We start from the raw sequence: 43,372 nt of genomic DNA, 5'->3' as shown, positions 1-43,372 counted from the left end.
CTGTCACGAGCGGCAAGTCACGCGTGCTCTCGCGTTATCGGGACACAAGGCAATGAAGAATCATTGCTCCGGGACAAATATACAAGAAGGGTCGGAAACCTGGGCGGTGTTTGCGGAGTTCTAAACGATAAAGCGGCGACACGATGAACGAAACAGACTCAGGTATTGACTATGGTCAATACAGACAGGAACCGCCGTGGTACGGAACCGTATGCCCGGTGGTGTGAGAGGACGGGAGTTGCGAAACTCCCTCCTACTCGATCACTGGGGTATGTGTTCAGAGGCTTTGCCAAAGAAGCCTGAGTTGTCGTGGTGTGATTTAAAAAGGGCTGTGTGATCACAGCCCTTTTTCGTTATCCCGGTGTCGTTAGAAAACTACCGTAACGGTTGCCGAACAGGTAGTAGTACCCGTTTCACAAACCTGATAGTCATAGACGCCGCCGCCTTTGGTGTTCAGTGCGTCGGTATAAGCCGTTACGCCGCTTACACTGACAATCTCACTGCCATTACGGTAGATAGTCATATCGGCAGTACTGTTAGCCCAGCTCAAATCGACTACCTGAGATCCTTTTTCCTTGTAACCGGTTGCCGATAGGGTCAGATCTGTGCCGGTGTCACCACCGCCATTGTCGCCACCACCGTTGTCACCGCCGGCACAGCCGTTGGTGGTCAGGTAAGTATCTGCCGCGGCTGCCTGCACAATACCGTAACCAAAATACTCGTCTTTACCGGCAGCGCCACCATCCAGTGCGGTCGCTTTTAACGCCTCACGAATTTCTGTACCACTACAGCTTGGGTGATTCGACCATACCAGTGCTGCCACGCCCACCACTGCAGGCGTAGCCATTGAAGTACCGCTCAGATAAGCATAATCACTGGCTTCAACGGACACCTCCATACTTGTTGCGGCCAGCAATGCGGAACGATCTTCCAGCGCTGCGCCAACCGCAGGGATAGAGGTTGTGTTGGTGTCACCCAGCGTACCGTATAACATGCCCGGTTCGTTGTTGATGATTACCGCACCTACACCACCGGATGCTTCGCAGTTTGCTACTTTATCAAAGAAGCTGATTACACCACGGTCGATGACACAGATATTGCCAGCCGCACCACTATCAACGGACTCGGCAGTGCCCATAAAATACGTACTGCCAGCGGCACTACCCATGTTTTCCATGCCGGAGGAAGCAAAGCTGCTGCCATCGGCCAGCAGGCCTGATGCGGTTGATAAACCCGCTGGTACTGTTGACAGCGTATCCACACCACCGGCGGTCACTTCCACACAGATGGTTTCGTCAGTGGTGGCTCGCTTACCACGACCGCTGGTACAGCTCGGGTACTGTGAGAATGAGGCAATGTTGTTGTCGGCATCGTTAGCGCCAACCATCATTACCGACGAATAACCTGCCGGATAAGAGCGTACTGAGTTGCCATCGTTACCGGCTGCCGCTACCACAAGGCCACCTGCAGCGGTGAAGTCTGCAAACGCATTATCTTCGGTGCTCGAAGCACCGCCACCACCTAAACTCATATTGATCAGGTTAGCACCGGCCGCCTGACAAAGTTGGGCTGCCTGAGCGAGGCCGGACGAATATCCCCAGCCAGACTCGTTAAAGACCTTGATGATGTGCATATCTACGCCAGGCGCCATACCAACCACGCCGAAAGTGTTGTCGGCTGCGCCAATGGTACCGGCTACGTGAGTGCCGTGTTCGCCGCCAGCATCAAACCAGTTGCCGGTGCCCGGGTCGTTATCGCCGGTAATGTTAGACCAGACAAAATCCGGGTTAGAGTCGTCCAGACCAGAATCGATAACACAGACTTTCATGCCAGCGTTAGGGTTAAATGTTACCTGATCAGCCTGAGCCTGGTACACCGCATACGGGGTGATCTGCGTTTGCATCGGGCTACCGGTGTCGTCATTGAAAAGGGCCGTGGGGTAGCGCTTTTGATCGGCTTCTACCAGTTTGACATGAGGATTATTCATCAGGCCTTTTACTTCATCTAGTGATTTGCCTGTGAATGTTGCGGCGATAAAGCCGTCAGCATCAATGTGGATCTCTGCGCCGGACTGTTTAGCCAGTGCTTTGATTATGCCTTTGGAGTTGTTATCGACCTGGATAATGTATCTGTCGTCTGCCGCAAGGGCAGAACCGCTAACGGCAAGCAGGACTGCTGCCAGTGTAGGTTTTAGGGTTGTTTTAAACATATTATTATTCACTTGTGCTACTAAAAAAGAGATACCGAATAGTATTCGGCTAATATAGTTTTTATTGTTATCAGGCCCAGAGCCTTATTTGAAATTATGAAATTTATTTGGCGGGTGCAAGTGAATAGCTTAGTTAATAAGTATAATTTTTCATCCCTGTGTGTGCCGGGACGATGTGATAAGTGACAGGAAGTCCCTGTCACTTATCGGGTTTTTTACTTCACATCAAAATGTCTGTCGAAGAAATTAGTGATGGTGTGATATAAATGTATACCTGTTTGTTTACCCCGGATGCTGTGTTTCTTGCCAGGATAGTCCATCACCTCGAAAGGTTTGGCGGCATCCTGCAGGTGTTTATACAGCTTGGTGCTGTGGGTAAACAATACGTTGTCATCGGCCATTCCATGATAAATCAGCAGCGGGCCTTGTAGTCCTTCTGCATAAGGGAATACCGATGACGCTTCATAGGCATTGCTATCGGTGTTCGGGTTGCCCATATAGCGTTCGGTGTAGTGCGTGTCGTACAACCGCCAGGTGGTCACTGGTGCACCGGATACCCCGGCTTTAAAGTAATCACCGGCCTTAAACATGCTCATCAGCGTCATGTAACCGCCATAGCTGTGACCGTATACGCCGATGCGCTCTTTATCCACATAGGGCAGGGTGTGGAGGAATTTAACGCCGCTTACCTGGTCGTCAACTTCTACGCTGCCCATCGCTTTGTAGATAGGTTCCTCGAACGCCTTGCCACGGTAATTTGAGCCACGGTTATCAATGCTGAATACCACATAGCCCTTGCTTACCCAGTGCTGCATCAGCAGGCCTCGGTTGCCGCCCCAGGCGTTATTGACTACCTGCGCGTGAGGACCACCATACAGGTAAACAATCACCGGATGCTTGCCTTTCAGCTCTGCCGGCTTGTAAAGGCGATAATGCAGGTCAATGCCGTCGTCATTGGTGATGGTGCCAAACTCAGGCTCTACCCAGTCGCTAAGGTAAGGCGTAAGCGGGTGGTTCTCATCCAGCGCGTTTTCTTCCAGCCAGGTGAGCTGCTTGCCGTCGGCGCTGTGCAAACTTACCTGAGTAGGTCGGTTTGCGGTAGAAGAGCTATCCACATAAATTGACGCATCGCGGCTAAAACTGATGCCGTGCATGCCGTCGCGATCGGTCAGGCGCTGTGGTTTGCTGCCTTCCAGGTCAGTTACATATAAATGGCGTTCCAGCGGCGTGTCCATGCGGCCGGTAAAGTATACCTGGCCGGTTTTATCGTTAACCGCTTCCAGTTCGTCCACTACCCATTCACCTGCAGTCAGCTGACGGATCAGCTTGCCTTCATTGCTGAACAGATAAAGATGTTTAAAGCCGTCGCGCTCTGAAGCCCAGATAAAATGTTTACCATCGGCTAAAAAGGTAAAGTCGTCATGCAGGTTAACCCAGGTATCCGACTGCTCTTTAAGCACCAGTTTCTGCTGCTGGTTATTTACGTTGTAACTGCGCAGCTCCAGCTGTTGCTGGTCGCGGCTTTGCCACTGATAGGTAAAATGCTCGCTGTCGGGCATCCATTTGCCGCGGGCAATATAAATATCCTGCTCTTTACCGGTATCAATCCACTGACGTTCGCCGTTTTCAATGTTCTGTACAGCCAGTTTGATGGTGACGTTAGGCGTCCCCGCTTTGGGGTACTTCTGCTCGATCATCTTGATCTCGTCAGCATAGATTTCTGAGCGGGTAATCACTTCAACCGGCGCTTCATCCACTTCGGTAAAGGCAATGTAAGACTCATCCGGAGACCACCAGTAGCCGGTCATGCGGTTCATTTCTTCCTGCGCAACAAACTCGGCCATACCGTATTTGATGTTGCCACCGCCTTTAGTGGTAATCGCCGTTTCCTTACCAGTCCCGATGTGTTTGATGTACAGGTTCTGGTCGCGAATAAACGAGATATAGTTACCTTTGGGCGATAACTTAATATCGGTTTCAAAGGCTTCGGTATCGAGTAACTGGCGGGCACCGGGTTTACCTAACTGGTGATAAAATACATCGCCGCCCATAGGGAATAACAGCGCTTTGCCGTCGGCCGACCATTGATAACTAACAATTCCGCTGCCGGATAAGCGCATGCGCTCACGGCGCGCTTTTTCTTCGTCAGAAAGAGTCTCTTCGCCACTGGATAAGTCATCGGAATCAAACAACAATCGCGAGGTCCCTGAGGCAATGTTGTATTCCCACAGGTCGAGGCGCTCGTAGTCAGACTGTTTTCCTTGCAGGTAGGTCACGCGTTGGCCGTCGGGGGCCACCTGCAGGTTTCTGGGAGAACTACCGTCCAGTGACGGCGACGCATAAATCCGTTCGATGGTCAGCTTTTCAGCGGCTACCGTGTTTGTGAGCATAAGGGCTCCAAGTATTAAAGCTTTTTTCATGGATACGCTATTATCTGTCGTTATTAGGGCTTGCTTACTGCACGTATTTGCTCTGAAATACGTATAAACAAGTTGTTGTTATACAGGAGAACCCGGCAGTGTGCGGGCTCCATATTAAAGCTAGAGGATGACACAATTTGGCAGTATTAAAAAGCGCACTTATCCTGGGAGCCAGTGGATTAGTAGGGCAGAACCTGCTGAGGCTGCTGTTACTCGATCCCCGCTATGAATCGGTCACTTGCCTGGTCCGGCGTCCACTGGGACGGCAGCACTATCAGGATCCCGATAACAAGCTGCGGCCGGTGGTGATTGATTTTGATAATCTGGATGAGTATCAGGGCTATTTTTCGGTTGATCATGTGTACTGTTGCCTGGGCACCACGCTAAAGAAAGCCGGTGACATCAGCGCCTTTCGTAAGGTGGATTTTGAATATGTTCACGTCGCGGCCCAGTTAGCCAGGGCACAGCGGGCTGGCGGATTTGTGTGGATTTCCTCGGTAGGTGCCAATGCTAAAAGTAAAAACTATTACCTGCGCGTGAAGGGCGAACTGGAAAACGCCATCATGCGCATGCCGCAGTTGCCCAATGCCGCTGCGGTAAGGCCGGGCGTGTTAATTGGCGAACGGGCTAACGATGATCGCCCGTTGGAGCGGGTTGGGGCAAGCATAATGCAACTGCTGAAACCACTGCTGGTTGGCCGTCTTAAAAAATACCGTGCGGTATATCCTCACCAGGTGGCCCGGGAAATGATGCGCCACCAGACTTTCTGATGAGTAAGGTTTCTAAGCAACCCAAAGGGTTTCAGTGTAAGCAGTTTTTTGTCGCCCATGACCAGTGCGCCATGAAGATCTCTACCGACAGTCTGATTCTGGGGAGCTTCGTTGATACGACGAATGCCAGCTCTATGCTGGATGTGGGGACAGGGTCGGGCATTCTGGCGCTGATGATGGCACAAAAAAGTGCGCCTGATGCTGCCATTACTGCCATTGATATCGATTCGGGGGCGATTGCTCAGGCCAGGCACAACGCGGCTAACAGTTCGTGGCCAGAAAAAGTTCGGGTAGAGCAAAGCCCGCTGCAGGAGATGGATCATCAGCAGCAATATGACCTGATAGTATCGAACCCGCCGTATTTTGCGGATGCCGTAAGCCCCACCCGCGCTTATGCGTCTATGTCTGAGAGTAGGGGGCTGGCGCGCACGGAACAAACGCTGAGTATTGATGATTTTTTTGCCCAAACTGCCGTACTTAGCCATGCGGGGAGCAGGCTTTACTGTATGTATCCAATTGCCAGGGAAGCGGTGGTGTTTAACAGTGCCTTGCAATCAGGCTGGCATGTAAAGCAGAGTCTTAGCGTACGGCATAACGCCAGTTCTGCGCCCTACCTCGGCGTGTATTGCTTTGTGCGTGTACCAGAAACGGTAGCTGTAGAAACGCTTACTATCCGAGCCGGCGAAAATCAGTATACGGCTGAATATAAACAGCTATGTGCAGACTTTTACCTGAACTTTTGAAAAGTAACAGGCACAAAAAAAGCGCGATAGACGCGCTTTTTTTCTTGTCTAAAACCCTGACTTAAGACTTAACCAGTACAGATACTTTACCAATACCTGCTTCTTTCGCCTGGTTCATTACTTCTACCACAACGCCGTGCTCAGTATTTTCGTGAGCCTGGATAGCTGCAGTGTCAGTTGGGTTTTCAGCTAAGTAAGTCTGAATGTTCGCGATAACACGACGGATGTCGACTTCACGGCCATTCATCACAATCGTACCTGTCTCGTCGATACGAATAGACAGAGATTTACTTGGCTGGTTTGATGCGTTTTTGTTTTCTGGGCGATTAACATCCAGACCTTTCTCTTTAACGAATGATGTCGTTACGATAAAGAAGATCAGCATGATGAACACAATGTCCAACATGGGCGTCATGTCGACCTGGGCTTCGTCATCCCCAGAAGTATGCTTTTTTCTTTTCATTTCGTTTTCTTGTCTCTAACACTTGTCTGCCTAGTATACTGTTTGTAACAAAAATATGTAGTAATTTGTACAAACAATATTACCAAAAGCGATAAACTTACTGACTTAATCGTTCACTTTCGTTAGAAAGCAACATCATTTTGCGGACAGCGCCACACCCAGTTGGTAAAAATACAACTTAAATGCTTCGTTTAGCTGCTGTCTCAAAATACCATGAGGATAAATGCCAAGTCTAGCCTCTACCGACATTTTTGTCCCCTGCACTAAAAATGCGTTCTTAATGTCCTGATCCTGAATGCACGCTTCAAAGGCTCTCGCCGCCATTTCCGGAGGAGATGCAAAGTAAAAGCTTTTCAATGCCTTATCGGCCTCAACTGAACGTAAAACATAATCGTTTGGGGCGCTACCATCGGCATCTAAAAACATCAGTTGAAAGCAATCTGCCAGGCGCAGATTCAAAGGATGTTCGACCAGTTCAGCATCATCAAGCCAGGCTTGGGAGGCAAAAAGCAAGGGTTTAGGAGCGCTTAAAAAGCGTTGGCTGATGTAATGGTCAAAGGCATGAAACCACTCATGGGCCAGCGCCCCGCCGCCGGCATTTTTAGCCAGTGCCAGCTGGCGTTTAGCCGGATGATAATGGGCATTGGCGTGTTTCTGGCCGCCGGTGCCAAAGGCAAGAGACAGCGAGCCATTCAGCGACACTACCCACTCGTTGATCTGCAATATATCAATCAGGTCATATAATGCATCAAAGAACAGGTTAGCGGCTATTTGTTGTTCTGCGGCAGTTACCCAGCGGCCCACCGTAATAGACTGAAAGCCAAAGAGGCGGCGAATATCCTGAAAAGACACATCGGCACCATCACGATGGCTCTGACCGTTGCGGTAGTACTGTTGGTGAAGTCGTCCGGCAGGAGGAGGACTTTTACCCTCAGAGCTCACTGAGTTCGGTTACCAGTTGGGAACACCAGGTCAGGATCCTGTCATCGGTTTGATCATATTGGTTTTCGTCATCCAGCGACAGTCCCACAAAATGGGAGCCATCTTCGGTAAGTGCCTTGGACTGAACAAACTCATAGCCCTGATTGGGCCAGTAACCAATAAACTGACATCCTGCCGGTGCGATGGCGTCGTGTAGCATTCCCAGAGCATCCTGAAACCAGTCTGCATAGCCCAGCTGATCGCCCAAACCATACAGAGCAACAATTTTGCCCGATAGATCGAGCTGGTGAACGTCGTCCCAGCTGGACTCCCAGTCTTCCTGCAGCTCACCAAAGTCCCAGGTAGAAATACCCAGAATTAAAATGTCGTAACCGGCAGTCTGACTCAGTGATACATCCTGTATGTTATGCAGCTCCACAACCGGTTCGCCGAATAAGGCATTCAGCTGGTCCTGAATTTTTTCAGCCGCCATTTCCGTATAACAGGTGGTTGAGCCATAAAACAGGCCAATTTTTAATCCGGTATCACTCATTTACTGCTCTCTTGCTGGTGTTTCGTCATCCGACAGTTCCGGGGGGAATTCTACCGTGTCACCATTACTACACAAGGCAATACAACGAACATTTTCGATTTCGGGATCAATCAGCATCTGGCCAATGGCCGGCTGATTAAGCAGTGCGATACTATCGTTGCTATCAGGATGGCGGTCGTGCACCGACATATTGCGTCGTCGGGTAAAGATATTGAGCGGAGAACGGGTGCTGTAAAACCACTGGTTGAAACGGTCGAGCCAGCGGATCAGCGTATCCGGGAAGGTGTTTTTAATACCGCTACAGGTAAACTGGGTGATTTCAGGGCTGTTGCGCCTGAAACGCAAACGCACGTCGTAAACAAAGGAATAATGGACGTCGCCAGATAAAATAATAAAGTGTGGTGGCGTTTTGTAGTGTCTGAAGATATTCAGAATAACACTGGCAGTACCTTTATGGGCCATCCAGTTTTCCGCGTCTACGGTTAACGCTTTGCCGGCCAGGGTGAAGAGTTTCTGGATCACCTCGATAAACTTGACGCCGTAAATGGGCGCGGCGGAGACAACAATAACGGCATCCTGACCGATAAGCTGGTGCTGAAATTCACATAAGGCTTCCCAGTCCATCAGACCCGAAGGTTTGTTAAGACTGGATTCACTGCGCCAACGTCGGGTTCGGGTATCCAGTACGTGTACCGGAGGCTGGGTGTCCAGCTGGTAATGCCATTGTTCCCAGTCGAATAACGCGTTGATGAAAGCAGGGTGGTTCATCATGCCATTGGCGGTAAAATTTTCATTGGCGAGCTTTTCGATAGCGGTAAACCTGTCGGGTTGATTTGCCCAGCCCTGACAAAGCCAGTAACCGGCCAGCGCATTGCCCACCATTCGCCGGGATAACGGATGACCGTATACCTCCTGCTCCCAGCCGCGGGTCAGGTTCCAGTCGTCGGTGACATCATGGTCGTCAAATATCATGTAGGTAGGAATGTGCGCCAGCGCCCGGCGAACCTGCCCGAGGGATTGGCTGAACTGCTTAATAATGTCAGCTTCGCGGTTAAATAAGGCCTGATGGTCCGGGTCGACCTCATCGGCATTAAACGAGATATCGGCCCACAGCGATTGTGACCACACTAATAAATACATGGCGATCACTTCGGCCAGCCCAATCAGGTGGTTCTGCGCGTTAACCGAAGTAAACACCGGTTTTTTCTTGGCGCCAAAAAAGAGTTTGGATAACGCCGTATTGGTGGCTACCTGAGGCAGAATTTGCTGGCGGTGATAATAACAGTACGGGTGACCATCAAGCTGGGCTGTGGAATCTACAATTGCCTCATCGAGATCTTCATGAAATAACCCCAGTCGTCTGATGGTTTGTATTATCGCCTGCAGCATAGGTCCGGCTACGTCATCAGCGTAGATTTGATCGCCGGTCATTAGCAGCAGGTCTGGTCTTTGCGCGCCGCCCTCACATTCCTGATGAATGAGTTCATCAACTCTCACCAGACTGTCTTCTGACGGGTGATGAGGTTTGCGACAACTGCCATGCAGCACATTGGAAAGCGCTGCGGGTACGCGAAAATGCAGGTCATTCTGACCCGGGTAGCACAGCGAAGGTAACTCGCTTTGCCAGCGTTGCTGTTGCTCAGTGTGATTAAAATTAAGCTGGTAATGATACAGCGTGTTTGCCGCCAGCGGCGATTGCGGTGAGCAGGTCAGTACATGAATAAAAGCCTTTTCACCCACCTGAATAACGCGGTCGGTGGTGTTACTGTTTTGTGCCTGCTGCGCCTGATGCAGGGATACATCAATATCGGCCGGTTCTGAGGTAACCAGCCATAAGGTAAAACCAGCCTGTTGCGTATGCCTTAAAACAGGCCCGGCGATAACAAGAGGAAGGGGTGATGAGGTCAAAACTGCTCCTGTAGTAGTTACTGCCAGACTATACGGTGCTGGTTGGCTTCAGGCAAGTGCGCTCAACGGGCTTGACCATGGTGAGTCAGTAAGCGACGATAAGCGCAAAATGACTATGGATTGGACCTGACAATGAAATCAGCCTGGTTTTTAAGCCTGCTAGCCGCCGGCTTATTAAGTGCCTGCAGTAACGACAAGCAACCTACCGAAACCACCAACGAAATCAAATCGGCGCCGCAGGAGCATGTGCTTGCCGGTGCCTGGATTATGGAGGCCGCCGGCGGTGTTATGCTGGATCCGCAAACCTCCGGCCTGACCCATGTTGACGGGATGCTTTACACTATTTCCGATGGTAGCGCTAAAGAGTACCAGCGCCGCCGTTTACACAAAATCGATCCTGCCAGTGCCACACTGGCGCCCCGCCCGGACGATATGGGCATGGCAAGCCGTGTTCGCCGCAGCTGTTTCTCTCAGTATCTGGCAGATGAGCCTGACTTAGAAGCGCTGGTGGCCGACCCCGAACAGCCCAATGTGTTTTACACCGTTACTGAGGATGCCACGCGCACCGGTGCCCTGTCTGATCGCTGCCAGCAGCGCTATGAGGCAACCGGCTCAACCGATTACCCTACATTATTAGTGCGTATTGAAAAGCACGATAGCGGCAACGCCACCATGACCCATGTGCGCCCTTTGCAGTTTCCGCTCGAGTATGGGGTGGGAGACTTTCCTAATGATGGGATTGAAGGCATGGCACTGGGCCAGAATCGCACCTTGTACCTGGCGCTTGAGCGGGATAATGCCGGCAACCCCAGAGTGTTTTCGGTGACCCTGGATGATAGCTTCTGGGACAGCACTGATTTTGCAGAAGTTACCGATCCGGGCCTGCAGGTTCCGGCATTCGACAGTGGTCGTCATCCCATCAACGGGCTGGAATATTATCAGCCTGCAGGTGCAGCCAGCGGCTTTTTACTTGCCGCTGCTCGTAACGATAACGAGTTGTGGGTCATTGATACGGCGGCAGAAAAGCCCACCCGGAAAATCGCCCTGCAATTTACCGCGCCTGGTGGCGACCCGGAGAACTGCGCAGCACAGGAAGTCATGGACAATGCCTCAATAGAAGGGCTGGCTGTGATTGGTGACACCTTGTGGCTGGTAAACGATCCATGGAAAGTAAATTACATGAAGAACCTGCAGTGCGAGGCTAACCGCAGTCGTTACGAGGGGATGGCACCGCTGTTGTTCAGCATGCCGCTGGATGCCAGCTGGTTTAATTAGGTAAAAAGATATAATTTGGTAAAGAGATATCGGGGGCTGGCTTTAACCAGCCCGAATTGATTAGCGCAGGCGCTCGGCAAAGGTCTTTTTGAATTTCGCCAGTTTTGGCGCGACAACCATTGCGCAGTATTGGTTTTGCGGATTATTTTTAAAGTAGGACTGATGATAATCCTCCGCTGCCGAATAGTTGGATAACGGCACTACCTCGGTGACGATGGGATCCGGCCATACCTTATCGTCTGTCATTTCCTGAATAATGGCTTCTGCTGCGGCCTTTTGTTCTTCGTCATGGTAGAACACCGCACTGCGATACTGCGTGCCCACATCATTTCCCTGACGGTTCAACTGGGTTGGATCGTGCAGGGCAAAAAAGATTTCGAGTATTTCCCGGTAACTGATTTGGTCCGGATAGTAAGTCAGCTGTACCACTTCTGCATGACCGGTATCACCTTTGCAAACGGCCTCATAGCTGGGTGAATCGATGTGGCCGCCGGCGTAGCCTGAGGTTGCCAGTTTAATGCCCAGAACCTGGTTAAAGGCTGATTCGATACACCAGAAGCAGCCGCCGGCCAGGGTGGCAGTTGCTGTGGTTTCTGTCGCTGTGGTTGTCATAAAAAACTCCGCGTTTTTGTTATGCATGAAGTGTGGTGGCGTAAAGCGTGATCTTCAAGTCATCCAGGCGATAAATTTGTGCGTATAAGCAGGCATGAATACAAATACAATTCCACAACTCACCATATTCTATGACGGCGGTTGCCCGCTGTGTGCCATAGAAATGCGCCATCTGAAACGCCTTAATGAGGATAATAAGCTTGGCTTTGTCGATATTATGGCGGCTGACTTTCATCAGCGCTATCCCGAGCTTGACTGGCAGGCACTGAACGACCGCATTCATGCTATGCGAGCCGACGGCACCATGCTTATCGGCCTGGATGTCACCTATGAAGCCTGGCGACTGGTAGGAAAAGGTTGGCTGTATGCGCCGCTGCGCTGGCCATTGGTAAAGCCACTGGCCGACCGCTTTTACCTGTGGTTTGCCAAACACCGTTACCGCATTTCTTATTTATTAACCGGGCAAAAGCGTTGCCAGCAGTGTGAGCTCAAGAAACCATGAATGTATTAGTGATTGGCAGTAGCGGCGCTATAGGCAATGCGATTGCGCGGCAAATGTACAAGGCATTTCCACAGGCGACCGTTTACGCGGTGTCGCGAAAGGCAACGGAGACAGACGGCGGGCAGGCCAACTTCAAATCAATACAGCTGGACACCACGGATGAACAGGCGGTCGCTGGCTGGCTGGCAGAATGTAAGCAACAGGACATGCAGTTTCATCATGTGGTGTGTACCACCGGTATATTGCATGACGGCGAGGTACAACCTGAAAAGCGGCTCGAAGACATCACGCCTGAGGCGCTGCAACACTACTTTGCCATTAATACCGTGCTGCCGATGCTTTGGGTAAAACACCTGGTCGGCTTGTTTCCTTCGGAGCATTCAACCTTAACCGTGCTAAGTGCCCGAGTAGGCAGCATCGAAGATAACGGCCTCGGTGGCTGGTACGGGTACCGGGCTTCTAAGGCGGCGCTCAATATGCTGGTGAAAACCGCTGCAGTGGAATATAAGCGGCGAGCCAAACACACCAGCCTGATTTGCTATCATCCGGGCACAGTGGACTCGCAGCTATCCGAGCCTTTTCAGCGTAACGTAAAACCTGAAAAACTGTTTACGCCAGAATTTACCGCACAGCAACTGGTCGCCATTATTCAGCAACGCAAAGTAGATCACAGTCCTTATTTTCTCGACTGGGACAACAAACCCATCCCTTGGTAAGTTGCGCGTACAGCGTTACCCGCCCGCTGGTTGATTGCTTCCGATGAAACCCAAGACTTTTTTACAGGGTATTGATAGTATGCCAATTGGAAAAAATCGGACGACAGGACGCAGCCAACCGTCATTACCAATAAAAGAAGTTGTGCGCACCGTTCCGAAATAAAGCAACAATAAAAATCACAAGAGGAACTTATATGAGCGGGACCAGAGAACAGTTCGGATCGCGCCTTGGATTTATTCTGGCCGCCGCAGGCTCTGCGGTAGGGATTGGCAACCTGGTGGGATTTCCGGTAGGCGCTGCAAAAAATGGTGGCGGCGCATTCCTGCTGATGTATGCCATTTTTGTATTCGCTATTTGTTTACCGGTAATGATGGCAGAAATGTCGGTGGGACGGCATACCAAGAAAGATCCGCTGGGGGCCTATTCTGATCTTACCGGCAACTCGGCAAAGTGGAAGATAGCCGGTTGGTTATCCATTGTTACGCCCTTTATGATTGCCGTGTTTTATCTGGTAATCACGGTATGGATATTTGGCTACCTGTTTTATGCGGTGACCGGCGATTTAGAGTTACTCGCCGAGCCGAGTACCTTTGGTAATTTTATCAACTCGCCGGTGATATTTGCCTACATGGCTGCGGTGCTGGGCATTATGTACGGCATTTTACAGGGCGGTGTTAAGCAAGGTATCGAAAAAGCGGCCAAGCTACTCATGCCCACCTTGTTTGTAATGCTGGTTTTACTGGTGATTTTCGTGCTGACACGCGACAACGCCATGGCTGGTGTGAGCTTTTATCTGGTACCAGATTTCAGCAAGATTAATGCTTCGGTTATCAACGGCGCCCTGTCGCAGGCTTTCTTCTCGCTAAGTCTGGGCATGGGGATCATGATTACCTATGGTAGTTACATTGATAATCAGTCTGACATTCCTAATTCGGCCAAGCTGGTGGCTATCACCGATACCGCGGTGGCGTTTACCGCCGGCCTGATGATCCTGCCAGCGATATTCTCGTTTAATCCGAATACCGATCCTACCGAGCTGAGTGAGTCATCAATCAGCATGATTTTCTCATTTTTGCCGCAGATTTTTCTGGCACTGCAAACCAGCATCGGATTTATTGGCGCCAGTATTGTGGCCAGCATATTCTTCCTGCTGGTTTTCTTTGCCGCCATAACCTCCCTGGTATCTATCTTTGAGGTCCCCGTGGCTGCGTTGATGGATGAAAAAGACTACAGCCGTCGCAAGTCGCTGGTAGTACTGGGGGCGCTGCTGGTTATCTTCGCCGCGCTGTGTGCATTGTCGTTTGGCTTTGTGCCGGCTCTGACGTCATTCACCGCTTACGCGGGAGCAGACAAGTCTTTCTTCGATGTCGTGTATGACGTGTTCTACGACACGATTTTGCCACTCAACGGACTACTGATCTGTATTTTTGTGATGTATCGCTGGAAACGCCATAACTTCAACAAGGCATTACAGGTTGGCACCCCCAACTACAAAGGCAGCTGGGTTGAACGCTACGTGGATATCTCGGTAGGTACGTTTATTCCGCTTATCCTGGCGGTGATCTTTGTTAATACCGTGGCGCTGAAATATTTCAGTGTCAGTCTGTTTGGATAGTCTAGGCCAGGCCGGCCATCAGGCCGGCTGCATTGCCCACGGTGTGGGGTAATTAAGCGTTATCCCCAGGCCGGTAAGGGTGGCCCCGGGGTTAATGTGTTTGCCCGAAGGCACGCTTGCGCTGGTTAATTGGTCACTAAATTCAACGGCTGGTAACCCCAGCCGTTTTGCTATCTGCGGATAGTAGTCACCGCGCATAGGGTGTTCATCGCTGCATAAATGCCAGAGCTTGTTAGCGGGCTTTTGCACTAACAGTTCCTCTATCACCTTTACCACATCATCAACATGTACCAGGTTTGCTACCTGAGTTGCGCCGCTGAGTGTTCGGCCTGCCAGAGTCTTTACCGGATGCCGGTCGGGCCCGGTTAAACCGGCCAGGCGCAATATGTAGCCCGAGTCCGGCGCAGTGTTTTGGATCCATTGCTCAATCTCAACATGGGCTTCGCCAGAAGCAGTGTTCGGAGCTGGCACGGTACCAGTGGTGATATCGCCTTCCTGATCGCCATACACCGATGTGGTGCTAATAAAGATGAGCTGTTTGGGCGGTACCTGGTTATACAACGCCGAAATCAGTTGCTGCATGGCTGAGGTAAATTGGCTTAAATCGGTATTGCGTCTGCCCGGCGGAATATTAAGAATAAAGGTACTGTTAGGGGCTTCCGCTAGCAGGTCCTGAGGGGTATCACCCAGCGTGTAAGGGATGGCCTGAATACCTTGCTGACTTAATGCCCGGGCTTTGTCTTCACTACGGGTGGTTCCGTAGATAGTCATCTGAGAACGAAAATGGCTGGCGAGATAGCCTCCCAGCCAGCCACAACCACAAAGTATCAATTTATTTTCTTGTTGAGATGTCATTTACGCTACCGGTGTTTGTTTTGCTAAAGCTTAACACTATCAGTAGCGATTTCATTATTGTTTCAGCGGTAATTGTCCGGTGGTTTCCAGTAAATCCAGACCTGATAATCCGGCGATATTCTTTTGCATGCGTGATTCGGCATAGTCGGCTTTAGCCAGCACGGTGCATAATGCTTCAGCTTTGCTCTCCAGCGCATCCGCTTGACCTTCTACGCGTTGCTCAATCATTTCGCCAAAGTTTTCCATACGGTTAGCAAAGGCGTCCATGTCGCCGTCTTCAAACAGCATCTGACGACCAATCGCCATTAACAGGTGACCGGTAGAACGCTCTACCAGCGACTCAATCTTGTCATCAAACTCTTCGCTCCAGGCGGCATCGGCCCAGTCGCCATCGAGGCCAGTGCTGTCGAACTTATAAGTACCGTCGGCGGCATAGAAACGCTCGTCAATCTCGTTCGACAGATCGCTAAACAGCGTGTCAAAATTCTCACTGAGGTCATTATCTTCACCCAGCAGTTCAGTGAATACTTCGGTAATGGCGAAGCTGGCAATCTTGATGCCGTCACGGGCAATTTCAACTGTCATAGGGATAGCGGTTTCAATACTGGTGTAATAATCAGACACCCAACGCTGTTCGTCGGTATCCAGGTTTACCGCCTTGTTCTCTACATATAACTGGTGACTTGGCGTGATCAGAACCTTTTCGCCACTTTCAGTGGTAATGGTCAGATCGCCATGGTCAAAGGTTACCGAGCCGTGCAGTTCCATATTACATTGATTATCGACTTCAACGTGTGCCAGTGCAGGTTGGGCAATAAAAGCAGTGGTTAAAATCAATGATGCAGCAACAGTTTTCATGGTTATCCTCAATTTGCTTTTAAACAATACGAAGGTCGTATCGCAAATCACAGGCCAATCTGTTAAATTTATATAAAACAGTGGCTTATACTTTCATTGGTTTTAAATTTACACATTTATTGCTTATTGTTTTGGAAGTGACACTAATTATTAGCGTATTTGACCATGTTCATTATTCAGCGGAATATTGATTTTGCGCATGTTCATTTTTATTTCCTTAGTGCATAATACGCGCAGAATTTTTATAGGGTAAAGATTATGAGTGACTGGATTGATGCAATTTTATTTGGTGTTGCGTTAGTAGCGTTTACTTTAGGCATGAGCAGCATCGTCATGGGCTTTATGTCTGGCAAAGAGGGCAGCGAAGCCCTGCACGAGCGTATTGAGATGGGATATCTGGGTGTTAGCGGCCTGGTAATCAGTCTGTTGATGCTCTACGTAATCGGCTAATTAACGGCTCACCGATTTTCGGTAAACAAAAAGCGCTCAGTAGAGCGCTTTTTTTGTGTCAGTCTTTTATGGCCTCAGGTGCCTCATCTGGTTGGCTTTGTGGTGCAGGGCCAGACAGTGCTGCTAAATGGCTGTCGCGTTGGTAGGCTCTCAGGTCGAATAAGGGCAGCATTGCCATAATGTGGTCGAAAATGTCAGCCTGTACCTTCTCGTAGGCTACCCAGGACTTATCCCTGCAAAAGCAGTACACTTCTAAGGGCAATCCTAACTCATTAGGCGGCAACTGCCGCACCATCAGTGTCATGTCCTGATTAATCTTAGGGTGTTTGTTTAAATAAGCTTCCAGATAGGCGCGAAAAGTACCGATATTGGTTAATGCGCGGCGATTGAGTAAGTCGCCTTCATCAATGGAATTATCTTTATGGTAGCGCTGTAATTCATCAATTTTGCTTTTGATGTAATCGGCAATAAAACGAATTTTCGCTACTTTTTGCAGGCTTTTCTCGTCATACAGGCAGATTGAATGGATATCAATATATACTGCACGCTTGATGCGTCGCCCGCCTGATTCCTGCATGCCGCGCCAGTTTTTAATCGCTTCATTGGTTAATGAGTAGGTAGGGATAGTGGAAATCGTATTATCCCAGTTTCTTACCTTAACGTTGGTTAAACCGAGCTCGATGATCTCGCCATCAACGCCGAATTTATCGACCTGTATCCAGTCACCATTAGTAAATAACCGGTTAGCGGTTATCTGGATACCAGCCACAAAACCCAGAATAGTGTCGCGGAATATCAGCAACAATACTGCGGCAATAGCCGTTAAGCCTGATAGTAGCAATAGCGGGCTGCGCTCTACAATCAGCGATACGCTGAGTAACATCAGCACAATAAACAACACCAGCTTGGCCACCTGTACAAAACCGGTAATTGAGGCCTGCGCAGCAAAAGGGGTGGAGTTATACCAGTCTTCAAATGTATTCAGCAAAGCACTGATAGACAATGCCGCTACGGTCATCAGATACAGCAGAGAGCATTTCAGCAGTACGGTATACAGCAGACTGTCGGTGGTCAGCAGCACGTGGGTACTGGAAAATATGATCAATGCTGGTGTAAGGTGAATTAATCGCTTGAAAAAGCCGTGGCTGTGCAGCGCATTATCCCAGTGAGTTTTGCTTTTCAGGATCCAGCGGGTCACTACCGAATTCAGTGCGATTCTGCTAACTAACAGGCCGGTGATCGCCAGCACAAATATTAGTAACAACGAAAAACTGTTGTACAGCGGACTGTTTAATACAATATCGGTATCAATCTGCCGGAGCAGTTCAACGAAGTTTTCACGAAACGTTTCCGCTGTGACCATTTAGTTACCCTTTTTTAAGCCAATAATGTTGCGGTCTTTGTTCTGCCACAGGGTATTTACCCATTGCTGAAAGCCAGCTTTAAACTGTTCATCGGTATAATAATCGCCAATGGCTTCGGCCGGAATGTCAACCACATTAACATCTACAACGATTCGTCGCATCTGACCACTTAACATGGCCAGCATAGGATGCTTAGGATTATCCGGATACAGCAGTGAGATATCCAGAATATTGGTGAACAATTCACCCATGGTTGCCAGGGTAAAGGCAATACCACCGGCTTTTGGCGGCAAAAGATGCTGGTAAGGACTTTGTTTGCTGGCGTGCTTGGCCGGGGTAAATCGGGTCCCTTCTACAAAATTGATCACGGTAGTGGGTTTATGGCGAAACTTCTGGCAATAGCGTTTGGTGGTTTCGATATCGGCGCCCCGTTTGTGCGGGTATTTTTTCAGATAGGCGGCCGAATAGCGTTTCATAAATGGCATTTCCAGCGCCCAGGCGGCCAGGCCAACAAAAGGTAGCCAGATAAGCTCCTGTTTCAGGAAGAACTTAGGTGCTGGGATCCGAAAGGCCGAGAATTCGATGAGCAGGACAATGTCCAGATAGCTCAGGTGGTTGGCAACTATCAGATACCAGTTTTCTTTACTTAGCTCACCCCGAACCCGGTAATCAAGGATGACCGGGTTAAACAGCCGGATCAGCGCTAAGCTGCATTTACCAAAACACAGCATAAAGAAGTTCATCAGCGGTGCCAGCGCTCGCTGCACTGCGCCAATGGGCAATAAAAAGCGCAGCAAGCCAAACACAATAACCAACCCGCCCCACAGGGCAAGGTTGGCCAGTTGCAGAGGCAAATGGATAACAAAGATCAGTGGGGCCAGGACTACTATAAGCATCGCTTACACCGTCTTCCAGTTTTCCAGGCGTTGGTCCTTTGCCTGCCACTGTTGATTGAGCCATTGCTGAAAACGGGCCCGTTGTTCGGGGTTTTCAAAATAGTCCATCACCTTTATATCTTCCGGAAACAGGTCTTTCAGCGGTTTTACGTCTACGTGCAATTTTATCTTACTGACTGAACCGTTAATAAAATCCCAGAAGGATGGCGTACCGGCAGGATAAAAAATCGTGACATCAATTAAATGATGAAGCTGACCGCCCATGGCGTTTAGAACAAAAGCTATGCCTCCGGCCTTGGGTTTTAACAGGTGCTTAAAAGGCGAGACCTGACGGGCATGCTTTTCTTTAGTGAAGCGTGTGCCTTCGACAAAATTCATAATGCTGGTGGGTTTGTACTGAAATTTTTCGCAAGCCTTTTTGGTCGTTTCCATGTCTTTACCTTTTAAGTGCGGGTTTTTGGCCAGGAATGACTTGCTGTAGCGGCGCATAAAAGGAAAGTCCAGCGCCCACCAGGCCAGACCTAAAAAGGGGACCCAGATCAGTTGCTGCTTAAGGAAAAACTTCAAAAACGGGACTTCGCGGTTAAATACTCGCTGAAGTAATAAAATATCAACCCAGGACTGGTGATTGGCAATTACCAGGTACCAGTCATTCCGGGCCAGCCCTTCCAGCCCTGAGACTTCCAGCGTAGTGCGACTGAACAGCCGTTGATTAAAGTTATTAACGCTTATCCAACCTACAGCGCAGGCATCCAGAAGATAAGTCATAAAGGTCCGCCAGGGTTTAAGCGGAACCAAAAGCTTTAACACTGCCAGGGCTAATACCAATGGCACCCAGAACAGCGTATTGAGCCCGTAAAGTAGCGCCGACAGCGCGCCGTTAAGGCTATGTAATAGGGTTTTCACTACAGTCGTCTTACCAGTTGCAAAATTGGCCACAGTTTAACGTAAACCGGGCTTAAAACCGATACTTAATCGAGTTAAGTTGAGATAAAAGTATATTCAAAGGGGGCTTTCATTGTTACGACTGAAACGCGCGGTGCCTGCCAGTCAAAGGAACATGAATGAAGTAAGATTCAACGATAAGTCTAGCGTTTTTTAACTTTTTGTTTACGTTTTGCCGTCCTACGATTGTGCCTGATACCCCATCCGGTATGGTGCCTGTAATTCAATTGTTGAGGCATCTGATGAAACTACCCATCCATAAAAAAAGCAATACCGACCTGCTGGCCAAATGCCGGCTGGCAACCTGGCTGACGCTGGCGCTTACCCTCAGCGCTTGTAGCGAAAGTAATACTACAAACAGTGTAAATGAGAGTGAAAACTCACAAACTGAGCAGGTTCTGCCGTATCAGGATACTTCATTGCCAATGAATCAAAGGGTCAATGACCTGGTGGGCAGAATGTCGTTGACAGAAAAAGTGGCTCAAATGTACAACGATGCACCGGCCATCGAGCGGCTGAATGTACCCGCCTACGACTATTGGAATGAGGCTCTGCATGGTGTCGCCAGGGCGGGTGAGGCAACGGTGTTTCCCCAGGCAATCGGCATGGCTGCAATGTGGGACCGGGAGTTGTTGAATGAAATTGCTACAGTCATTTCTGATGAAGGCCGCGCTAAGCACCATGCCTTCAAGGAACGTGGGTTGAGTTACCGCTATACCGGATTAACTTACTGGTCGCCAAATATTAATATTTTCCGCGATCCGCGCTGGGGGCGAGGCCAGGAAACTTATGGAGAGGATCCTTACCTGACCGGCGAGCTGGGTGTTGCGTTCATCAGTGGTTTACAGGGTGATGATGACACCTATTTAAAAACCGCTGCCACCGCCAAGCACTTTGCTGTGCACAACGGGCCGGAAGTCTCACGCCATTCTGATGACTATGTGGTATCGGATAAAGACTTGTTTGAAACCTACTTACCGGCTTTTGAAAAGGCGGTAGTGGATGCCGATGTTGAGGCGGTTATGTGTGCCTACAACCGGGTCAACGGCGCCCCGGCCTGCGGCTCCGATCGGTTGTTAAAGGAAATCCTGCGCGGTAGTTACCAGTTTGATGGTCACGTAATGTCTGACTGTGGTGCAATTGCCGATTTTTACGATCCTAGAGCCCACAATGTAACGCGCTCACCAGCAGCTGCGGCAGCCTGGGCAGTAAAAAGTGGTACCGATCTGAATTGTGGCACCGGACGCCTGAGCAGTTATGCCAACCTTACCTTTGCCGTACAAAAGGGTTTTATTGAGGAGTCGTTGATAGATCAGGCTGTAGGCCGCCTGATGATGACCCGCTTTAAACTGGGCATGTTCGACCCCGATAGTAGCGTCCCCTTTGCTGATATTCCGCTGGAGGTAGTGGGGAATGAAGAGCATCTGGCCCTCACGCAAAAAGCGTCTGAACGCTCCCTGGTAATGCTCAAAAACAATGGCGTACTACCACTTCAACCGGGAGTTAAGGTGGCAGTGATTGGGCCCAACGCAGACAATCAGGATGTGCTGCTGGGTAATTACAATGGTCTGCCGGTTAATCCGGTTACCGTGCTTCAGGGCATTAAAAATTACACGGGCAATGAAGCCGTGCCTTATGCGCCAGGCAGTGCCCTGATTGATGACATTTACGGCCACTGGCAAATCCTCGATGATTCGGTGTTGTTTCACCACGATGAATCAGGTGAATTAAGCCCCGGCGTGAAGGTGGAATACTATGCTGTAGCACGTGAAGCTATCACCGATTTCTCTTCATTAAGGGTGCCAGCCAGGCAAACCGGTAGCGCAGTGCACTCTGAGGTACTGAATAAATTGCAAATGCGTCCCCTGCGCTCGCCGGTTAGCGGTAAGTGGCTGGATGACTTTGCTTTGGTGGCACGTGGCCAGCTTGTGCCGCAGGAGTCCGGCAGTTACCGATTCGACGGGCCGGGTGAAGTAACGCTTAACGGTGAGGTGGTAAATGGTGCGGTGGAGCTGAAAGCAAAGCAAAGCTACGACTTTAAGGTCAGTCATAAGGTGGTATCCAATCCGGTTAGCAATACCGCCGGCGGCCTGCGGGCAGAATGGCAACTGCGCTGGGTGAATGAGAGCAAAGCGCTGCAGGAAGAAGCCCTGGCAAAAGCGGCCGCAGCCGATGTGGTGGTAATGGCGGTGGGGATTTCTCCCCGTATAGAGGGGGAAGAAATGCCGGTTAAGCTGGAAGGCTTTAACTATGGCGATCGCACCAGCATTGCCTTACCCGCAGAGCAACAGGCACTGATCAAAGCGGTAGAAAAACTGGGTAAACCGGTGGTACTGGTTAACTTCAGTGGTAGTGCCATGGCGCTCAACTGGGAGCAGCAAAATGTGGATGCGATCATTCAGGCATTCTATCCGGGGGAAGCCACCGGTACTGCTTTGGCGCGAATTCTGTGGGGTGAAGTGAACCCTTCGGGTCGCCTGCCGGTTACCTTCTACAAGAATCTTGATGGCTTTGCGCCGCTCGATGATTACGCCATGGCGAACCGTACCTATCGTTACTTCGAAGGCGATGTGCTCTATGCTTTCGGTTATGGCCTTGGTTACAGCGCTATGCAATATAGCAACTTACAAGCCCCGGCATCGCTGGTTTCTGGAGAAGATTTAACGCTGCAGGTAACGCTTAATAACCTGGGGGAGCAGGCTGCCAGTCAGGTGACTCAGGTTTATGTGAGTATGCCGGATGCACCGGTAAATACACCTAAACTTAGTCTTAAGGGCTTTACCCGTACGGAGGTTGGCGCAGGTGAAACGCAGACGGTTTCACTCACGCTGAGTGCAGACGAGTTGGTATACATTAACGATCGAGGGCAAAAAGTCCCTTATACCGGAACACTCGATGTGTACATGGGAGATGGTCAGCCAGGCTTTGGTAAGCCGGAGAAAGTTGCCCACACCCGTATTGAGTTGCAGTAAAGGAGCCTGATGATGTTGAGTCGTCTGACCGCTGCGTTACTAGTCCCCTGTCTGTTAACTGGCTGCGCTGCCAATCCGGGCAATAGCCTGGCGAATGCTTATGAAGGAAAATTTTTGGTTGGCACGGCGGTGAAGTCGGGCACACTGAAGTCACCATTGCCAGCTAAAAACACGCCGGAATGTCGCGATTTTAATGCTTTTACTGCTGAAAATGCGATGAAATGGCAGCATATTCAACCAGAGCCGGGCGTTTTTTCCTTTGCCATGGCTGATCAGTTAATTCGCATTGCTGAACACTGTAACGGCAAGGTTATTGGTCACACATTGGTCTGGCATCAGCAAACTCCCGACTGGGTGTTTACCGACGATGCTGGCGAAGAAGTGAGCCGGGAAGTGTTACTCGCCCGCATGAAAGCGCACATATACACGCTGGTGGGTCGGTACAAGGGGCAGGTAGCAGGTTGGGATGTTGTCAATGAAGCACTCAATGACGATGGCTCGTTGCGGGACACACCCTGGCGGCGCATCATCGGCGACGACTACATTGAATACGCCTTTAAATATGCCAGGCAGGCCGATCCCTCCGCCGAGCTGTACTACAACGATTACAACCTGTACAAGCCGCAAAAAGTGGCGGGGGCCGTCCGGCTGGTTAAACAATTGGCCAGCAAAGGCATTAAAGTACATGCCGTGGGCATGCAGGGCCACTATTCGTTGTTCTATCCGGCCATCAGTGATGTTGAGCAAAGCATTACAGCGCTGATTAACGCCGGTACAAATGTAGCCATTACCGAACTGGACGTTACCGTATTACCACTACCGGAAAATGCCCATACCGGCGCGGATATTACCCAGAGTTTTACCGCGCATCCGGTTTATGACCCTTATGTTGACGGCTTACCCGAGAAGCAGCAACAAGATCTGGCTGGCAAATATGAATCGTTGTTTGCTCTGTTTCTTAAGCATGCCGGGCATATCAGCCGCGTTACCTTGTGGGGCATTACCGACGGTGACTCCTGGCGCAATAACTGGCCTATTCGCGGGCGCACGGATTACCCACTGCTGCTGGACCGCGAGGGCGAGCACAAAGCGGCTTATCACGCCGTGGCTGAGCTGGTTACGCCGGAGTAACTAGCGTAAAAAGGCGGTAACGGTAAAGCGAGCGGTGTACGGGTTTAAATCCGCAATAAACCGCTTCGCGATATCCCCAGAGTGAAGCAGCGCACAGGGGTAAATCACAGCCCGGTTAAACTCACAGGGCACCTGCAATACCCGTTCAAATAATGGCGTATCACCGTTTATATAGCCGCGTTCAGCGGGATAAGTTTTCAGGTGTTGCGCCAAATTTTGTTGATAAGCCTGAAGACCAGGCCGGGTGATTGCCACCTGTGCGGTAGGTTTGTAACGGTAAAAGCTGGTTCCGCCAAACGCCGGTGAACACAGGTAATGAACGACAGCGTACTCATTGAGCAGCGGCCGGTCAAAGTGGGGGATAGATTGCTCAAGGGTTAACTCGTCAGCTGCACGGGTTACCATGGCAAAGTAGGCTTCACCATCACTTACCCTTGCAGTGAACTTTTCGTGCTGAAAAGCCCGGTTTATGGTGGCTATGGCGTATTTCAGATAGCCGGGCGGTACTGGCGCCCTCAGACCCGGGTACACCGGCGATTCACTGGGTGGCTGTTGCGGGGCCACCGCGTAATCGATTAATTTGTCTGGCGCAGGCATAAAATCGTCGATCACCAGCACCTGATGGTTACTGCCGGGTACCGGCAGCATCCTCACATTAGTCACGGTTTGCGGCACAGGTTTTAGCAATAAACTCGGCGTGGCCGGGCATGTAATCCACGGATTTTCTCACCACCCTTTGGATCCCTTCCAGGCGACGGGCCAATTCCTCCTCCGGAAAAATGTCGGCCAGCGCGTGATATCCCTCGGGGCGCAGGCCCTGGCCGTACATCACCTCAAACCAGCTCAGATCATTAAACAACTCGTTATTAAAACGGCTGATGCGGCCGTTAGCCTTAAAGTGGTCGATTTTTTCCTGCAAGGTGTCGGGGATAGGCATATGTTTACAGTAACGCCAGAACTCTGTGTCCTCTCGCTCGGTAACATGATAGTGCAGGATCAGAAAATCGCGGATACGGGTAAATTCAAAGTCCATCTCTGCGTTGTACTGGTCAATATCACTCTGGCACGGTTGCTGAAACGGAAAGTAGCTAAAGAATTTGGAAATCGCTACCTGCACCAGATGCAGGCTGGTGGACTCCAGTGGCTCCATAAAGCCGCCGGATAAGCCTACTGCCAGACAGTTCTTGTGCCAGAACTTATTTCGTTTACCGGTGACAAATCGAATTTGTCGCGGGTCGGCCAGCAGGTCGCCCTCGATGTTTAATCGCAGGGTGTTTTCTGCTTCCTCGTCGGTCATAAATTCACTGCAATAAACGTGGCCGTTACCTACTCTGTGTTGCAACGGAATACGCCACTGCCAACCGGCTTGCTGAGCGGCAGCCCGGGTAAATGGCCAGGGCGTTTCGGTGAGCGATGATGGCGCTGTGACGGCGCGATCGCAGGGTAGCCAATGACGCCAGTCTTCATAACCGGTTTTCAGGGTTTGTTCGATTAGCAGAGCGCGAAAGCCGGAGCAGTCGATAAAGAAGTCGGCATCATGTTCGTTACCGTTTTCCAGAATCAGTGACTGTATAGAGCCGTCCGGGTGCTGACGGACTTCAGTGACTTTACCTTCCGTACGCTGCACGCCATGGCTTTCGGCCACCTCTCGCAGAAATTTAGCATACAGGCCGGCATCGAAATGAAACGCATAGGCGATGTTTGAAAGCGGCGAGTTGCCCGCTTCAAAGGGGCGCATATAACGCTTTTCGTTGCAGGCCAACGACGATAGCGTGTATTCATCCAGTGGCGCGGCTTTACCTTGCTGGCGCATTTTGAGCCAGTACTGATAAAAGTGCACACCTTCCATATTTTTGCCCACCTCACCAAACGCGTGGTAGTAGCTATGGCCTGGCTTGCGCCAGTTCTGAAATTGGATCCCCAGTTTAAAAGTGCCCTGGGTGCGTTTTAAAAAGGTATCTTCATCCAGCCCGATTAAGTCGTTGAACAACTGGATTTGCGGGATAGTCGCTTCGCCAACCCCCACGGTACCAATTTCTTCTGACTCAATGACCTGAATGTCACAGGGGTGTTTACTTAAAATTTTGCCTAGTGCGGCAGCCGTCATCCAGCCAGCGGAACCGCCACCCAGAATGATGATTTTTTTTAATTGTGTTTGCATGTTTACCCCTGAAACAAAAAAATCAGGCCCTTAGCCAGGGCCTGATCCATTACGCCGTGCACGTATGATTAAAAGTTTGCTCTAATTACAAATGCCAGACGGCGGTCTGATTTAAACCACGAGCGGCCTGCTTCCTGTCCTTCGTTATTTAATACCATAATGGTTTCAGACTGCGAATTGGTCAGGTTGGTGCCTTGAATACCCACCGTAACATTCTCGTTCCAGTTGTAGAATATGGAGCCGTCTAACTGACCAATATCGTTATAAAACAGCGGTGCCTTGGAGATGACGTCACGGGTAGTAAGCAGGTAACGTGAACGCCAGTTATACGCCAGTCGTGCACTCCAGCCATTCTTCTCATACATGGCCACAATATTGGCAGTATGTTTTGACTGACCTTGTAGCGGCACATTATCCAGATTTACGCGAATACCAGTGTCGGTAAAATCATCGCCTAACCAGCTTTCATCTTCTACATCTACTTCGTTATTGGGCACGCCGGACGCATTGATATAAGTGTAGGTAGCCTGCACACCCAGCCCATCCCATGGCGCCGGAAGCATGTCGTAGAATTGTTGATAGGCAATTTCAACGCCGTCCATTTTGCCTTTACCGCCATTGGTGGTGGAGTTGACAAGCGCCGACTGCACCTGACCGGTGGTGGGGTTGGTGTACTCCTGCACCGCTGCGCCCTGAATGAAGTAGTTTTTCAGGTCTTTATGGAAATAGGTCACACTCAACTGACCAACCTCAGCAAAATACCATTCCAGTGCAAGATCGTACTGGGTAGATTCCATCGGTTTTAAGAACGGGTTACCGCCAGAGCCGGTCCAGGCTGGCACATAGGCCGACTGGATCAGATTCTCACCTGGCTCTGGTGGATTCTCCGGATCAGGATTACTGATTGGACGGATAGCCTGGATAGACTCAGTACCCAGCGTGGCACGGTTACGGATATCCGACATATCAGGTAGCGCAACGGCTTTTGAGAACGCGAAGCGGGTAATGAGATCATCGTCGACTTCGATTTTCAGGTTAAAGCTGGGTAGCAGCATATCAAAGTCGGTTTCGGCAGACAGGCGTTCTTCAGCATCATTACCAAAATTACGCTCGGCATTAGACAGGTAGTTGCGTTGATCGCCAATCCAGCGGTTTTCTTCGGCCTCGAGAGCTTCCTCAAGGTCGGCATAATTGCCTGCATTAATCTGTTCATTGAGCCAGTTGGTAACAATTTCAGCGGTTAGCGGAGCACCCTGTAAAGCCTCAGGTGGCATGAAGTCCGGCACTAAATCCGGAAAGGTCACTGCACCATCGGCCTGACGGTCGAGTTGTACATAGCGCAAGCCAATGTTACCGCTATAGCGCAGATCGCCTGTGCCTTCAAAGTTTACCCGCAGGTAAATTGCTTTATTCTCCTCGGTGGTCAGATTGACCTCGCCGGGGGTAAAGATACCGTACTTATCATCGACACCGGGACGGTCCGGGTAGGGCTCCCATGTGCCTCCGCCCGTCATATAGGGACGAGCGCCAGCGATAATCGACCGCACATAGGCTTCGGTAGCATGAATGGTTTGATTGCCCGGGATATCGGCGATGCCCCCCCCATGAAAATCAGACCAGTCGACCAGTTCAAAATTACTGGCATCGACTGGAATGGTGTCGAGCCAGCCGGCTGGTGCGGCACTGCTGAACTCTGGACCTAATGCTCCCCAGTTGTAGCTGGTAGAGCGTACGGTCTGTTCCCGCTTTGCGTAGCGCACACCTGATTGTACTGAAGTGAAAATACCGTCACTGTCGAGGTGATACGTAGCATCCAGTCTGGTCGCAAAAGAATCACCCTCGGAACGTTCCCAGTGGTCCATGGCACTACGCAGGAAATAAGACGTGGGGTCCTGGAAGTAGTTGCTGTCGCCGGCCGGGTCGCCGGTAAAGCCCGGATAATTCCCTTCGGCATAAACGTCGGGGTTTGCATCCCGGTAACCAAAATAGGGTTCGATGAGGGTCATGGTGGGTGTGCTGCCGGTTACGTCATAAGTCTGACCGGCAAATGCGGCAGTATGAACCACCACATCGTCGTCGCGGGTTTTTGCTTTGATGTACTGTACATCAGCTTCCAGCTCCAGTGCATCAGTAGCCATCCACTCAAGGTTAAACGACAGATCCTCAACCAGGGTATCGGTTTGTTTTACACGCGAATCAAACTGGTAGGGATAGCCAAATTGCGGGCGACCGCCACTCTCCCATGAGCGGATTACACGATCATTGTTCCCATCGGCGGCGCGCCAGCCGTCAGCGCCCTGTACCATGGTACCAGAGCCAAACAGGCCATCGTCATCGAACTCAAACTCGGTGCCTTCCAGCGCCCGGGTGCGGCGATTATCCAGATTGTAGTAACCGCCCTGATATTTAACCGCCTGCTCATGCCACGACAATGACGCATCCGAGCGAATGTACTGCATGGTTGCCAGCAGGGTTTCATCTTCGTTTTCCCATTGCAGGGTACTGGCAAAACCTTCTCGTTTACGATCGTCAAACTTTTTAAGCAGATTAGACGCGTTAGGGATCCACACCGTGCCGTTGTTGTCTGCGCCGGTAAAGGCTTCCGCCCCCGCTATATCGCGGGCGTAAGTCTGCACGTAAGCATCAGACTGAATACCATGTGACTCACCGTAGAGCTGTGAGTTAGCGTAGTTAACCAGGAAACCAATCTCGCCTTTTTCAGCAAGATCGATACGATCGCTGTAAAGCCCCGAAAATGTGGGACTGCCTTTTTCGGCCACATCGCCGTATGAGTAATCACCGCCAAAGGCAATTACCCGACCTTCTGAATCAAAGGGCTTGCGGGTGCGCAAGCTGACGGTACCGCCAATCCCGCCTTCAATCATGTCGGCGGTCTGGTTTTTGTAAATATCCACACCGCCCATCAACTCAGGCGATACATCCTGAAAAGAAAGGCCCCGACCACTATTAGCCGTGAAAGAGTCACGCCCGTTAAATTCACTTCGTGTCTGGGTCATGCCACGAATAATGGCGCCACTGCCTTCAACGCTAAAGTGGTCTGGGTCGTCGGGGCCTGCAAAGCGTTCAATGGATACACCGGGTAATCGCTGAATGGCTTCAAGAACACTGCGGTCTGGCAGTGTACCGATGTCATCGGCGGTAATGGCATCCACTACCGTATCGGAATAACGTTTGAGGTTCTGTGCATTAAGGAGATTGCCGCGGATCCCCTTAACTTCAATTTTTTCTACGACTTCTTCTTCGTTCGATGCCGCTTTTTCCTGATCATCCTGCTCCTGGGCATTCGCGCCATGCAGGGCAGAAAGGATCGTTAGTGCAACGAGGGATTTATTAAAGGTTGTAGCGTATCGGTTATTTCTGTGTGCCCGAATCCTAGCCATGTGTACTTCTCCGCTGGAATAGTATGGAGTTATTGTTATCCATTTACTTGGCTTTGAAGCTGACCGGCTGGTAACCGCTATTTTGAAAGCCAACTATGGTGGGAACATACTCGTTGAAGCCGGAATAACTATCAATGGGATGTTAAAATATCACAAGCTGGAAATCATATATCGCAACATAGAATTAACAAAAAGTTGTAAGGGTAATGGCTAATAGTCTGATTTTGTGGGATTTATTGGTTTATTTGAATTATTATAATACAAGTGTGGCGGAAGCGCGGGGGGTAACAAATAGTTAACATTTGTTATCCCCCCCGCATACTTATTCTGTAAGGGTGAGCATTGCTGCCAGCGAATACACCAATGGGGCATTCCAGTTGATAGTTACTTCATTAGTAGAGTAGCTACACCAGTTGTCTTTGTATGAAGTGGCCGGCAACGAGGCACTGTACTGGCAGTTATCCTGTTGGCCGTTCTGGGCGCCGCCCACTAAAAAGCCCGGTACCGGCTCGGCAATACCGTCGGCATGGGATTGGCGATGGTGGATAAAACGTGGCGATGTTTCACCAAACCCGGTGACGTAGCTGTAGTCCACCGGATTTTTCCCCAGTACATAGTCCACCAGGCCGGTGAAGGTATGACGGTAGTCGGGGTTATTGCTCATCCGGTAAGCGCTGGCTAAAACCATAGCGTGGTTCATGGCAACGCCGTTACTACCCCACACAAAATCGTTGGCAGTCATGGCTGTTCTGAATGGTGATGCCTGACTGGTTTTTACCAGTGCGTCGGCGTAGTCCAGAAAGCGCGTCTTTAACTCCTGGTAGCGCTTGGCTGGAAGGGCGTTTTGCCCTTGCTCAGAGAGTAATGACAGATAAGCCAATCCCATAGTATCAGACCAGCCCGGAGTGGATGGGGAGCCCAGATAACGGTGCGCCTCAATGAGAAAGTCCTGCTCGCCGGTGGTAACAAAAAGCTCACTGGCGGCCCAGGCAAATTCATCGTTAAAAGATGAGTCGCCGTATTCCCCGGTTTTTACGTTTTGCGCATTCTTATAGGCTACTTGCGGGTTTTCTAATGCCCACTGCCAGGCTCTTTTCGCTGCTGCCAGAAAATTGCTTTGCTGTTGCGGATACACTCTGGCAGCTGTTGCCATCACCGCTGCAAAATTGAGTGACGCGGCGGTTCCCTTGGCCACTACATAACGCTGCTCTGTGGCCTCTGCCGGCATTACTGCCGGGGCAAAATTTAACGTGGTGAGCTTATGAAAAACGCCGCCGTCGGTGTCCTGCATGGTTAGCATCCAGTCCAGATTCCAGCTGATTTCATCGAGTAAATCGGGCTGGTTATTGGTGGACTCCGGGATATTCCAGCGTCGCTGCACATAAAAATCCGGGAAGTCGAGGTATGCCCGCATCAGGGTGTAAGTAGATATGCCTGAATTAACAATGTATTTATTGTAATCACCGGCGTCGTACCAGCCTTTGGGGCTTGCCAGGCTAATCTTCGGCTCGTTGAGGTTAATTACATGGGTGTCCGTGTGGCCGGCTTCACGGTGCCATTTGCCGGCAAAGGCCGGGTCCAGCGCCATGCCGGCACGATTGTAATAATACGCTTTAATCGCCGCGTCATGCAGGGCGCTCACGCGCTGAACTGAAATACTGAATGTGGTGTAGCTGTTGTCGCCTACAGACAGCCGGTACAGACCGGGAGCCGTAATACTGCTCACGTCTGCTATAGCCACGGTTTGATCTGCAAGTGGCCAGTAGTCCGGTGAACTGGTAGTTCCTTCCAGAACTGTCTGACCGCTGGCGGTGTTGGTTACCCGAAAAGAAACAGCTTGCGAAGTTCTTACTACGATATGCTTTTGTTGCTGCGGTAAAAAGCCAACCTGATTGGCATAGAATTCAACGGGCTGCGAGCCGCTATCGGCGGTTGCGGAGCTGGCAGTGCTGCTTGTACTGTTAACGCCCGAACAGGCTCCTATGGCGAAAACCAGTGATAAAGACATCGCCAGCTTGCTGAATGATAGTAGTGTAGTGCTCATATTTACTCCGGCCTGAAACAAAGATTAATCAGCATTGGTTGCGCTGGTGACGGCCATACTGAAAGCCGCTGCGGGAAGCCCGGTACTACTGAATAAACCGGGTTCGGGGTTATCAGCCCAGCCATAACGAACGTGAAGCGGTTGACTGACCTTAGCGCTGGATAGAATCACCTTGTCGTTGCTAATGCGTACGTCAGCCCAGTAGTACTGGTTATCAGCGCCAGCAATAGCAAAGCTCTGCGTTAAGGGTGATGCTTCAGTCAGGCCATCGCCGGTATGGCTAAAGTGCACAATGACTTTGTCGTCCTGTCGCTCTGCTGTAGTCGGTACAGGGCCCTGATAAGCAATGTCCTGATCGTAGGCGATGTTGCGGGCAGCCAGTGCAAGCCGTTTTCCTACAGTAGCCTTATTGACCGGATGGATGTCGTTCCATTCTCCCACATCAAGGGTGACCACAGAAGCGGTGTTATCAAGCGTTCCAACCTGGCGTTGCTGGTCTCGCAGAACTGCCCAGTTGCTCTGGACAGGTTGTGCCTGTCGAGCCATAAAATTGGTTAGCTGAACAATAATGAAAGGCATGTCCGGCTGTTGCCACTGGCCACGCCAGTGATTAATCATAGCGGTTAGCTTCTCTGCGTAGTCATTGGGCGCGCCGCTGTTCGACTCACCCTGATACCACAGGGCCCCGGTAAGCGGGAAGCGGGTCGCTGGCGCTATCATTGCATTGTAGAGTCCCATGGGTTGCCAGCGGATAAACGTGGAGCCAGCCAGACGGGGCATTTTGGCAGCAATTTTATAGTGCCATTCGCCTGCCAGTGGGTAGCGCGCGTTGTCGGTGCCTAAAAAGTAGGCCTTGTCCTGTACAAATCCTGTTGAACCGCCGCCGGAGGTAATGCGAATGGCAATAACATTTTCGCCTTTCTTAAGCATGTCCGGCGTAACATTGTAGCGCCGTGGAGGGTACTGATAACCTGTGCCGCCAACTTCATGACCGTTAATATACGCCGTGTCGGCATCAACAATGCGTCCTAATCGGAGTGTGACAGGCTCCGCGGGTACCTCGTCCAGGTGGAGTGTTTTTCTGAGCCACCAAACGCCAATAAATTCTTTGCCGTTGGTCGGCAGGTTACCCGGCATTGTGATAGCTTGCCAGGCACTGTCGTCTAATTCCGGATCGTACCATTTAACCTCTGACTGCAATCCTTCGTCGGATTGATGAAGTTTGGCATACCACGAATCAGAACGGGCTTTATCGTCTTTACGGGTTTGCTTATCTACTGCCGGATCGGCAAAGCGTTCACCGGCAGCAATTTTGTCAGGATAGGGGCTAAGAATATCTTTGTGCATCCAGGCTTCAATCGGCGAGCCCCCTAATGACGCATTCACAATACCTATGGGCACATTCTGATCAAGGTGGATCTGGCGCGCAAAGTAGTAAGCTACGGCTGACAGGTGGCGAATGTTTTGCTGTGTGGCACTGCGCCACTGGCCGCCGCTGTAATCGCTGTTCTGGCCATCGAAACGGTATGTATCGGGCACAGTGAATTCGCGGATCAGCGGAAAGTCTGCTTCGGCAACATCAAGCGGGTAGGCCTCTTCAACACGGGCCATGGTCAGCTCCATGTTTGACTGCCCGGAGGTCAGCCACACATCACCAAAGTACAAGTCATTAACCGTCAGGGTGTCGTTGCTTTTGATAATAAGCTGATGAGGGCCGCCGGCGGGGTGTGCTGGTAACTCAAACCGCCATTTGCCGTTGGTTGCGCTGGTTTCACCCAGCAGTTCGCCGTCAAACAAGATTTGAACCGGTGCTTTTGAATCTGTGGTGCCGGTTAACGGAACAGGCTTATTGCGTTGTAACACGGCGTGGTCTGAAATAAGCCGGTGTAATGTGGTGGCTGCTCCTGCACATTGCGCGATAAGACAGGTACATAGCAAAAGTAACCGAATCAAATTATGTCTCCTTCAGAAACAAAAAAAGTGCAGAGGCTGTCTGCACTTTTTAAGTAAAAATAACGGCTTAGCGGAAGATAACCTGGTTGACCTGGTTTTCCAGCAGTTCCTGGCTGCCTGACACCTGTCTAGGGTTAAGCTGCTGCTCAGTGGTCAAGCCGGCCAGTGACTCCAAAGAGAAAGCACCGTTGAGGATTTTCTCGCCCAGCTCGCCGTTCCAGCCTGCGTAACGCTTGGCTTTCGCATCGGCAATAAAGTCGTTTTCAAGCATTGCTGCGGCTTTTTTCAGCCCCAGAGCACAGGTATCCATACCACCAATATGGCCGTGGAACAGATCCGCCGCATCAATACTCTGACGACGTAACTTGGTGTCGAAGTTAAAGCCACCTGAGGTGTAACCGCCATTTTTAAGAATTTCGTAGCAGATCAGCGTCATTTCTTCCACGCTGTTAGGGAACTGGTCAGTATCCCAGCCTAACTGTGCGTCACCGCGGTTGGCATCAATCGAACCGAACACACCCAGTGCAAATGCCGTGGCAATTTCGTGGTGGAAGGAATGGCCGGATAACGTTGCGTGGTTGGCTTCGATATTGACCGCGAACTCTTTTTCCAGGCCGAATTCTTTCAGGAAGCCATAAACGGTTGCCGTATCGTAATCGTACTGGTGTTTAGTTGGCTCCTGAGGTTTTGGCTCTATCAGCAGCAAACCGTCAAAACCGATTTTGTGTTTATGCCCCACTACCATATTCATAAAGCGGCCAAGCTGAGCACGCTCACGCTTGAGGTCGGTATTGAGCAGCGTTTCGTAACCCTCACGGCCACCCCACAGTACATAGTTAGCACCGCCAAGGGTTTTAGTGGCGTTCATGGCGTGAAATACCTGAGTTGCTGCGCGGGCAAAGATCTCCGGATCCGGATTGGTCGCTGCGCCTGACATATAACGCGGGTGACTGAAGACGTTAGCAGTGCCCCATAACAGTTTCATGCCGGTGGCTTCCTGTTTGGCCGCCAGTACTTCCGTCATTTCGCTGAAATTACGAATATAGTCGTTAACGCTGTCACCTTCTGGCGCTACGTCAACGTCGTGAAAACAGTAGTACGGTGCGCCGAGTTTGCTGAAAAACTCAAAGGCGACATCCGCTTTTTGTTTTGCCCGCTCCATAGCATCGCCTGGCTGTAACCAGGGACGGTCGAAGGTATTGCCACCAAACACATCGGCGCCATCCCAGCAGAAGTTGTGCCAGTAACAGGAAGCAAAGCGTAAATGCTCTTCCATGGTTTTGCCTAACACCACTTCTTTGGGGTTATAGTGTTTGAATGCCAGTGGGTTAGTGGACTCAGCACCTTCGTACTGGATTGGGCTGATGTCCTGGAAAAAATCCGCCATAGTTAACTCCTGAGTGGGCCGAATGGCCCGTTATTTTGATGATTGCTAATACTGTGCAATCGGCGTGTATTCGACAATTATGTAAACTTCATCGACTTTTGTGTTTTTTGTTAAAATTGTGAATGAAGTGAAAAGTATAGCTCGCGGAACTGCTGGCGCCGCTGATCGTAGTAGTTTTTAAGCGCAGAATCAGGCTCGTAGCTGGCAACCAGCTCTGGTACCGGGCAAATATCACTAACCGGTGTTTGTGGTGAAACACCCAGCTGTGCCAGCCTGGCTGCACCTAAAGCCGGCCCTACATCACCGCCTTTGCGATAATTCATGGCAATGCCGCTGACATCGGCCAGCAACTGACGCCAGTAAGTGCTTTTAACTCCGCCGCCAATCAGACTAATCCCGTCTACCTGGATGCCACAGCCGTGCACCGCGTCGATACCGTCGGCCAACGCCATAGAGACGCCCTGCACCACAGCCTGGGCCATATGCGCCCGCGTAGTGGAAGCGGTTAATCCAAAAAAGCCAGCTTTGGCGTTGGGATTGTTATGTGGTGTGCGTTCGCCGGTTAAATAAGGCAAAAAGAACGGCGTATTCGGATCATCCGGCCGGGTATTGTTAACCACGTCGTCAAACAATTCGGCAACGGAGCTGTAACCAGAGTTTTTGGCAAACCAGTCAAGGCAGCTGGCTGCGCTAAGCATTACCGACATCAGATGCCAGCGGTGTCCTACGGCATGACAAAAGCTGTGTACCGCCGATTCCGGATCGCTGCGGTAATCATTGGTCACCGCAAAATAAACCCCGGAGGTGCCGAGCGACAGCATGGCCTGGCCGGCATCAACAATGCCACAGCCTACAGCTCCTGCTGCATTATCGCCAGCGCCTGCCACTACCGGAACGGCTTTCATGCCCCAGCGTTTGGCTGTCTTAGCTGTAAGGTAACCGGTGATCTCGTTACCTTCATAGAGTGTTGGCATGTGCTTTTCACTTAAACCACAGGCCATCAGCATGGATTTGCTCCAGCTACGCTCGCCGGTGTTCAGCCAGCTTGTACCGGCCGAATCTGACATGTCAGACGCAAACTCACCGGTGAGTTTATAGCGCAGGTAGTCTTTCGGTAGCAGGACCTTATCCACCTGTTTAAAAATGTCCGGCTCGTTTTCTTTTATCCACAATAATTTGGGAGCAGTAAATCCCGGCATCACCAGGTTACCAGTGATTACCCGTGCTTTTATTATAGTGCTTTCCAGCGTTCGGCACTGGGCTTCACTGCGACCGTCATTCCATAATATAGCCGGGCGTAACACCTGGCCCACTTTATCCAGCAGGGTAGCGCCGTGCATTTGCCCTGCCAGACCCAGCGCCTTAACAACCGATAAGTCGTTACGCTGCTTTAATTCATCCAGTGTTGCACAGGTTGCTGTCCACCAATCCTCTGGATTTTGTTCAGACCACAGCGGTTGCGGTATGGCTACCGTTAATGAAGAGGACGCTGAGTCCACCACTTTACCGCTTTCATCGGTCAAAATGGTTTTGACACCTGATGTGCCAAGATCAATACCAATATACATAGTTACTCTCACCGGAAAGATTAGGCGCTTATGCTGATTGCGAAATCACTAAATCGCAATTACGAAAATTTGTTACTTTTTTGTTAATTCGAACAAGGTGTATTAGTATGCTCGGAAAGAAGAAATATCGTAAAAAAAAGTTATTTAATTTAAACAAAGTGGTTAATTGGTATACAGCTTCAGGGCGAAACATTAATCACTACGGGCACAATCGGTTAGCACGGAGCAGTTCATGTTTGAGAATAAACACAGTATTACGCTTTTATTTAATGCCAATAAAATTTATGACCGACGCATTATTGCGGGGGTAGGTGACTACCTGCAAACCTCAAAGGTTGACTGGGATCTGTATCTGGAAGAAGACTTTATGGCGCGCCTCGACCATTTGGATGAATGGAGTGGTGACGGCATTATTGCCGATTATGATAACCCGGAAATTCAGGCTGCTCTGCATAAGGCCAATGTACCGGTGGTGGGCATAGGGGGCTCTTACGAGAATCCGGCCGATTATCCCGATGTGCCTTATGTTGCAACCGATAACTACGCCCTCATCCAGGCTGCCTTTGAGCACCTCAGACAAAAAGGTATCCAGCGCTTTGCATTTTATGGTGCACCGGTGAATGAGCATCATCGCTGGGCCCAGGAACGTGAAAATGCGGTATTAGAGATCACCCGCTCTCAGGGCTATGAGTGTCATGTTTACCGCGGGCATCCGGTACGGCCTGAAACCTGGCAATACACAACCAAACGTCTGGCCGACTGGCTGAGAAGCTTGCCAACGCCGGTGGGGATCATTGCGGTTACCGACTCGCGAGCGCGTCATTTACTGCAGGTGTGCGACCATATTGGTATGCTCATCCCGGATAAAATGTCGGTTATCGGTATAGACGATGATGAACTGGCCCGTTATCTGAGCCGGGTTAGCCTGAGCTCAGTGCGTCAGGGTTGCTTTGAAATGGGGGTTCAGGCTGCTAAAACTCTGCACCGAATCCTGAAAGGCCATAATAAGCCGCGCAAGCCGGTGCTGATCCCTCCTGAATGTGTTGCAGAGCGTCAGTCTACCGATTTTAAAGCCATCAGCGATCCACATGTAATGCAGGCAATGCATTATATCCGGCAGAACGCCTGCCGTGGTATTAAGGTAGACCAGGTGCTCGACTACGTAGGGGTCTCCCGTTCAAACCTTGAACATCGTTTTAAAGAAGAACGTGGCCACAGTATTCACAATGAGATCCACAATGAAAAACTAAGCCGTGCCTGCAAGATGCTGGAGAATTCTGACGAAGCCACCTCACAGATTGCCAAGATCTGCGGTTATCCATCGTTGCAGTACATGTATGCGGTATTTAAAAAGCACTTTGACCAAACGCCCAAGGAGTACCGCGACGCACGGCGCGATAAGGAAGAACAGGACCTGTCACTCAAGGCATCCTGAATGTGATAGCTGGCGGCAGGTAAACAAAACTCAGCCTGCTTCCGGCCCCTATTTTGTCACTTTTTTATCTCTTAATCCCCTTAATTCATAAGGTTAGCTAAATAGCGACGGTCGCTTCACACGACTTCTGCTTGTTTACATTTACTTCACAAAAAACGCAAATCTGGTGAGATTTTTCATAACGCCTGCGCGTTGAAGCCTTGCGGGCTTTAACGTTAAATGCCAGTCACATTAGTACACAGAGAATGTTTATGAAGCAGCGTGTTATTTTATCTTTACTGACAGGCCTGTTGATGACCGGGTGTAACTCTGCCGGTTCTTCAGGGTCTGCACAGCAGGCAACGGCTAAGCCTGCAGCGATGTCTGCAGAAGTGACCTTTGACTGGTTTAAGTATGCAACGCCGAATAACCGCCCTGCGGCGCCAGCCGGCGAATATGCCAATCCGATTTTGCCGGGCTTCTATCCTGATCCGTCTATCACCAAAAAAGGTGACTATTATTACCTGACCACGTCTTCTTTCAGCTATACCCCGGGCTTACCCATTTTACGCAGTAAAAATCTGACCGACTGGGAGCTGGTGGGTTATGCCCTTGACCGTGAAGAGCAAATGGAATTCTCCGGCGCACGCATTTCAAGAGGGATCTTTGCGCCAACTATTCGCTACCATGACGGACTATTTTATATCATTACTACGTCGGTAGATAACGGCGGCAACTTCATTATCACTGCCAGCGATCCGGCCGGTCCCTGGTCTGAACCCATCTGGTTACCGGAAGTCGGAGGTATCGACCCGGACATTTTCTTTGATGACGATGGCCGTGTTTACATCACTCATAATGAAGCCCCTCCTGGCGAGCCTTTGTATAACGGCCACCGGGCTATCTGGATGTGGGAGTATGATCCCGCCGCTCAGAAAGTGTTAGCCGACAGCCGCAAACTGCTGGTAAATGGCGGTGTAGATATTAGTCAGGAGCCTATCTGGATTGAAGCGCCGCATATCTACAAAGTGAATGACTGGTATTATTTGTCCTGCGCGGAGGGGGGCACCGGGCCACAACACTCGCAGGTGGTATTCCGCACACGTTCTCTGGATGAGCCTTTTATTCCGTACGAAAACAATCCGATTCTGACCCAGCGGGATCTGAGCTGGCCGCGACCCAACCCGGTAGATACCGCAGGCCATGCCGACATGATTCAGACTGACACCGGCGAGTGGTGGGCCGTGTTTCTAGGCACCCGACCGTACGAGAATTACCTCTATAACACGGGGCGGGATACCTTTTTACTGCCCGTAGAGTGGCGTAATGAATGGCCGCATATTCTACCGGCAAAAACACCTATTCCGCCTACCAGCCCGCGCCCGACTGGAACCAGCAAGCAGCAGGGCACGGATTTTTACGATTGGGATGACCAGTTTGACGGCAATAGCCTGAGCGTGCGCTGGCAAACTCCGCGGGATTTTGACCGCCACTGGGTGAGTGTTGAAAACGGCGTGCTGACTATGTCGCCGTTGGAGAATGCCCTTTATAGCAAGGAAATGGTGAGCTATGTGGGCTCGCATCAGGCTGCCGCTTCGTTTGCGGCGACTACCGAAGTGACCATCGCCAACGCTTCATCAGCAGAGGCTGGTCTGGCGGCATTCCAAAGTGCCCGCTACCACTATTTTCTTGGCTTACGCGGTGAGCAGGGGCGCTATGAGGCGTTTGTTGAACAGGTAGTTGACGGCAAGGTAGCCACTGTTGCCCGTCTGCCCCTGACAACCCCGATGGGGGAGCCAGTAAAAGTAAAAATTCACGGCGAGGGAGCATTAATTGACTTTGCTGTTGAGCAGGATGGTGAGTGGCTGGCCGTGGGCGAATCGCAGGATGCTACCTGGCTAAGTACGCAAAAAGCGGGTGGCTTTGTTGGTACCACTATTGGCCCCCACGCCAGAAAATAATAAGAGGTAAAGGCATGTTAAAGCGCGTTGTATGTATTTTATTGGTGTGTTTGTGCGTACCGGCCCTGGCGAGTGACTATGTTACCCATCAGTATGCGTCAGGCGACTTTGTGGTGGCCGATGGCACCGCAAAACAAACGGCGACTATCTGGGTAGACAGTACCGCCAACCCGGGGATTAGAATGGCGGCTGAATCGTTGCAACAGGATATCCTCCGTGTAACCGGCCTTAAGCCTCAGTTAACCAGTAACAAAGACGACCTTTCAGGCCACGTGATCATCGTTGGTGAGCGCGGTCAGGCTGCGCTGGTGGATAAACTGATTAGCAGTAATCAATTCACAGTTCAGCCAAAGGCCCGGCAGTGGGAAGGTTATCAGCTCGATACGATAGCGAGCCCGCTCCCCGGCGTTGAACAGGCCTGGGTGATCAGTGGTAATGACCGGCGCGGCGTCATTTTTGGTATTTATGATCTGAGTGAAAAAATCGGCGTGTCGCCCTGGTATTGGTGGGCTGATGTACCGGTTATCACCCATGACAAACTCTACATTAAGGCCGATACGCATATCAGCGATGCGCCCAAAGTGAAATACCGGGGGATCTTCCTCAACGATGAAGCGCCAGCCCTTACCGGTATGGTGCACGAGCAATTCGGTGGCTATAACGCTAAGTTTTATAAGCATGTTTTTGAACTGCTGCTGCGGCTGAAATCCAACTTTTTATGGCCGGCGATGTGGAACAATGCCTTTGCTGACGATGATCCGCAAAACATGTATCTGGCCAATGCTATGGGCATAGTAATGAGCACCTCACACCACGAGCCCATGATGCGGGCGGATAAAGAGTGGAACCGCTATGGCAGCGGTCCGTGGGAATATTCAACCAACCCCGACAAACTCTACGACTTCTGGGTAGAAGGTGCTAAGCGTTACAAAGATAAAGACGGCATTTTCACCCTTGGCATGCGTGGTCAGGCTGATACGCCAATGAGCGAGGGCGAAAATATCGGCTTGCTGGAAAAAATCGTTCACGATCAGCGGGAAATTCTTGCCGATGTGATGGATAAGCCACTATCTGAAGTGCCGCAAGTGTGGGCATTGTACAAAGAAGTGCAGGGCTTCTATGAGCGGGGCATGCGTGTGCCGGATGATGTTACATTACTTTGGTCTGACGACAATGCCGGCAATATTCGCCGCCTGCCAACCGAAGCCGAGCGCGGCCGTAGCGGCGGTGCCGGAGTGTATTATCACTTTGATTATGTGGGAGGCCCGCGGTCTTACCGGTGGATCAATACCGTGCCGCTGGGTAAGGTCTGGGAGCAAATGAATCTCGCCTGGGAGTATGGTGCGGATAAAATCTGGATCACCAACGTAGGCGACTTAAAGCCTATGGAATTACCTATCAGCTTTTTCCTGGCGCAGGCCTGGGATCCGGAGGCATTTAACGCGCAGTCTGCCAAACGGTTTACCCGGGAATGGGCAGCGAGTCAGTTTAACGGACAGTTTACTAACGATATTGCTGAGTTGCTGACAGTTTATACGCTACAAAACGGCCGACGTAAGCCCGAAGCGCTGAGCCCGGAAACTTACAGCGTACTGAACTACAACGAAGCCGACCGGATAAGCGAAACACTGGCCGAAGCGGCGGATAAAGCCAATAGCATTTATGAGCGCATCGACAGTGATTATCAGGATGCATTTTTCCAGCTGGTTGCGCATCCGGTGTGGGCTACCCAGGCCATGTTTGAGTTAAACCGAGCCCAGGCGCTGAACGCTCTGTATGCCGAACAGGATCGCGCTTCTACGTCGGCCAAGGCGGCCACAGTCAACGCGTGGTTTGAACGGGATGCCGAGCTTACTAAAATGTATCACAGCATCAAGGGTGGCAAATGGAACCGTATGATGTCGCAGCCACACATTGGTTATGTGTACTGGAATAACCCGCCGGCCAATATTCCTCCGGTAGTTCAAACCAAAGCACTGGCTCAACCCGCTGTAGCTGATATGGGCGTTTCAGTTGAGGGAAGCCGTGCTTACTGGCCCGCCACCGGCGGATTGTTGCTGCCGGAATTTACGCTCTACGGCGAAGCGACTCGCAACTTTACCGTGTACAACCGGCAGGGCAAGGCTTTCAAGTGGTCGGCGACAGCCTCACAACCCTGGATCGTGTTGGAAAAAAACAGCGGTGAGCTGCTGACAGATACACCAGTTGCGGTTTCCATTGACTGGTCTCAGTTAGAGGTTGGCCATCACGAGGGGACCATTAATGTGAAAGGCACCGGCTGGGGCGGCGCGAACATAAAAGTTACTGCGCACAAACCAGAACTTACTGCAATGCCGGTTAGCGGCGACTTTATTGAAGCAGACGGTTATGTGGCGATGAATTCCAGCGAGGCCAAGGTGAAGTCGACCCCGAATGGCAGTTGGCATAAGGTCGCGGTACACGGGCGGACAGGCGAAGCTATGAGTGCGGCACTGCCGCCGTACTCAAGCCTGAAACCCCAGCAGGCGCCAGCACTGGAGTTTCCAGTATTCCTTACCTCAACCGGCGAGTTTCCGCTTACCCTCCAGCTATCGCCTTCATTGCCGTTTGATGAGGCAACGGGCATTAAAGTGGCGGTAACCCTGGATGGTGAGCATGTGGCTACACTTGCGTTGCCTTCACAAAAAGACAAGCAAGCCTGGGCGCAGGGGGTAATGGATAACGTGAAAGAACTCAGTACTACATTGCCTGTGACTAAGGCAGGTCGCCACCGGTTGGCGGTAAAAGCCTTAACGCCAGGAGCCGTATTACAGCGGGTTATCATCGATACTGGTAATCTGAAACCCAGCTATATTGGGCCGCCCCAAAGGCGCGCACCCTAAGAAAATATCAAGAAATAAAGGGGGCGTAATAAAGGGGTCAGAGTTAATTAAATAAAGGGGGCAGAGTCTGAGGTATCCCCACAAATAATAATGCAATATCAATAAGATAAAAAAAGATAGGAACATTCATGACGTTTGGTGATCAGATCAATCGCCAAAAATCACCGAGACCAAACTGCCATGAATGCCCTATCTATTGTGAACAATGTCATATCGCTTGTCAGCTATAAAATGCATAAAGCGCGTCGGGATGTGGTAACGGCGTGCGTGAAAAGCCTTCTTCATGGAAGCGCAGCAAGCGTAACGAGTATTGGTCGTGGGATTAGTACTAAAGCTTATGAAAAACATCGGATTAAACGTGCCGACCGCTTGCTTTCAAACCCGCATTTATTAAGTGAAACACCGTTTATCTATGCATCTATTTGCCAACTATTTTGTGGCAG

The 43,372-nt window shown here is 50.7% G+C and carries 31 protein-coding genes and 1 pseudogene; 13 read left to right on the top strand and 19 right to left on the bottom strand.

Annotation, left to right across the window (positions count from 1 at the left end; translation table 11 throughout):
• Positions 1–367: 367 nt before the first annotated feature.
• Together C6Y40_RS00935 and C6Y40_RS00930 are read right to left on the bottom strand one after the other, a co-directional pair.
• Positions 368–2,209: a S8 family serine peptidase gene (locus C6Y40_RS00935; protein ID WP_105932900.1), complete on the bottom strand. Its 1,842-nt coding sequence runs from the start codon at positions 2,207–2,209 to the stop codon at positions 368–370.
• Positions 2,210–2,424: 215 nt separating this feature from the next.
• Entirely contained in the window at positions 2,425–4,629 is a 2,205-nt protein-coding gene (locus tag C6Y40_RS00930) for a S9 family peptidase (protein WP_105932899.1), read from the bottom strand.
• A gap of 137 nt (positions 4,630–4,766) precedes the next feature.
• Here C6Y40_RS00930 and C6Y40_RS00925 point away from each other — a divergent pair, with 137 nt between their 5' ends.
• Together C6Y40_RS00925 and C6Y40_RS00920 are read left to right on the top strand one after the other, a co-directional pair.
• Positions 4,767–5,399, top strand: a complete 633-nt coding sequence (locus tag C6Y40_RS00925) for an NAD-dependent epimerase/dehydratase family protein (protein ID WP_105932898.1) — start codon at positions 4,767–4,769, stop codon at positions 5,397–5,399.
• The gene (locus C6Y40_RS00920; protein WP_105932897.1) at positions 5,399–6,142 is read left to right on the top strand and encodes a tRNA1(Val) (adenine(37)-N6)-methyltransferase; all 744 of its coding nucleotides are present in this window, start codon (positions 5,399–5,401) and stop codon (positions 6,140–6,142) included. Before C6Y40_RS00925 ends, C6Y40_RS00920 begins: the two co-directional genes overlap by 1 nt.
• Before the next feature lie 61 nt (positions 6,143–6,203).
• Here C6Y40_RS00920 and C6Y40_RS00915 read toward each other — a convergent pair whose 3' ends face one another.
• From C6Y40_RS00915 to C6Y40_RS00900, 4 genes are all read right to left on the bottom strand, one after another.
• Positions 6,204–6,605 (bottom strand): ExbD/TolR family protein, encoded by a 402-nt coding sequence (locus C6Y40_RS00915; RefSeq protein WP_105932896.1) that lies wholly within the window; start codon positions 6,603–6,605, stop codon positions 6,204–6,206.
• A gap of 135 nt (positions 6,606–6,740) precedes the next feature.
• Positions 6,741–7,547 (bottom strand): CLCA_X family protein, encoded by an 807-nt coding sequence (locus tag C6Y40_RS00910; protein ID WP_105932895.1) that lies wholly within the window; start codon positions 7,545–7,547, stop codon positions 6,741–6,743.
• On the bottom strand, positions 7,537–8,079 hold the full coding sequence (fldB, locus tag C6Y40_RS00905; protein WP_105932894.1) for a flavodoxin FldB: 543 nt from the start codon (positions 8,077–8,079) through the stop codon (positions 7,537–7,539). The genes C6Y40_RS00910 and fldB overlap by 11 nt, the downstream gene beginning before the upstream one ends.
• On the bottom strand, positions 8,080–9,987 hold the full coding sequence (locus tag C6Y40_RS00900) for a metallophosphoesterase family protein (protein WP_105932893.1): 1,908 nt from the start codon (positions 9,985–9,987) through the stop codon (positions 8,080–8,082).
• A 132-nt stretch (positions 9,988–10,119) separates the two neighbouring features.
• Here C6Y40_RS00900 and C6Y40_RS00895 point away from each other — a divergent pair, with 132 nt between their 5' ends.
• A complete protein-coding gene (locus tag C6Y40_RS00895) occupies positions 10,120–11,262 on the top strand; it encodes a hypothetical protein (protein ID WP_105932892.1) in 1,143 nt (380 codons plus the stop codon).
• A gap of 60 nt (positions 11,263–11,322) precedes the next feature.
• On the opposite strand, the gene msrA is transcribed toward C6Y40_RS00895, so the two are convergent.
• Positions 11,323–11,874, bottom strand: coding sequence for a peptide-methionine (S)-S-oxide reductase MsrA (gene msrA / locus C6Y40_RS00890; protein ID WP_105932901.1), 552 nt, complete (start codon positions 11,872–11,874; stop codon positions 11,323–11,325).
• Positions 11,875–11,968: 94 nt separating this feature from the next.
• On the opposite strand from msrA, the gene C6Y40_RS00885 reads away from it, so the two are divergent.
• The 3 genes from C6Y40_RS00885 (at position 11,969) to C6Y40_RS00875 (ending at position 14,708) form a co-directional block, all read left to right on the top strand.
• Positions 11,969–12,376 carry a thiol-disulfide oxidoreductase DCC family protein gene (locus C6Y40_RS00885; protein ID WP_105932891.1) on the top strand — a complete coding sequence of 136 codons (408 nt, stop codon included), beginning with the start codon at positions 11,969–11,971 and terminating at the stop codon, positions 12,374–12,376.
• Positions 12,373–13,092 (top strand): SDR family NAD(P)-dependent oxidoreductase, encoded by a 720-nt coding sequence (locus C6Y40_RS00880; protein WP_105932890.1) that lies wholly within the window; start codon positions 12,373–12,375, stop codon positions 13,090–13,092. Before C6Y40_RS00885 ends, C6Y40_RS00880 begins: the two co-directional genes overlap by 4 nt.
• A 194-nt stretch (positions 13,093–13,286) precedes the next feature.
• The gene (locus C6Y40_RS00875; RefSeq protein WP_105932889.1) at positions 13,287–14,708 is read left to right on the top strand and encodes a sodium-dependent transporter; all 1,422 of its coding nucleotides are present in this window, start codon (positions 13,287–13,289) and stop codon (positions 14,706–14,708) included.
• An 18-nt stretch (positions 14,709–14,726) separates the two neighbouring features.
• Here C6Y40_RS00875 and C6Y40_RS00870 read toward each other — a convergent pair whose 3' ends face one another.
• Both C6Y40_RS00870 and C6Y40_RS00865 read right to left on the bottom strand, forming a co-directional pair.
• Positions 14,727–15,563, bottom strand: coding sequence for an NAD-dependent epimerase/dehydratase family protein (locus C6Y40_RS00870; RefSeq protein WP_105932888.1), 837 nt, complete (start codon positions 15,561–15,563; stop codon positions 14,727–14,729).
• A 54-nt stretch (positions 15,564–15,617) separates the two neighbouring features.
• A complete protein-coding gene (locus tag C6Y40_RS00865) occupies positions 15,618–16,421 on the bottom strand; it encodes a YggN family protein (RefSeq protein WP_105932887.1) in 804 nt (267 codons plus the stop codon).
• 258 nt (positions 16,422–16,679) lie between these two features.
• Between C6Y40_RS00865 and C6Y40_RS00860 the strand changes: the two genes are divergently transcribed.
• On the top strand, positions 16,680–16,871 hold the full coding sequence (locus C6Y40_RS00860; protein ID WP_105932886.1) for a hypothetical protein: 192 nt from the start codon (positions 16,680–16,682) through the stop codon (positions 16,869–16,871).
• A gap of 58 nt (positions 16,872–16,929) precedes the next feature.
• Here the strand turns inward: C6Y40_RS00860 and C6Y40_RS00855 are convergent, their stop codons facing one another.
• Genes C6Y40_RS00855 through C6Y40_RS00845 form a run of 3 tightly spaced genes read right to left on the bottom strand, consistent with a single transcriptional unit; the run spans position 16,930 to position 20,037 of the window.
• Positions 16,930–18,234, bottom strand: a complete 1,305-nt coding sequence (locus tag C6Y40_RS00855; RefSeq protein WP_105932885.1) for a mechanosensitive ion channel family protein — start codon at positions 18,232–18,234, stop codon at positions 16,930–16,932.
• A complete protein-coding gene (locus tag C6Y40_RS00850; protein ID WP_105932884.1) occupies positions 18,235–19,131 on the bottom strand; it encodes an acyltransferase in 897 nt (298 codons plus the stop codon). It abuts the gene before it with no gap.
• A 3-nt stretch (positions 19,132–19,134) separates the two neighbouring features.
• Positions 19,135–20,037, bottom strand: coding sequence for an acyltransferase (locus tag C6Y40_RS00845; protein WP_105932883.1), 903 nt, complete (start codon positions 20,035–20,037; stop codon positions 19,135–19,137).
• Positions 20,038–20,318: 281 nt separating this feature from the next.
• Between C6Y40_RS00845 and C6Y40_RS00840 the strand changes: the two genes are divergently transcribed.
• Both C6Y40_RS00840 and C6Y40_RS00835 read left to right on the top strand, forming a co-directional pair.
• Entirely contained in the window at positions 20,319–23,048 is a 2,730-nt protein-coding gene (locus C6Y40_RS00840; protein WP_105932882.1) for a glycoside hydrolase family 3 C-terminal domain-containing protein, read from the top strand.
• 9 nt (positions 23,049–23,057) lie between these two features.
• A complete protein-coding gene (locus tag C6Y40_RS00835; RefSeq protein ID WP_240621805.1) occupies positions 23,058–24,179 on the top strand; it encodes an endo-1,4-beta-xylanase in 1,122 nt (373 codons plus the stop codon).
• Here C6Y40_RS00835 and C6Y40_RS00830 read toward each other — a convergent pair whose 3' ends face one another.
• The 7 genes from C6Y40_RS00830 to xylB all read right to left on the bottom strand — a co-directional run bounded on the left by C6Y40_RS00830 (position 24,180) and on the right by xylB (position 36,693).
• Entirely contained in the window at positions 24,180–24,842 is a 663-nt protein-coding gene (locus tag C6Y40_RS00830; protein WP_146129463.1) for a DUF6445 family protein, read from the bottom strand.
• On the bottom strand, positions 24,835–26,340 hold the full coding sequence (locus C6Y40_RS00825; protein ID WP_105932879.1) for a tryptophan halogenase family protein: 1,506 nt from the start codon (positions 26,338–26,340) through the stop codon (positions 24,835–24,837). The genes C6Y40_RS00830 and C6Y40_RS00825 overlap by 8 nt, the downstream gene beginning before the upstream one ends.
• A gap of 68 nt (positions 26,341–26,408) precedes the next feature.
• On the bottom strand, positions 26,409–29,741 hold the full coding sequence (locus tag C6Y40_RS00820) for a TonB-dependent receptor (RefSeq protein WP_105932878.1): 3,333 nt from the start codon (positions 29,739–29,741) through the stop codon (positions 26,409–26,411).
• A gap of 322 nt (positions 29,742–30,063) precedes the next feature.
• Complete coding sequence (locus tag C6Y40_RS00815) at positions 30,064–31,785, bottom strand: glycoside hydrolase family 9 protein (protein ID WP_105932877.1); 1,722 nt, start codon at positions 31,783–31,785, stop codon at positions 30,064–30,066.
• A gap of 24 nt (positions 31,786–31,809) precedes the next feature.
• Positions 31,810–33,738, bottom strand: a complete 1,929-nt coding sequence (locus C6Y40_RS00810) for a sialate O-acetylesterase (RefSeq protein WP_105932876.1) — start codon at positions 33,736–33,738, stop codon at positions 31,810–31,812.
• A 67-nt stretch (positions 33,739–33,805) separates the two neighbouring features.
• On the bottom strand, positions 33,806–35,125 hold the full coding sequence (gene xylA, locus C6Y40_RS00805; protein WP_105932875.1) for a xylose isomerase: 1,320 nt from the start codon (positions 35,123–35,125) through the stop codon (positions 33,806–33,808).
• Positions 35,126–35,235: 110 nt separating this feature from the next.
• A complete protein-coding gene (xylB, locus tag C6Y40_RS00800; protein WP_105932874.1) occupies positions 35,236–36,693 on the bottom strand; it encodes a xylulokinase in 1,458 nt (485 codons plus the stop codon).
• A 232-nt stretch (positions 36,694–36,925) separates the two neighbouring features.
• On the opposite strand from xylB, the gene C6Y40_RS00795 reads away from it, so the two are divergent.
• The 4 genes and pseudogenes from C6Y40_RS00795 to C6Y40_RS24875 form a co-directional block, all read left to right on the top strand.
• Positions 36,926–38,128 carry a XylR family transcriptional regulator gene (locus C6Y40_RS00795; protein WP_105932873.1) on the top strand — a complete coding sequence of 401 codons (1,203 nt, stop codon included), beginning with the start codon at positions 36,926–36,928 and terminating at the stop codon, positions 38,126–38,128.
• 251 nt (positions 38,129–38,379) lie between these two features.
• Complete coding sequence (locus tag C6Y40_RS00790) at positions 38,380–40,068, top strand: glycoside hydrolase family 43 protein (RefSeq protein WP_105932872.1); 1,689 nt, start codon at positions 38,380–38,382, stop codon at positions 40,066–40,068.
• A gap of 14 nt (positions 40,069–40,082) precedes the next feature.
• On the top strand, positions 40,083–42,929 hold the full coding sequence (locus tag C6Y40_RS00785; protein ID WP_105932871.1) for a glycosyl hydrolase 115 family protein: 2,847 nt from the start codon (positions 40,083–40,085) through the stop codon (positions 42,927–42,929).
• 180 nt (positions 42,930–43,109) lie between these two features.
• A pseudogene (locus C6Y40_RS24875) lies at positions 43,110–43,372 on the top strand (IS4 family transposase); the annotation flags it as partial.

Source organism: Marisediminitalea alba, assembly GCF_002993365.1.
Lineage (GTDB): Bacteria > Pseudomonadota > Gammaproteobacteria > Enterobacterales > Alteromonadaceae > Alteromonas > Alteromonas alba.
The sequence above is the reverse complement of the archived record's forward strand: the minus strand, read 5'-3'. Positions and strand labels throughout refer to the sequence as shown.

Bases quoted from the DNA above. Each gene is read 5' to 3' on its own strand.
- C6Y40_RS00935 (WP_105932900.1), bottom strand. From the start codon at position 2,209: ATGTTTAAAACAACCCTAAAACCTACACTGGCAGCAGTCCTGCTTGCC.
- C6Y40_RS00930 (WP_105932899.1), bottom strand. From the start codon at position 4,629: ATGAAAAAAGCTTTAATACTTGGAGCCCTTATGCTCACAAACACGGTA.
- C6Y40_RS00920 (WP_105932897.1), top strand. From the start codon at position 5,399: ATGAGTAAGGTTTCTAAGCAACCCAAAGGGTTTCAGTGTAAGCAGTTT.
- C6Y40_RS00915 (WP_105932896.1), bottom strand. From the start codon at position 6,605: ATGAAAAGAAAAAAGCATACTTCTGGGGATGACGAAGCCCAGGTCGAC.
- fldB (WP_105932894.1), bottom strand. From the start codon at position 8,079: ATGAGTGATACCGGATTAAAAATTGGCCTGTTTTATGGCTCAACCACC.
- C6Y40_RS00895 (WP_105932892.1), top strand. From the start codon at position 10,120: ATGAAATCAGCCTGGTTTTTAAGCCTGCTAGCCGCCGGCTTATTAAGT.
- msrA (WP_105932901.1), bottom strand. From the start codon at position 11,874: ATGACAACCACAGCGACAGAAACCACAGCAACTGCCACCCTGGCCGGC.
- C6Y40_RS00885 (WP_105932891.1), top strand. From the start codon at position 11,969: ATGAATACAAATACAATTCCACAACTCACCATATTCTATGACGGCGGT.
- C6Y40_RS00880 (WP_105932890.1), top strand. From the start codon at position 12,373: ATGAATGTATTAGTGATTGGCAGTAGCGGCGCTATAGGCAATGCGATT.
- C6Y40_RS00875 (WP_105932889.1), top strand. From the start codon at position 13,287: ATGAGCGGGACCAGAGAACAGTTCGGATCGCGCCTTGGATTTATTCTG.
- C6Y40_RS00870 (WP_105932888.1), bottom strand. From the start codon at position 15,563: ATGACATCTCAACAAGAAAATAAATTGATACTTTGTGGTTGTGGCTGG.
- C6Y40_RS00865 (WP_105932887.1), bottom strand. From the start codon at position 16,421: ATGAAAACTGTTGCTGCATCATTGATTTTAACCACTGCTTTTATTGCC.
- C6Y40_RS00860 (WP_105932886.1), top strand. From the start codon at position 16,680: ATGAGTGACTGGATTGATGCAATTTTATTTGGTGTTGCGTTAGTAGCG.
- C6Y40_RS00855 (WP_105932885.1), bottom strand. From the start codon at position 18,234: ATGGTCACAGCGGAAACGTTTCGTGAAAACTTCGTTGAACTGCTCCGG.
- C6Y40_RS00850 (WP_105932884.1), bottom strand. From the start codon at position 19,131: ATGCTTATAGTAGTCCTGGCCCCACTGATCTTTGTTATCCATTTGCCT.
- C6Y40_RS00840 (WP_105932882.1), top strand. From the start codon at position 20,319: ATGAAACTACCCATCCATAAAAAAAGCAATACCGACCTGCTGGCCAAA.
- C6Y40_RS00835 (WP_240621805.1), top strand. From the start codon at position 23,058: ATGATGTTGAGTCGTCTGACCGCTGCGTTACTAGTCCCCTGTCTGTTA.
- C6Y40_RS00825 (WP_105932879.1), bottom strand. From the start codon at position 26,340: ATGCAAACACAATTAAAAAAAATCATCATTCTGGGTGGCGGTTCCGCT.
- C6Y40_RS00820 (WP_105932878.1), bottom strand. From the start codon at position 29,741: ATGGCTAGGATTCGGGCACACAGAAATAACCGATACGCTACAACCTTT.
- C6Y40_RS00815 (WP_105932877.1), bottom strand. From the start codon at position 31,785: ATGAGCACTACACTACTATCATTCAGCAAGCTGGCGATGTCTTTATCA.
- xylA (WP_105932875.1), bottom strand. From the start codon at position 35,125: ATGGCGGATTTTTTCCAGGACATCAGCCCAATCCAGTACGAAGGTGCT.
- xylB (WP_105932874.1), bottom strand. From the start codon at position 36,693: ATGTATATTGGTATTGATCTTGGCACATCAGGTGTCAAAACCATTTTG.
- C6Y40_RS00795 (WP_105932873.1), top strand. From the start codon at position 36,926: ATGTTTGAGAATAAACACAGTATTACGCTTTTATTTAATGCCAATAAA.
- C6Y40_RS00790 (WP_105932872.1), top strand. From the start codon at position 38,380: ATGAAGCAGCGTGTTATTTTATCTTTACTGACAGGCCTGTTGATGACC.
- C6Y40_RS00785 (WP_105932871.1), top strand. From the start codon at position 40,083: ATGTTAAAGCGCGTTGTATGTATTTTATTGGTGTGTTTGTGCGTACCG.